The organism is Cupriavidus sp. UME77, from assembly GCF_014170355.1.
Classification (GTDB): Bacteria; Pseudomonadota; Gammaproteobacteria; order Burkholderiales; family Burkholderiaceae; genus Cupriavidus; species Cupriavidus basilensis.
The window spans coordinates 115,343-173,013 of sequence record NZ_LZZU01000006.1; the positions used below are offsets into that span (position 1 = coordinate 115,343).

Here is a 57,671-nt window from a genome sequence, read left to right on the forward strand (position 1 = left end):
CGCACCGTCGGAGATCACGTTGACGCCAAGCTGCACATCGCAACTGGCAGCAAACGCATCCAGCTCGCGGCCGTTGGCAACCGTCTCGGTCATGTCGGGCAGTTCGGCCGAGGCGTCGAGCGCTTCGGCCAGTGCTTCCACCGCATTGACGAACTCCGAAAACTCGAGCGCATTGAGCGCGCCGCCGCGGTTGGCAAGCTGCACCGCTACCTGCAGGTCTTCGTACTGATGGCCGGCGGTGACCGGCTCCCAGGCATTGGCTTCGGCGCGCAGGCCTTCGATGTGCACCTGCTTGGTTCCCGCACGGCGCAGGCGGCCGGTGAGCGGCAGGATGCGATCGCCCGAGCTTTTGCGCTCCAGGTGCAGCGGCACGATGCAGTCGATCAGCGGATCGATGACGGCCGGCGCGGGCTGGCCATCGAGTGCGACGGGCTCTGGCTGCGCTGCCTGGGCAGGCGCGGCATCCTGCTTGGGCTTTATCGGTTCGGTGCGTTCCGCGTGTTCTGCATGTTCCGCATGTTCTGCGTGTTCTCCATGGTCCGCAGCATCATGCGATTCGGCAGATGCCTGCTCGGCATGCACGGGCTTGCCGGCAGCCGCATGGGCCGAGGACGGCGCCGCGGCGATGGCAACTTCATCGGCCAGGGCTTCGTCGGCATCGGCCGAGCTTGCGGCCATGCCAGCCGCCACGGCGGCGGCGTCCAGCGGCGAAGCCGACAACGTGGGCTCGCGCCGCTCGACCTGATGCTCGGGCAATGGCTCATGCAGCCTGGCGCTGATTTCCGGCTTGACCACCGGGCTTACCACCGGCTCGCGCATCGGCGGCAGGTCGTCTTCGGGCTGTAGCGCGCGCGGGCGGCGCGCCTTGCGGATCTGCCACTGGTTATAGGCGACTACCAGCAGCAGCAGGACAATGCCTGCAACGATCAGGGCGGTCTGGAGCGTCATGCTGCCTCCGCCATCGAGAGCGCTGCGTCCATATCCACGGCGACGATGCGCGATACACCTTGCTCTTGCATCGTCACGCCAATCAACTGGTGTGCCATTTCCATTGCGATTTTATTGTGGGAAATGAAGACGAACTGGGTCTTGTCCGACATGCGCGCCACCATATTGGCGTAGCGCTCCGTATTGGCATCGTCCAGCGGCGCGTCCACCTCGTCGAGCAAGCAGAACGGCGCCGGGTTGAGCTGGAACATGGCGAACACCAGCGCGATGGCCGTCAGGGCCTTCTCACCGCCCGACAGCAGGTGGATGGTGGAGTTCTTCTTGCCCGGCGGCTGCGCCATCACCTGCACGCCGGCGTCGAGGATTTCGTCGCCGGTCATGATCAGCTTGGCTTGCCCGCCACCGAACAGCGACGGGAACAGCTCGCCGAAGTGATGGTTGACCTGGTCGAAGGTCCCTTGCAGCATCGCGCGGGTTTCCTGGTCGATCTTGTGGATCGCGTCTTCCAGCGTGGTGATGGCGTCGATCAGGTCGGCCGACTGCGCATCGAGGAAGGTCTTGCGCTCGCGCGCCGCCGCCAGTTCGTCCAGCGCGGCCATGTTCACCGGCCCGAGCGCGTTGATGGCGTTGTTCAGCCGGGTGACCTCGCCCTGCAGGTAGGAGGGCTTGAGATCGGGCGTGAGCTTCTCGGCCAGCGCGGCCTCGTCCACCTCGGCGGTCGTCAGTTGCTCGCTGAACTGCTCCTGGTTCAGCCGCGCGGCCTGTTCCTTCAACTGGTACTCGGTGATGCGGTCGCGCAGTGGCTGCAGGCTGCGCTCGGCGGCCAGGCGCTGGTCGTCGTACTGGCGCAACTGCGCCGACAGCGCGTCCAGCTCGGTGCGGGCGAGCTGGAGTTTTTCTTCCTTCTCGGCACGGCGCTCCAGCGCATCCTGCAGGCCGGTGTGGGCGGTCTGCTCATTGATGGTTTCCAGCTCGACGCGGGCATCTTCCAGCGACTGGGCAAGACGCTCGGACTGGTCGCCCGCGGTCTGGATATTGCGGCGCAGCTCGTCGATGCGGTTAGCCAGGTTGCGCTCGGCGAACAGCGCTTCCTGCGCCGCGCGCTCGAAGTCGCGCAGCTGGTGCCGCGCCGACGACAGCTTGCTGTCCAGCGCCTCGAAGGCCATCTGGTGGTCTTCGTGCGTGGACTGCATCTCGGCCAGCGCGGCGTCGTGCTGCTCGAAGCTGGCTTCGGACTCCGCGCGGATGGCGCGCTGCTCTTCGATCTGCGCGGCGATTTCGGCCAGTTCCTCACGGATCTGGCCACTGCGCGCGGCGTAGCGCTCCATGGCCTGCGACAGCTTGAGCACATCCATCTGCAGCGCGTGCACGCGGCGCGTGGCCTGCTCGCTGCGTCCGCGGGCCTCGGTGAGCGCGGCGCTGGCCTGGGTGTAGGCTGCTTCGGCGCGGACCGCCTGGCTCTTGGCTTCGTCGGACAGCAGCAACTGGGCGCGCGCCTGCTTCTGCAGGTTTTCGATTTCCTGCTCGCGGGCCAGCATGCCGGCCTGCTCGGAATCGGCTGCATAGAGGTGGACCGAGCTACGGCCCACCAGGTGGCCCTCGGCCACGACGAACGACGCGCCTTCCGGCAGCATCGCGCGCTGGCCCAGCGCCGACGCCATGTCGGTTGCGGTGTAGATATCGGCCAGCCAGTCCTGCATCACGGCCCGGATGCCGGGCTCGGTGATCTGCACCAGCGCCATCAGCGGACGCATGCCGGCGGGGGTTTCCTGCGGGCGCGCGGCCGGCGGCGGCGAGTAGAAGGCCAGCTTGGCGGGCGGCGCGTCGGACAGGAAGGACTTGATCCAGTCCAGGTTGGAGACTTCGAGCGCGCCGAGCTTTTCGCGCAGCACGGATTCCAGCGCGCTTTCCCAGCCCGGCTCGATATGGAGCTTCTTCCACAGGCGCGGCAGCTCGGCCAGGCCGTGCTTGGCCAGCCAGGGCTGCACCTTGCCTTCGGTCTGCACGTTTTCCTGCAACTGCTTTAGCGCGGCCAGGCGCGCTTCCAGCGATCCGATCGCGGCGGCCTCGCGCTGCACGCGCTCCTGCGCGCTGCGGCGCTCGCCGTCCAGGCGCGGCACGCTGTCGGCGGAGTCAGCCAGGATGGCCTGCGCCTCTTCCAGCACGGCTTCCTGCTCGGCCAGCTCGGCGCGCTGCTCTTCCAGGCGGGTTTCATCGGGGCGGTCCAGCCCCTTTTCTTCTCCGGACAAGCGCTCGCGGCGTTGCTCCAGCTGCTGCAGCATCTGGTCCGCGCTGCGCTGCTGCGCGGCCTCCAGCTTGAGCGCCTGCTCAGCCTGCATGATGCTGGCGCGCTGCTCGTTGGACAGCACCTGGGCATCGCGCCACTGGGCTTCCAGCGTGGGCAACTCATCGGTCTTGTGCGCCACGGCCTCCTGGGCTTCGATGGTGCGGCCTTCGGCCACCGCCAGTTCTTCCTCGGCCTGCGCCAGGGCATCGGTAGCCTGCTCGGCCTTGCCCTGCCACTGCTCGCGCTGCGCCGTCAGTGCGGCGATCTGCGCCTGCACGCGGTTGCGCGACTCCACCACATAGCGGATCTCGGCCTCGAGCTTGCTGACTTCCGCATTGGCCTCGTATAAGCCGCCCTGCGCGGTGTGCATATTGTCCGAGGCAGCGTAATGCGCGGCGCGCATGGTCTCGAGCTCGGCCTCGACGTGGCGCAGTTGCGCGGTTTGCGCTTCCAGGTCGATCTGTGCCTGCTCGATGGCCCGCGTGTGCCGCTCCTGCTCAGCCTGGGCCTCGCGCTTGCGCAGCAGCCACAGCAGGTGCTGCTTTTCCTCACCGTCGGACTGCAAGGTCTTGAAGCGCTGGGCCACTTCGGCCTGCCCCTCGAGCTTGTCCAGGTTGGTGCCGAGCTCGCGCAGGATGTCTTCCACCCGGGTCAGGTTCTCGCGCGTGTCGGACAGGCGGTTTTCGGTTTCGCGGCGGCGTTCCTTGTACTTGGACACCCCTGCGGCTTCTTCCAGGAAAATCCGCATGTCATCGGGCTTGGCCTCGATGATGCGCGAGATCATGCCCTGCCCGATGATGGCGTAGGCGCGCGGCCCAAGGCCGGTGCCCAGGAAGATGTCCTGGATATCGCGGCGGCGCACGGCCTGGTTGTTGATGTAGTAGGAGGACGTGCCGTCGCGGGTCAGCACCCGCTTGACGGCGATTTCGGCGTATTGGCTCCATTGCCCGCCGGCGCGCCCCTCAGGGTTGTCGAACACCAGTTCGACGCTGGCGCGGCCAGCTTGTTTGCGCGCGGTGGAGCCATTGAAGATCACATCCTGCATGGACTCGCCGCGCAGCTCGGAGGCGCGCGACTCGCCCAGCACCCAGCGCACCGCATCGATGATGTTCGATTTGCCGCAGCCGTTGGGACCGACGATGCCGACCAGTTGGCCGGGCACTTGAAAATTGGTGGGATCGACGAAGGACTTGAAGCCCGCCAGCTTGATCGAGGACAGTCGCACGGTTGGTCGTGGGGTATCTAGCGTAATGCAGCGTTCAGGAGAGCCGGGCCCCAACGAGAAGCGGGGCCGACGCGTGCCGGTTGCGCCCCATGCCTTCTCTCTTGTGCCCGATAGATGGCGCTAATCATACCATCGCGCCTTCGGCGTCCGGGCGCTTTCCGGGCTAAGCGCAAGCCATTTCCACAGGGGGTTTGAGCCGTTTCCGATACACCCCGTGCGGTTCACGCCCCACACTTGCAGCAATGCTGCCATGCGGCGAAAGACCACAACCCTGCGCTTGACGTCGTCGCCCTTCTTGGCGCCGGCCGGAAACTTCCAAGGGTTAGTGCTAGTCTCTTATTGTCAGCGTGATCCTTGAGGCCCATTGCACCTGCCGCCCCGTCACCGGCGCAATGGCTGCCACCGGCCAACGCGGAGCCCGGCTTCGCGACCCTTCTGGGAGTGTCCAGCATGACCGCCTTCTCACCGGCGATATCAGACAGCAGCTTGCCCGGCCAAGACGCCGCTAATGCGCCTAAAACGCAACAATGGTCGCTGGGCGACATCGATTTCCAGGCCATCGACACCACCCTTGTCCGGCCCGATCGGGAGTTGTTCTACCTGCTGGTGTCGGCGTCCTTTGTCGAGAGCGGCTCGGACACGTACGCCGGCAACCTGGCCAACTACTACGCCGCCAATCCCGAGGCTTCCGGCTGGCTGTCCGAACACTGGGAGGCGGAGGAACTGCAGCACGGCCTGGCCCTGCGGCACTACGTGGAACATGTCTGGCCCGAGTTCGACTGGGAGCGCGGCTATGCGCGCTTCTTCGAGGAATACCGCCATACCTGCTCGATCGACAAATTCGAGCCCACGAAGGCCCTTGAGATGGCCGCGCGCTGCGTGGTCGAGACTGGCACCGCGGCCCTTTACCGCTCCCTGGAGCAAGCCAGCGACGAGCCAGTGCTGCGCAACCTGACGCGGCGCATCGCCGATGACGAGGTGCGCCACTACAAGCACTTCTACCGCTACTTCAACACCTTCAACGGCGTGGAACGGCTCGGCCGCCTGCGTGTACTGGGCGCCTTGGTGCGCCGCTTGCTGGAAATCAAGAACGAAGACGCGGAGATCGCGCTGCGCAACGTGCTGCGCATCGAGCGCGGCACCGAGGATATCCCGCAACGGGACGTGCGCAAGCTCAACTCCCGGGTAAGCGCCGTGATCCGGCGCAACCTGCCGATCGAGATGACGGTCAAGATGCTGCTCCGCCCGCTGCACCTGCATGCCGGCGTGGAACGCGCCATCCGCAAGCCGCTGGTGGCCGTGGTGTCGCGGGCGATGCTCTATTGAGGCGCGGTGCCAGCTATTGCGGCTGCAGTGCCTGGTCCGCCGCACCGGCGGCAGTGCCGGCGCGACGCGCCTTGGTGCGGTGCACCAGCCCCGACAAGGCGCCAGCCGCGACGATGCACAGGCCGCCCGCGGCCTCCTTCCAGCTCAGCGTCTCGGTCGCCAGCCACCACGACGACACTGCCGCGATCACGATCTCGAACAGCATCAGCAGCGATACCCGGTTGGCCGGCAGGCGCTGCAGCCCGTACTGGACCACCGAATTGCTCAGCACCAGCGTGGCGGCAAGACCGAGCATCAGCGCCACGCCGCCCCAGCCAATCACCGGCGCCAGCGCCACGCCGCCCGGCTCCAGCAACAGCGCGCACGGCAGGCCGACCGCGGTGCAGCCCACGTAGACCATCACGGTGCGCAGGCGCGCATCCATCTCCGGGTAGAGTTGCCCGGCCCGGCGCGACAGCACATTGTTGACGGCAAACCCCATGCCGCCGATCAGTCCGGACCATTCCGCCGCGCGCGTGGGCAGCGGCAGGCCCACTTCCGGCGTCCACAGCATCAGCCCCGCGCCAAACAGCGCCAGCACCACCAGCAGCAAGCCGGATGCTGACAGTTTCTCGCCCAGGAAGACGCGGGCAAACAAGGCCGTCCATACCGGCGTCAGGTAGAACAGCAGCAACACCCGCATCACGTGGCCATTGACGCTGCCCCATACAAAGCCGGCGTTGGTCACGCCCGCCGCCAGCCCGATCGCCACGAACAGCCACGACCAGCGCAAGCCGCCCAGGTGGCGGGCGAAGGCCACCAGGGCGATCAGCGCGGCCATGGCGCTCACCAGCGCGGCTGCCGTCATGCCGCCCAGGCCCCAGCCGGCGAGCACCCGGTAGGGGAACCAGGCGATGCCCCAGACCGAGGCGCCCAGCAGGATGGACAAGGTGGATTTGAAGGCATGCGGGTCGGCCGGGGCCGAAGCGGTGGAAGTTGCGGGCAGATTGCTCATGGGAAAACGGTTAAGGCTGCCACTTGGGCAGCCAGTCAGCATTCGGTATCGGAAATCACCACGGGGCGAACGGGGCCGCTCGGGACAGCCGGGGATAGCCAGGGACAAGCCGGCGCCGCGCGCCGCCAGGGCCCGGCCGGCACGCGGGAATGCCCGGCAATCCTTTATAATGACCGGCTTTGAGCTTGGCCCTACCGGCCTGAACCTGATCGTGAATCCCCGCCTCGACCTGCTCCAGCCCTATCCGTTCGAGAAACTGCGCGCGCTGCTGGCTGACGTCAAACCAAACGGCGCGCTGCCCGCGATCAGCTTCGGCATTGGCGAACCCAAGCACCCCACGCCCGAATTCATCAAGACAGCGCTGTCGAACGCACTGCAAGGGCTGGCGAATTATCCCACAACGGCCGGATCGGATGCACTACGACAGTGCATGGCCGCATGGATCCAGCGCCGCTACAACCTGCCGGCGGTCAATGCCGCCACCCAGGTGCTGCCGGTCACCGGCTCGCGCGAGGCCTTGTTCGCCTTCGCCCAGACCGTGGTCGACGCCAGCCAGCCCGGCGCGCTGGTGCTGTGCCCCAACCCGTTCTATCAGATCTATGAAGGCGCGGCGCTGCTGGCCGGCGCCACGCCGGTGTTCGCCAACAGCGATCCGGCGCGCAACTTCGCGCCCGCTTTCGACCGCATCAGCGCCGAGACCTGGGCCAAGGTGCAACTGGTCTTTGTGTGCTCCCCGGGCAACCCGACCGGCGCCGTGCTGTCGCTGGAAGACTGGCGCGAGCTGTTCGCGTTGTCCGACCGCCATGGTTTCGTGATCGCCTCGGACGAGTGCTACTCCGAGATCTATTTCAAGGAAGGCGAGCCGCCGCTGGGCGCGCTGGAAGCCGCGCACAAGCTGGGCCGCGCCGAAGGCGCACATCCCTTCGAGCGCCTGGTGATGTTCTCCAGCCTGTCCAAGCGCTCCAACGTGCCGGGCCTGCGCTCGGGCTTCGTGGCCGGCGATGCCGCCCTGCTGAAGAAATTCCTGCTATACCGTACCTATCACGGCGGCGCCATGAACCCGGCGGTGCAGACCGCCAGCGTGGCGGCCTGGAACGACGAGGCCCATGTGCGCGACAATCGCGCCGCCTACGTGCGCAAGTTTGCCGAGGTCACGCCGATGCTGGCCGAGGTGCTGGACGTGGCCTTGCCCGATGCCGGCTTCTACCTGTGGGCGGATGTCTCGCGCACCGGCCTGTCCGACACCGAGTTTGCCGCGCGGCTGCTGGCCGAGCAGAACGTCACCGTGCTGCCGGGCAGCTACCTGGCGCGCGAGGCCGACGGCATCAACCCGGGCGCAAACCGCGTGCGCATGGCACTGGTGGCCACGCCCGAGGAGTGCCTGGAAGGCGCGCGCCGCATCGTCGCCTTCTGCAAGTCGCTGGGCTGAAACCCGCGGACGCGGTCAAAGTGCACCGAAACGCACACACTGTATTTTGTTGTAGACAACGATCAACCACTGAAAACACGCATATGACGCAAGCACTGCAAGCCCTGATCGACCAGGCATGGGAAGACCGCGCAAGCCTCTCGCCCAAGTCCGCCCCCAACGACATCCGCGAAGCCGTGGCCAATGTGATCGGCCAACTCGACACCGGCGCCCTGCGCGTGGCCGAGAAGCAAGGCAAGGAATGGATCGTCAACCAGTGGATCAAGAAGGCCGTGCTGCTGTCGTTCCGCCTGGAAGACAACGCGCCGATGTCCGCGGGCGGCTTCGCCCAGTTCTACGACAAGGTGCCGACCAAGTTCGCCAACTGGACCGCTGACGACTTCGCCAAGGGCGGCTTCCGCGTGGTGCCCCCGGCGGTCGCCCGCCGTGGCTCGTTCATCGCCAAGAACGCCGTGCTGATGCCTTCGTACGTCAACATCGGCGCCTACGTCGATGAAGGCACCATGGTCGACACCTGGGCCACCGTCGGCTCGTGCGCCCAGATCGGCAAGAACGTACACCTGTCCGGCGGCGTCGGCATCGGCGGCGTGCTCGAGCCGCTGCAGGCCAACCCGGTCATCATCGAAGACAACTGCTTCATCGGCGCGCGCTCGGAAGTGGTCGAAGGCGTGATCGTGGAAGAAAACTCGGTGATCTCGATGGGCGTGTACCTCGGCCAGTCGACCAAGATCTATGATCGCGAAACCGGCGAGATCCACTACGGCCGCGTGCCGGCTGGCTCGGTGGTGGTGGCGGGCAACCTGCCCTCCAAGGACGGCAAGTACAGCCTGTACTGCGCCGTGATCGTCAAGAAGGTGGACGCGCAAACCCGCGCCAAGACCAGCCTGAACGACCTGCTGCGCGGCGACTGATCTCGCCCGCTGCATCGAGGGGAGCACCCCTGGCCCGCAAGCGTGCACGTGCACGGCCGGTCTGAACCGGAATGCCGGATCGGAACGCTAACGCTCCCCTCGCCCCTTTGCCCGCTCTCCAACGGTTCCCGCTCAATGGATACCGCCGCCGGCCGCCGCTGGCCCGCCCTTCACAAGCGACTCATGGCCCTGGACCCGACCACTGTCACCACCGTTCTCTCGCTGCTGCCCACGATCCTCGAACAGGCCAACAAGACCATCGAGAAGATCAAGAAGGGCAAGCGCCGCGATGGCAGCGCCGACATGCCTGGCCCGGACACGCGCGACCCTGCCGCGCGCATTGCGGACCTGGAAAACGCCGCCATGCAGCAGGCCGAGGCCGTCAAGCTGCTGGCCGAGCAACACGCCATCACCATCGAGGCCCTGCGCCGCGAAGCCGCACGGCTGGATCGCCGCCTGCGCCTGATGACCGGCGTGGCCATGGCCGGCTTTGCGCTCGGGCTTGCCGGCCTGGTGGTCGCCCTCAACCTTTTGCTGCGCTAGCCAGACCGGCCGGCCCCGCGTTTCTCCGCTCATCGCCTCAGCTCATCGCCATGACTGTCCTGCTCTACGGCATTCCCAACTGCGATACCGTCAAGAAAGCCCGCACCTGGCTGGAATCCAACGGTGTGGATTACACCTTCCACGACTTCAAGAAGCAAGGCGTGGACGAAGCCATGCTGCGCGGCTGGCTCGCGCATGTGCCGCTCGCCACCCTGCTCAACCGCAAAGGCACAACCTGGCGCGCGCTGTCCGATGCGGACAAGGCGCTTGCAGAACAGGAAGCCGGCGCGATTGCGCTGATGCAGCAAAGCCCGTCGCTGATCAAGCGGCCGGTGCTGGCCCACAAGGGCAGCGTCAGCGTTGGGTTTTCGCCGGATAATTACGCCAGCCTCTTTTAAGCCCGATGGCAGCGCCAGGACATGTGCGCTGCCAGGATGCAAGACTCGAACCATGCACCCCGCCGGACTCCGGCGCCACGTGCCTCCTCGCTGCCACCATGAACCCCACCCTCGCCCTCACCGAAGACCTGATCCGCCGCCGCTCCGTCACGCCCGCCGATGAAGGCTGCCAGGCCGTGCTGGAGACCCGCCTGAAAGCGCTGGGCTTCGCCTGCGAAGCCATCGTCAGCGGCCCGGACGACTTCCGCGTGACCAATCTGTGGGCCGTCAAGCGCGGCACGCGCGGCCGGGACGGCAAGCTGCTGGCCTTTGCCGGCCATACCGACGTGGTGCCCACCGGCCCGCTGGAGCAATGGGGCTCCGACCCCTTCCTGCCCAGCCACCGCGACGGCAAGCTGTACGGCCGCGGCGCCGCCGACATGAAGACCTCCATCGCGGGCTTCGTGGTAGCGGTTGAAGAATTCGTGCAGGCCCACCCGGACCACGCCGGCTCGATCGCCTTCCTGATCACCAGCGACGAGGAAGGCCCCGCGCACGACGGCACCGTCAAGGTGGTCGAAGCGCTGAAGGCGCGCGGCGAGCGGCTCGATTACTGCGTGATCGGCGAGCCTACCTCCGTCGACACGCTCGGCGACATGGTCAAGAACGGCCGGCGCGGCTCGCTCTCGGGCAAGCTCACCGTCAAGGGTGTGCAAGGCCATATCGCCTACCCGCATCTGGCCAGGAACCCCATCCACCTCGCCGTGCCCGCATTGACCGATCTGGTGAACGAGCGCTGGGACGAAGGCAACGAGTACTTCCCCGCCACCAGCTGGCAGATGTCGAATATCCACGGCGGCACCGGCGCCACCAACGTGATCCCCGGCCAGGTCACCGTCGATTTCAATTTCCGCTTCTCCACCGCCAGCACGCCCGACGGCCTGAAGGCGCGCGTGCATGCCATCCTGGACCGCCACCAGCTAGACTACGACCTGGACTGGACCCTGGGCGGCGAGCCCTTCCTGACCGCGCGCGGCGATCTCTCCGACGCGCTGGCTGGCGCCATCGCGGCGGAAACGGGCGTCAAGACCGAGCTGTCCACCACCGGCGGCACCTCGGATGGCCGCTTTATCGCCAAGATCTGCCCGCAGGTGATCGAATTCGGGCCGCCCAATGCAAGCATCCACAAGATCGACGAGCACGTGGAAGTGCGATTTATCGAACCCCTCAAGAACATTTACCGTGGCGTGCTGGAACGCCTGATCGCCTGATCGCCGCGGACCAGAAAAAGACCTTATGGCAACCTCCTCCCCCCTGCTCACCGTGCGCGACCTGCTGCGCTTCGCGGTATCGCGCTTCACCCAGGCCAAGCTGTCCTTTGGCCACGGCAGCGCCAATGCCTACGACGAAGCCGCGTACCTGACGCTGCATACGCTGCACCTGCCGCTGGACACGCTTGACCCGTTCCTCGACGCGCGCCTGCTGCCCGAAGAAGTCGACGCCGTGCTGCAGGTCATCGAGCGCCGCGTGACCGAGCGCGTGCCCGCGGCCTATATCACCAACGAGGCCTTCATGCACGGCCTGCGCTTCTACGTGGACTCGCGCGTGATCGTGCCGCGCAGCTTCGTTGGCGAACTGCTGCATGAAGGGCTGGAACCGTGGGTAGGCGACAGCGCCGAAATCGGCCCCGTGCTGGAGCTGTGCACCGGCTCCGGCTGCCTGCCCATCATCGCCGCGCATGTCTGGCCGAAGGCCCGCATCGATGCGGTCGACATCTCGCCGGATGCGCTGGCCGTAGCCCGCCGCAATGTGGCGGACTACAAGATGGAAGACCGCATCAGCCTGTACGAGGGCGACCTGTACGCGCCGCTGCCCGCGGGCGCCAAATATGATGTGATCCTCACCAACCCGCCCTACGTCAACGAAACCTCCATGCAAGCGCTGCCCGCCGAATACCAGGCCGAGCCGCGCATCGCACTGGCTGGCGGCGACGACGGCATGGACGTGGTACGGCGCATCATCGCCGGCGCCAAAGCGCACCTGAACCCGGGCGGCGCGCTGGTGGTGGAGATTGGCAACGAGCACGCCAATGTGGAGGCCGCGTTCCCCGGACTGGAGATCGTCTGGCTGCCGGTCAGCGCTGGCGAGGAACAGGTGTTCCTGCTGACTTACGAAGCGCTGCCAGGTTGACGGCTTGCTCAAGACACGGCCGCAGATTCCTGCGGCCGTCTTTCTTCGCAATGGATACCAGCCGCGACGCCCGGATAGTCCGCTCAGTCCCTCACCATCCCGCCAGACCCTTCACCACCGCCTCCCTGACCTGCTCCACCACGCTCGCCCGCCAGTCGTCCGCATCCCCATAAAAGGCATGCCACATCGCCTGCCGAATCAAATTCCGCTGGCCTTCATCCGCCTCCGGGTGCAGGTGTAGCCAATGATCGCCACGTAGTGCCTCCAGCACCTCGGTGACAGGCAAGGTGCCAAACTCCAGCGCGATGCCGCTATACGCCAGCGTCGGCAAAGTCTGCGGCGCGGCGACCCAGGCCATGCCGTTGAGATTGGCCGATGCCGACGAGCCATCGTAGATCGAGGTGACATTGCTGCCCCAGATGGCACGCACCTTGCCGATCTGTTCCGCATTGTCCGGCCCCATGTAAATCGGCTCGCCATAGCCCCACGGGCCCAGGCCGGTGTGCACGTCGATCCAGCGCAGGGCCTCGCGCCCGGCACCAAAGCGCGCCAGGATGCGGCGCAGCGTGTAATTGCTCCACGTCGCCTTGTTGCCGCCGAAGAACAGCCCTTCGGGCGCCTGATACTGGCCGGCGCTCACCGCCGCCTGGTACCAGGGCAGGCCTTTCTCGGCCACCGCCTTCATCAGCGCGGTCTGGTCGGCCTCGGAGGGCGGCCAGTGCTCGGGCAGCAGCATCGGCGCCACCTCGGCGTACGGCGCGTTGTCGGGCAGCGGCTGGGTGAAATCCATGAAATTGCGGTTGAGATCAACGTTGTCTTCGTTGACCCGGCGCATATGCGAGAAGCCGTAGGGATTGACCGCGTGCACCAGCAGCAGCGCCACGCCCGCGCCGGCGCACGCCTGCAGCAGATCCGCGTCGCCCAGCATGGCGACCTGCGCCCCGGAGCCGCAGAAGCCTTCCACCCCGTGCATGCCTGAAGTCACCATGAGCACGCGCCTGGCCTCGGCGCCGCCCACCCAGGCGACATCCATGGCGAGTTCCTCGTCGGCGCAGCCGCGCTTGGTGGGATGGGGAAAATCGGTCAGGGTGCCGCCGGCAGCCTGGGCCGCGTCACGGAATTTCTGCCGGGCTTCGGCATAACTGCGGGAAAAGCTGGTGTGCAAGGACATGACAGCAGATTTCGCGCTTGGCGAGGAGTGGGGGTGCCGCTATTAAACGCCAACTTGGCCGGCATTGCCATCCGAAGCCGCCCGAAGCCGGGCAGCTAGCCTTTGCCGCCCTTGGCACCCTTCTCGCCTTTGGCACCCATATCGCCCTTGCCGCCCTTCTCGCCCTTGGCGGCATCCGCCGGCACGGCGTCGCGCAGCAACAGGGAGCGGAACGCATGCGGATGCATCTGGATGCCTGCCGCGGCGATCTGGGCGGCGGACAGCACCAGGTGGCGCGCCAGCCAGTCATGGATGCTGCGCAGGAACCGGCGCTGCTCGACGCGGTTGGATTCCTGGATCACGCGCTCCAGCTTGACGTGCGCGGTGTAGACATCGAGCAGGTTGATGGTCTTGAGCTTGGGCGGCGTGGTTGCGCTGCGCTCGATGGCGAGAATGCGCTTGACCTGGGCATCCGGCAGCTCGCCGGTTTCAAGGTAGGACTGATACACCGCTTCGAGCGCAGGAAAACGCACGGTGGGTTGCACGCGCGGCACGCCGGCCACCTTCTCCATGCGCAGCACGAGGTAACGAATGGCGGCCGTACGCCGCAGCGCGGCGTCGCTAGCCTTGCCTTGACGGCCGCCGCGCGCCGCGCCGCGGGCACGCGGGGCAGCCGGGCCAGTGGCCTCGAACTCCTCGTTGTCCGGCGCGCTCGCTTCGGGCACGGGCTGGCCGGCGTCCCGCTCGGTATAGTCTGGCACCAGGTACAACAGGTCCGGCTCAGCGAGCACGGCCCGCGCGCAGGCCTCGCCAAAGGGGTACTCGTGGCCTTGCCCGTCGCGCAGGATAAAGGCCTGGCCGTTGCCAAAGCCGTGGTGCCGCCCACGGCCGACCTGCTGCCGGCAGCGCGTGCCGGGCTCGACAAAATCCTTGCGTACGGGAGTCCAGCTTCCGTCGTTGACTGCGATCATGAATCTGCTTGTACCTGCCGTGATGAGTGCTGCGAAGTGGCCTGTTGCCTGCGGGGCGCCACCGGCGCCCGCCACCCGCCATTGTCCACCATGCGGCCAGCAGCGGCACTAGCGGGCACTAGCGGGCACAACAGCTCAATCGCCTCAGCAGGCCACGCCGCGCCCTACTTCAGCATGAACGACATCGCCGACAGGCAGTTAAGCATGCGCACGGCTGCCTGCACCGAAGCGGCATCGAATACCAGCGTCACGCCGTCCACGCGCTCCAGCGCGGGCCACTGGCAGAACAGGTCGGCAAAGGCCGGGCCTTGGGTTTGCAAGCGGCAACGGATCGGGCCGCTGATCTTCAGGGGCTGGCCGGCCTGCTCGCGTACGGCTTGCTCGGCTTGCGCCGCAATGGCGTCGCGCGATGCGGCAAGCGACAGCGTGGTGCCGCTGCCTTGCCCGCCGGCTTGCTTGGTCTGCACATAGCGCACCCAGGGCATCAGCGGCCGGGTCTCGTCCACGAAGACATCGTCGCCGCTGGCCATCAGCACCGGCACGCCGAATTCGCCCGCCAGGGCGCCGTAGATCCCGGCCTCGCCCAGCTCCTGGCCGTTGAGCCAGATACGGGCGAACGCGCTGCTGTTGATGGTGTGGGCGAGGATCCCGCGGCTTTGCGCGCGGCCGTGGTAGCCGATCATGAAGACACCGTCGCAGCCGTGCACCCCGGCCATCATGCCAAGGTAGCGCGGCTTGCCCAGCACCAGGCGCGCGCGCGGGTCGAGCTGATCCGGCAGCAGGTTGCGAAAGCCGCCGTGGGAGTCGTTGACCAGCACTTCGGCCGCGCCGCCCGCGAAGGCGCCCTGCACGGCGGCATTGGCTTCGGCCGTCATCCAGGCTCGGGCGCGTTCGTACTCGCCGTTGCCGGCGCGGGTCTGCTCGGGATGGAATACCCCGGCTACGCCTTCGATGTCGGTGGAAATCAGGATCTTCATGGCTTGTGGAGATTCAGTTCGTCGGTGCCGCGCGCAGCAGCCATTGCGGCAGCTCGGGCATCAGTTCGCGCAGCGCGACACGCTGGTGCCCGTCGCGGCCACGTACGGTTTCGGCCTGCCACAGCGCATGCAGGATGGCCTGCTCAACGCTGTCGGCGGCGGCATGGAACAGCGCATCGAGCCGGGTTTCATGCAGCATGGCCAGCGCCGGCATGGGCGCGCCGGCTTGCTGCGGCACGGTGTAGGCGGTGGAAAAAGCGAGCGCGATGTCGCCCGAGCCGTGCCCGAATACCGAGCCGGTACGCGCCAGGCCCGCCCCCGCGCGTAGCGACAGGCGGCGCAGCTGGCGGGCGTCGAGCGGCGCGTCGGTGGCCAGGATCATGATGATCGAGCCCTTCTCCGGCCCTGACTCCGCCGGCGCTTGCGTATGCGCCTGAAGCCGTTCGGCCAGCACGCCGCCAAGGCGCGCGCCGGCCACGGTAAAGCTGGGCAAGGTGCCGAAGTTCGCCTGCACCAGCACGCCCACATGGTATTCGCCCACCTGGCGGGAGGCAGAGCCGATGCCGCCTTTCAGCCCGAACGACGACATGCCGCGCCCTGCGCCGACAGCGCCCTGCGCGAAATCCACGCTGGCCGAGGCGCAGGCTTGCGCATAGTGCGCTTCCTGCACGGCCATCGCTTGTATGTCGTTCAGGTAGCCATCGTTGCACTCGAACACCAGCGGGTTGACCGTGGGCCAGGCGCGGCCGATCTCCGGGTTGGCCGCGATGGCCTGCCGGATCTGCGCCTGCGACAGCGCGCCCACGGCAAAGGTGTTGCTCAGCGCGATGGGCGTCTCCAGCACGCCGAGCTCTTCCACCTGCACCAGGCCCACGCTCTTGCCAAAGCCATTGAGCACGGTCGCGGCGGCCGGCACCTTGTCGGTGAACAGGTTGCCGCCGTGCGGCAGCACCACCGTCACGCCGGTCTGGCAAGCGCCGTCGGCCAGCGTGCATTGGCCAACCGCCACGCCCGGCACGTCGGTGATGCTGTTGCGCGTGCCGGCTGTCAACGCGCCGATATGCGGCATGGATCCGGACATCCGCGTGCGCTCCTTAGCGCCGGTCGATCTTCGGATCCAGCGCGTCGCGCAGGCCGTCGCCCAGCAGGTTGAACGCCAGCACGGTCAGGAAGATGGCCAGGCTGGGGAAAATCGCCACGTGCGGCGCGGTCACCATGTCGGCGCGGGCTTCGTTGAGCATCGCGCCCCACTCCGGCGTGGGCGGCTGCGCGCCCAGGCCCAGGAAGGACAGGCTGGCGGCGGTGATGATCGAGGTGCCGATGCGCATCGAGAAATACACCACGATGGACGAGATGGTGCCCGGCAGGATGTGGCGCATCAGGATGGTGAAGTCGGACGCGCCAATGCTGCGCGCGGCTTCCACATACGTCAGGCGCTTGAGCATCAGTGTATTGCCGCGCACCAGGCGGGCGAACGCCGGGATGCTGAACACCGCCACCGCGAAGATCACGTTGGTCATGCCGTTGCCAAGGATGGCCACGATGCCGATCGCCAGCAGGATGCCGGGGAAGGCGAACAGCACGTCGGAGATGCGCATCACGATGCGGTCCCACCAGCCTTCGTAATAGCCGGCCAGCAGGCCGAGCACGGTGCCCACGATGGCGCCGATGATCACCGAGAAAAAACCCGCCGCCAGCGAGATGCGGGCGCCGGCCAGAATGCGGCTGAAGATGTCGCGCCCGAGCGAATCGACGCCGAACCAGTGCGCGGCGGAGGGGCCGGCATTGAGCGCGTCATAGTCGAAGAAATTCTCCGGATCGTAAGGCACCAGGTGCGGGGCGAGGACCGCCACCGCCACCAGCAGCAGCACGAACACGCCGGCGCCGAGCGCCAGGTGCTGCTTGCGGAATTTGCGCCAGAACTCGGTCCAGGGCGTGCGCACGGCTTCTTGCGTGGCGGCTGCGGCCGGGACGGCGGGCTCGCCGTTGGCGGGCGTGGATAGCTGGGTCATGCCGGCCTCACTTACTTGTAACGAATGGCGGGGTTGATGACGGTGTACAGCACGTCGACCACCAGGTTGATCAGGATGAACTCGAGCGAGAACAGCAGCACTTCGGCCTGGATGACCGGGTAGTCGCGCATCTCGACCGCGTCCACCAGCAGGCGTCCGAGGCCAGGCCAGTTGAACACCTTTTCCACCACGATCGAGCCGCCCAGCAGGAAGCCGAACTGCAGGCCCATCATGGTCACCACGGGAATCATGGCGTTGCGCAGGCAGTGCTTGGCCACCACCAGGAACTCGCCCACGCCCTTGGCGCGCGCGGTCCGCACGAAATCTTCATTCAGCACCTCGACAAAGGAGGCGCGGGTAAAACGCGCCATCACGGCGGCCACCGCGGCGCCCAGCGTGATCGACGGCAGGATGTAGTGCTTCCAGGTGTCGGCGCCGATCGACGGCAGCCAGCCCAGCTGCACCGAGAACACCTCCATCAGCAGCATGCCCAGCGCGAAGGCGGGAAACGAAATGCCGGACACGGCGAGCGTCATGCCTAAGCGGTCGGGCCAGCGGTTGCGCCAGACGGCCGAGCTGATCCCGATCACCATGCCGAAGATCACCGCCCACACCATCGAGGCCAGCGTCAGGTACAGGGTCGGCATGAAGCGGTCGCCGATTTCCTCGCTGACCGGACGCTTGGTGCGCAGCGAATTGCCAAACTCCCAGCGCACGGCGTTCGAGAAAAATTGCACGAACTGCTCGGGCAGCGGCTTGTCCAGGCCGAGATCGCGGCGCACCAGTTCCACCGTGGCCTGGTCGGCCTCGGGGCCGGCCGCGAGCCGGGCGGGATCGCCGGGCAACAGGTGGACGAACAGGAACACCAGCACTGCCACGATCAGCAATGTGGGGATCACGCCCAGGAATCGTTTGAGAAAGTAATTCAGCATGATGCACCGGATGATTAAAGACCGCGGGCCGCCCGCCCTGCCCCCGCGACTGTGGGCAGGCGGCCGTGCACGGCTTACTGCGCTGTACCGCTAAGCGATGACTGAGCGCGTGGCACTGCGCTGATGGGACGCGCCACGCGTCAAGCCAATGCGCTTACTGCTTGATGTCGATCTCGTCGAAGCTGAACGAGCCGTCCGGCGTCACGTAGGCGCCCGTCAGGCGCTTGCTGCGCGCATACAGCACCTTTTCGGTCACCAGGAACGCCCAGGGCGCATCCTTCCAGATGTGTTCCTGCGCGTCCTTGTACAGACGGGCCTTCTCGCCACGGTCGGTGGTACGCAGGGCGCCGGCGATGTCGGCGTCGACCTGGTCGTTCTTGTAGTACGCGGTGTTCAGCAGCTTGGGCGGCATCGATTCGGAGGCCAGCAGCGGACGCAGCGCCCAGTCGGACTCGCCGGTCGACGACGACCAGCCCACGTAGTACATGCGCACGCCGGCGTCTTCCGGCTTCTGCACGCTCTCCACCTTCTCGACGCGCTGGCCGGCTTCGAGCGCCTGCACGGTCGCCTTGATGCCGACTTGCTGCAACTGCTGCTGCACGAACTGGATCACCTTCTGCGCGGTGGTGTGGTTGTACGCGGACCACAGCGTGGTCTCGAAGCCATTCGGGTAGCCGGCTTCCTTGAGCAGCGCGCGTGCCTTGGCCGGGTCATACGGCCACGGGCCCAGCTTCTCGGCGTAGTCCACGCCCGCGGGCACCACGCCGTCCATCGGCGTGGCGTAGCCGGCGAAGGCTACCTTGGCCAGCGCGTCCTTGTTGATGGCGTAGTTGATGGCCTGGCGCACCTTGGGGTCGTTGAACGGCTTGACCATGGTGTTCATGCTCAGATAGCGCTGGATGATCGAGGGCGAGGCGATCAGGTCCACCTTGGCACTGCCCTTGAGCACCGCTGCCTGCTCGAACGGAATGCTGAAGGCAAAGTCCGCTTCGCCGGTCTGCATGATGGCGGCACGCGTGTTGTTGTCCACCACCGGCTTCCAGGTGATGGTGTCGATCTTGGGATAGCCGGTCTTCCAGAAGCCGGCGAATTTCTTGCCCTTCAGGTGATCGGGCTGCTTCCACTCGACGAACTCGAACGGGCCGGTGCCGACCGGATGGAAGGCGATGTCCTTGCCGTACTTCTGCAGCGCGGCGGGCGAGATCATCACGGCGGACGGGTGGGCCAGCACGTTGATGAACGGCGAGAACGGCTCCTTGAGCGTGACCTTGACGGTGTTGGCGTCGATCACTTCGGTCTTGGCCACGCGGTTGAACAGCGTGTAGCGCTTGAGCTTGTTGGCCGGGTTGGTGACGCGGTCGAAGTTGGCCTTGACGGCGGCGGCATCGAAGGCGGTGCCGTCGTGGAACTTCACGTTCTTCTTCAGCTTGATGGTGTACGTCAGGCCATCCTTGCTGGCTTCATAGCTCTCGGCCAGCACATTGATCAGCTTCATGTCCTTGTCAAAGCCGAACAGGCCCTGGTAGAAGGACTTGGCGGCGGCTTGCGACAGCGTGTCGTTGGCGTCGTACGGGTCGAGCGTGGTGAAGGTGGAGTACACCGCCATCACGGCATCCTTGGCGGCAAAGGCGGGACCTGCGCCGAAGGCGGCCAGGGCCAGGCCACCGGCGATCAACTTGGAAGGGGCCAAACGGGTCATCATCGATTCTCCTTGGTTTCGTCAGTTCAGTAGGCGCCGCCGATGGCGTGCCGGGCTACAAAATGATGGGATGCGGCGTTGCCGCCGACTGCTACGAGCGGCTGCACCACCGGCTCGTCGCCGAGCGCGCGGATCGGGCTGGGCATTTCGTCCGAGAGCGGCTCGCGCTTGAGGTGACGGCGCGCCGGATCGGCGATCGGCACCGCCGACATCAGCTTCCTGGTGTACGGGTGCTGCGGGTTTTCAAAGATGGCGCGGCGCGGGCCGATCTCGACGATCTGGCCCAGGTACATCACCGCCACGCGGTGGCTCACGCGCTCCACCACGGCCATGTCGTGCGAAATGAAGAGGAACGCAATGCCCATCTCGCGCTGCAGGTCCAGCATCAGGTTGACGATCTGCGCCTGGATGGAAACGTCGAGCGCGGAGACCGATTCGTCAGCGACCACCACTTTCGGGTTCAAGGCGAGCGCACGCGCAATGCAGATGCGCTGGCGCTGGCCGCCCGAGAACTCGTGCGGGTAGCGCGAGGCGTGCGCGGCCGACAGGCCCACCTTTTCCAGCAGCCAGGCCACGCGCTGCTCGGCCTCCTTGCCGCTGGCCACCTTGTGCACCAGCAGCGGCTCCATGATGGAGTAGCCCACCGGCACGCGCGGGTCGAGCGAGGCGAACGGGTCCTGGAAGATGAACTGGATATTGCGGCGCAGGGTCTGCAAGGCGCCGCCGCGCATCTGGCTGATGTCCTGCCCGTTGAACTCGATGGTGCCGCTCTGGCTGTCGACCAGGCGCAGCAGCGAGCGGCCGGTGGTGGACTTGCCGCAGCCGGACTCGCCCACCAGCGCCAGGGTCTCGCCAGGGTAGAGGTCAAAGCTCACGCGCTCCACCGCGTGCACGCGGCGCGCCACGCGGCCCAGCAGGCCGCCCGGCACGTCGAATCGGGTCACCAGGTCGCGCACGCGCAGGATCGGCGAGGCGTCCACCGCCACCGTATCCTGCGGCACCGGCGCCACCGGCTCGCCCTGGTCCAGCTGCACCAGCGGGAACTTGGCCGGCCAGTCGGTGCCGCGCATGGCGCCCAGCTTGGGCACCGCGGACAGCAGCGCACGGGTGTAGGGATGCGCGGGCTTGCCGAAGACTTGCTCGGAGGTGCCCTCCTCCACCTTCTCGCCGCGGTACATCACCAGCACGCGGTCGGCCACCTCGGCCACCACGCCCATGTCGTGGGTGATGAAGACCACGGCCATGTCCATCTCGGACTGCAGGTTGCGGATCAGTTGCAGGATCTCGGCCTGGATGGTGACGTCGAGCGCCGTGGTGGGCTCGTCGGCGATCAGCAGCGCCGGCTTGCACGACAGCGCCATGGCGATCATCACGCGCTGGCGCATGCCGCCGGAAAGCTGGTGCGGGAAGCGGTCCAGCACGCGGCGCGCCTCGGGAATGCGCACGATCTCCAGCATGCGCAGGGCTTCGGCGCGCGCCTCGGCGCGGCTCTTGCCCTGGTGCAGGCGGATCGATTCGGCAATCTGCTCGCCCACCGGAAATACCGGGTTGAGCGAGGTCATCGGCTCCTGGAAAATCATCGCCACGTCGCTGCCGCGCACGCGGCGCATGGCGGCGCCATCGGCGGTGGCGAGATCGAGCACCTGGCCATTGCGCCGTCGCAGCGCCATGCTGCCGGTGGCGATCTTGCCGCCGCCGTGTTCCACCAGGCGCATCAGCGCGAGCGAGGTCACCGACTTGCCCGAGCCTGATTCGCCCACCACGGCCAGCGTCTCGCCACGATCGACGTGGAAAGACAGGTTGCGCACGGCTTCCACCGTGCGCTCCGAGGTGGAGAAACGCACGGTGAGATCGTTGACGGCTACCACGCGTTGCGCTGGCAGGACGATGGTCGACTGGGAAGAGGATGCAGCCACTGGGCCCCCTTTAGTGCCTAGGTTGATGCTTTGTTGGTGCTTTGCTTGATGCTTTGTTGGTGCTTTGCTTGATGCTTTGCGTGGTGCTTTGCGTGGTGCTTTGCGTGGTGCTTTGCGTGGTGCTTTGCGTGGTGCTCTGCTTGCCGCGCGCATGCCGCTGCCGTGCTCGCGCACGCTCAGCCGTAGATCCACACATTGACCGGCTCGCCCACCCGGGCGAAGCCGCGGTACATGCCTTCGGTATTGAACGGCAGCGTGACGTTGCCTTCGCGGTCCACGGCGATGAGGCCGCCACGCCCTTCGATGGCAGGCAGCTTTTCCATCACCACGCGGCGTGCGGCTTCTTGCAGCGGCACGCCTGCGTAGCGCATCTGCGCCGCCACGTCGTATGCGGCCACGGTGCGGATGAACATCTCGCCTGTGCCGGTGGCGGACACCGCCGCCACATCGTCGGCAAAGCAGCCGGCGCCAACGATGGGCGTATCGCCCACCCGGCCTACCTGCTTGTTGGTCACGCCGCCGGTGGAAGTCGCGGCGGCCAGGCGCCCCTGCGCATCGAACGCCACCGCGCCAACCGTGCCGAACTTGGTGTCCGGGTCAATGGGTTCCGCGGCCAGCGTGGCGGCGTCGTGGTCCAGCAGGGTCGTGCCGCTGGCGGCGCGGGCGCGCGCCCACTGATCGGTGCGCGCCTGCGTGAAGTAGTAGTCCGGTGTCACCAGTTCCAGGCCCTGCGCTTGCGCGAAGGCCTCGGCGCCCTCACCGGCGAACAGCACGTGCTGGCTCTTCTCCATCACCGCGCGCGCGGCCAGCACCGGGTTGCGCAGGTGCTTGACGCAGGCCACCGCGCCGGCGCCCAGCGTGGCGCCGTCCATGATCGCGGCGTCCAGCTCATAGGTGCCGGCGTGGGTCAGCACCGAGCCGCGCCCGGCATTGAACAACGGGCAATCCTCCAGCAGGCGCACGGCCTCGGTGACAGCGTCGAGCGCGCTGCCGCCATCGGCCAGCACGCGCTGGCCGGCTTCAAGCACGGCGCTCAGCGCGGCGGTGTATTCGGCTTCCTTGGCAGGACTCATGGCGGCACGGGTGATGGTGCCGGCGCCGCCGTGGATAGCAATGACTGGGGTGTTCATGAGGTTCACGATGCGTTCGGGGAAGTTTTCTTGCGGCGTGCCGTGGCTGCCTTGGCGCGGCCTTCGGCCGCTTCGTCGTGGCGCTGTTCGCGTTGGTCACGTTGGTCACGTTGGTCACGTTGGTCGCGCCCATCCCGCCCTTGCCCGGGGGGCGCACCGTGCAGCCACGGCAGCAGAAAGTCGGTCATCTCGGCGGCGGCCTTGACCGCATGCGCGGCACGATACGCCACCGCGCCGCACAGCGCCTCGATAAAGGCCAGCACGGCCGCATCCGAATTGGCGGAAAGCTGGCGCCCTGTCTGTGCGTACAGCGCGATATCGGCCAGCGGCGCCAGCGGCGAAGTGGGCCCGTCGGTCAGCGCCAGGATGTGCGCGCCATGCGAGCGTGCACGCTTGGCGATGGCCACGGTGTCATACACATAGCGCGGGAAGCCGATCACGATCAGCAGGTCGCGCGGCTGCAGCTTGAACAACTGGCGCGCCGCGGTGGACGCACCGCCCGCGCCCGAGACCGAGATCACGGTGCGGCAGGACATATCCAGCCCATGCTGCAGCAGCCCAGCCAGGAAACCGCTGGCGCCGAAGCCCACCACGAAGATGCGCTCCGCCGCCAGGATGGCCTCCACCGCGCGCTCGCAGGTCTCGGCATCGAGCGCGCGCCGCGAGGCTTCGAGGTTGCGCACATCCTCCTCCAGCGACGCAGCAAACACTTCGGCCACCGTGGCGGGACGCGCCAATTCGGTGCGCAATTTCTCAACTGGTGCAAGCGTTGCCTCGAAACCGCGCACCAGTTCGGCGCGGAACTGCGGGAAGCCTTCGAAGCCCAGCGCATGCGCGAAGCGGTTCGCGGTGGCCACCGACACCGCCACGGCATCGGCGAATTCGTCGATGCGCATGGTGGCGGCGCGAAACGGGTTGCCCAGCACGTACTCCGCCATGCGCTGGTGCGCTGGCGTGAGCGTGGGCAAGGCGCGGGCGATGCGCTCCGCGATCGAAGCGCTGCCGCTACTGCCGCTACTGCCGTTTTTTCCGGCAGAGCCGTGGGAACCGTTACCGTTGGTCATGGCGCGTGCATTGGGTTGGTCGGAGATGCGCGCGGCGGGAAACAGCGTTTTCGTCCGGCGCGGATCTATGTAAATAAATTTACACGCAAACCCCATGCCATGAAAATAGAGTTTTACCAGCCCAAGGGTTTTCACCTAGGAACATCGAGAACGAAACCGGCACATACGCCATGCGCCGGGCGTTCCGGGGGCGCCGCCATACGAAGCGGCTACAATGGCGGGTTGCCCCGTGCCATGCCGGGGCAGGTTAGATTTCGAGCTACAAGGGCAACCGCCCCAGACCCGCAGCCTTCTTCAGCCTTTCCCCTCCCGTGATCCGAATCGACCAGCTAGTCCTCCAGCGCGGCACCAAGGTGCTGTTCGACCACACCAGCGTGACGCTGAACCCCGGCGAGCGCGTCGGCCTTGTCGGTGCGAATGGCAGCGGCAAGTCGACCCTGTTCGCCATGCTGCGCGGCGAATTGCAGGCGGACGGCGGCGACGTGGCCATCCCGCCGCAGTGGCGTACGGCCCACGTGGCGCAGGAAACCCCCGCGGTAATGCGCAGTGCGGTGGAATACACGATCGACGGCGATACCCGGCTGCGCGACATCGAAGCGCGCATCGCCGCGGCCCAGGCCAGCGGCGATGGCAGCGCCGAAGGCGAAGCCCACGGCGCCTTTGCCGATGCCGACGGCTACACCGCGCCGGCACGCGCGGAGGCACTGCTGCTGGGGCTGGGCTTTACGCTGGCGCAGGTGTCGCAGCCGGTGGCCTCGTTCTCCGGCGGCTGGCGCATGCGGCTGAACCTGGCGCAGGCGCTGATGTGCCCGTCCGACCTGCTGCTGCTCGATGAGCCCACCAATCACCTGGACCTGGACGCCATCGTCTGGCTGGAAGACTGGCTGGCGCGCTATCCGGGCACCCTGGTGATGATTTCCCACGATCGCGAATTCCTCGATGCGATCTGCAATGTCACCGTGCACATCGAGAACCAGCAGTTGCGCCGCTACGGCGGCAACTACAGCCAGTTCGAGACGCTGCGCCTGCAGCAGATGGCCTTGCAGCAGTCCGCCTACTCGCGCCAGCAGAAGGAAATCGCTCACCTCGAATCCTTCATCACCCGCTTCAAGGCCAAGGCCACCAAGGCACGCCAGGCGCAGAGCCGGGTCAAGGCACTGGAGAAGATGGAACGGCTGGCGCCGGTGCATATCGCCGCGGGCTTTGCGTTCGAGTTCCGCGAGCCGGATTCGGCGCCCAACCCGATGATGGTGCTCGAAGGCGTGGACTGCGGCTATCCCGCTCCCACCCCGGACGCGCCGCCCGTGACCATCCTGCACAATCTCACTCTGTCGATCCAGACCGGCCAGCGCATCGGCCTGCTGGGCGCCAACGGCCAGGGCAAGTCAACCCTGGTCAAGACACTGGCCGCCTCGCAGCAAGCGCTGGCCGGCACGCTGCGCCAGGGCAAGGGCCTGCAGATCGGCTACTTTGCCCAGCACCAGCTGGAAACGCTGCGCGATCACGAGTCGCCGCTGCAGCACTTGGCCCGGCTCGCGCCGGACACCCGCGAGCAGGAACTGCGCGACTTTCTCGGCAGCTTCAACTTCCGCGGCGAAATGGCCACGGCGTCGATCGAGCCGTTCTCCGGCGGCGAGAAGGCACGCCTGGCGCTGTCGCTGATCGTCTGGCAAAAGCCCAACCTGTTGCTGCTGGATGAGCCGACCAACCACCTGGACCTCGACACCCGCGAGGCCCTCACCATGGCGCTGGCGCAGTTCGAAGGCACGCTGATCGTGGTCTCCCACGACCGGCACCTGCTGCGCGCCACCACCGATCAGTTCCTGCTGGTGGCCGACGGCACCATCCAGCCCTTCGACGGCGACCTGGACGACTACCGCGACTGGCTGCTCAAGCAAGCCGCGGCCAAGCGCAACGCGGCCACCGCAGCGCACGCACAGGAAGACGGCGAAGCGCCAGCCGCCTCCACCGCCAACCGCCGCGACCAGCGCCGCGCCGAGGCCGATGAGCGCCAGCGCCTGACGCAATTGCGCAAGCCGCTGGCCAAGGAGCTCGAAAAGGTGGAAAAGCGCATGGCCGTGTTGCAGCAGGCCAAGAGCGAGATCGACACGTTCATGGCCGACGAAGCCAGCTATGCGGAGGCCAACAAGGCAAAGCTGCTGGAGATGCTCAAGCGCCAGGGCGAGGTCGGCGGCGAGCTGGACACGCTGGAAGAGCGCTGGCTGGAGCTGCAGGAGCAGATCGAGCTGATCGTTTGATCGTTTGATCGTTTGATCGTTTGATCGTTTGATCGTTTGATCGTTTGATCGTTTGATCGTTTGATCGTTTGATCGTTTGATCGTTTGATCGTTTGATTGTGCGAGGGGTGCCGGGGGCGCCAGCCCCCGGGATGCGCGCGCTGGCAGCCGCCGCTGCGCGCCAGGCAGATCAGCGGTAGTTCTTCTCGCGCCGGATCATGCCGACCGCCAGCGTGGCGGTCAGGATGAACAGCCAGATCAGCGACCACGCCGGGATCGACAGGCCGAAGATCGGGGGCAGCGGCGTGGTGCACATGCCATCCGAGTAGAACACCTGCGGCAGGATCTTGGCCGTGGGCAGCTGGTTGACCCAGTTCTCCAGCGGATCGATGCCGCAGCTGGCCTTGGGGTTGAGCAGCAGCGACACGTGATAGCCCGCCACCGCGATGCCGGCCACGCCGGACAACATGCCCAGGCCCTGCCACAGGCTGCGCGTGTTCTGCGCAATGGCGGCCAGCAGCGAGAACAGGCCGATGCCGACGAAGGCAAAGCGCTGCATCACGCAAAGCGGGCAAGGCTGGTAGCCCTCCACATGCTGCAGGTAGAGGGCATAGCCGACCAGGCCGAACGAAATCGCGGCGATCAGCAAAAAGAAACTACGGGAATTGGCTTGCATGGCTCACTAGCAGAAAAGGGCCGGGCGACATGCGCCGGCGCGCAATACGAGGCACATTATTACCGATTTTGCGGACCGTGCCCGCCCAATCCGTTGCGATGGGCAAGGCGCTGCTTGCGGCGGATTGACGCATGCCAGCGCGCCAACGGCAAGCGGTAGAGCCAATGCTTGCGCAACGGGCTGTCCGGCGCGACCGCCGGGTGCTCGAAGGCGCCATCCGCCACCATGCCCAGCCGCTCCATCACGGCCCGTGAACGGACGTTGGGCAGCGCGGTGAACGAGACGATTTCCGCCAGCGCCAGTTGCTCGAAGCCAAAGCGCAGCGCGGCCTGCGCCGCCTCCGAGGCATAGCCCTGCCCCCAGTACGCTTGCGCCAGGCGCCAGCCGATTTCCACACAGGGCGAAAACGGCAATGCAGCGGCAGGCTCGTGCAGGCCGACAAAGCCGATGAACGCGCCATCGGCCTTGCGCTCGACCGCCCAAAAGCCCCAGCCCCGCTGCGCGATCAGCGCCTGGCAGCGCAGCGCCAGGGTGTCGCTGGCCGCGCGCTCCAGCGGCGCAGGGAAACACGCCATCACCACAGGATCGGCATTGAGCGCGGCAAAGGGTGCGAAATCCGCCTCGCGCCACTGGCGCAGGCGCAGCCGCGCGGTATCCAGCACAACCGGCTCATGGCCAGCCGCGCCTGGCGGCGAAGGGCGTTGATCGGGCATGGTGTCAGCTTCTCCTGGGCCAGTGTCAGCGCGCAGCGGCGCCCTGCTCCGCCCGGCTGCGCTCGTAGGCTTTGAGCGCCCGCGCATCCGCGTGGCTGACAAGCTCGCAGATCAGCAGCGTCTTGCCAGGCAGTGCGGCGCTTTCGCGCGCCACGACGGAAACGGTGCCGAGATCGGGCAGGGGCTGCTGAGCGGCCGGCAGAGCGCGGGCAAACCCCTTGGTGGCGGTGCCCAGCAACGTCGATGGCTCCTGCTTGAGCTGGTAGCGCGCGGCCAGCGCTTCGGCCTGCAGGCCTTGCACCAGCACACCCGCCGACGTACCGGCAAATACCACTTCATCACTTTGGAAACCGTCCCGCCCGATGGGCTGCGGCAGCTTGTAGATGGCCGCGCCCAGCCTGGAGAGATCCGGCTTGGCAAGCTTCTCGGCAGCCTCGTAAAGCGCGGTGGCGGATTTCGTAGTGTAGGGCGGCTTGCACAGCGCTGCGTCAAAGAACGCCTTGCTGGCATCGGCCGCGGCGGCGGACACCGAGAGCAGCGTGGCGCCGCAGCCGATCGCGGCTAGCAGGCCGGCGTGGCGGTGGACGTTGAAAGTGCGCATGGATGGACTCCGATTAAAAAGTGCTCCGGAATATACCCAAGGTTGCAGGAAAAAGGGGCAGGAATGGGCAGGAATGGGCCGAAAGCCTCACTCCATATGCCGAACCCGGTCGATCGCCTGCTCCAGCCGCTCCACCGCGATCACTTCCAGGCCCTCGATCTTCTGCTTGGGCGCATTGGCCTTGGGGATCACCGCGATCGAGAAGCCCAGCTTGGCCGCCTCGCGCAAGCGGTCCTGCCCACGCGGGCTGGGCCGGATCTCACCGGCCAGGCCGATTTCTCCAAACACCACCAGGCCACGCGGCAGCGGCTTGTTGCGCATGGACGAGTGAATGGCCAGCAGCACCGCCAGGTCGGCCGCCGGCTCGGTGATCTTGACCCCGCCCACGGCGTTGAGGAAGACGTCCTGGTCAAAGCAGGCAATGCCGGCATGGCGGTGCAGCACCGCCAGCAGCATGGCCAGCCGGTTCTGCTCCAGACCCACCGCCAGGCGCCGCGGGTTCGGCACGTTAGCCGTGTCGACCAGCGCCTGCACCTCCACCAGCAGCGGCCGCGTGCCCTCCTGCGTCACCAGCACGCAGGAGCCGGGCACCACCTGCTCATGCTGCGACAGGAACAGCGCGGACGGGTTGCTGACCCCACGCAGGCCGCGCTCGGTCATGGCGAACACGCCGAGCTCGTTGACCGCGCCAAAACGGTTCTTGAAAGCACGGATCAGGCGGTGCGAGGAATGCGTATCGCCCTCGAAATACAGCACGGTATCGACGATGTGCTCCAGCACGCGCGGGCCCGCCAGGCTGCCGTCCTTGGTCACGTGGCCGACCAGGATGATGGTGGTGCCGGTGCTCTTGGCAATCCGGGTCAGCTGGGCCGCGCACTCGCGCACCTGGGCGACCGAACCTGGCGCCGAGGTCAGCGCATCCGAGAACAAGGTCTGGATCGAATCGATCACCGCGACCTCGGGCTTTTCCACCTCCAGCGTGGCCTGGATCTTCTCGAGCTGGATCTCGGCCAGCAGCGCCAGGTGCGGGCTGTCCACGCCCAGGCGCTGCGCCCGCAGTGCGATCTGCGCGCCGGACTCCTCGCCACTGACGTACAGCACGCGGCGCTGCGCGGACAGGTTGGCCAGGGCTTGCAGCAGCAAGGTGGACTTGCCGATGCCGGGATCGCCGCCGATCAGCACCACCCCGCCCGACACCAGGCCACCGCCGAGCACGCGGTCGAACTCCTCGATGCCGCTGGAAAAGCGCGGCACGTCGGCGGCGTCGATCTCGGACAGGCGCTGCACCATGGCCGAGGCCGCCAGCGGCTGGAAGCGCTTGGTCGAAGGGGTTTCCGCCACGCTCTCCACCAGCGTGTTCCATTGCTGGCACTGCGGGCACTGGCCTTGCCAGCGCGGCGAGGTGCCGCCGCACTCGGTGCAGGTATAGACGTTCTTGGGCTTGGCCAACTGAGGTCCTAGGGGATGCTGAAGGGGATGCTGAAAAGGAAGCGCAAGGCAATGGCGGGGCTCGGGATCGGTCGCCCGGGCCGGGACGAACGCCCCGGCCCCCTGCCCTGGATGGCCGCTCAGGCCGGCGCAGGCTGCTCCGGCGCGGTCAGGGTCGCCACGGTGACGGGCACCCGGGGCGCCAGCGCGCACATCAGTTCGTAGCCCACGGTGCCGCTGGCCACGGCGACGTCGTCGATCGGCAAGCCCTGGCCCCACAGGGTCACGGCGCTGCCCACCTTGGCCCTCGGGCAAGGCGTCAGGTCGACGCAGATCATGTCCATGGAGACCCGGCCCACCAGATGGGTGCGCACGCCATCGACCAGCACCGGCGCCGGCTTGTCGCCCCAGCCTGCCGCGTGGCGCGGATAGCCGTCGGCATAGCCGCAGGCCACCACGCCGATGCGCATCGGCCGCTCGGCCGTGAACAGCGAGCCATAGCCGACGGTATCGCCCGGCTGCAGGTCCTGCACCGAAATCAGTTCGCTATGCAGCGACATGGCCGGCTGCAGCCCGAAGCTGGCTACATCGGCCGCGACGCCCGTGGGCGAGGCACCGTACAGCACCACGCCGGGACGGACCCAGGCGCGATGGGCCTGGGGATGCCACAGCGTGGCAGCCGAGTTGGACAAGCTAGCCTCGCCCGGCAGGTTGGCGGTGGTGGCGTCGAAGACTTCCAGCTGGTGCGCGACGCCGCGCGCGCTGTCGGCGTCCGAGAAATGGGTCATGTGCACAATGCTGCCTACGCATGACAGGGTCCGTGCACGCTCCCAGGCTGTGCGGTACTGATCCGGGCGGAAGCCCAGCCGGTTCATGCCGGTGTTGAGCTTGAGCTGGATGCCAAGCGGTCCCTTGGGACGCGCTACTTCCAGCATGCGCAGTTGCTCTTCGCAATGCACCGCGGTGGTGAGACGGTACTGCTCCAGCAAGGGCACGTCCTGCGGCTGGAAGAAACCCTCTAGCAGCAGGATCGGGCCTTGCCAGCCCAGCTCGCGCAGCAGCACGGCTTCGTTCAGGTCGAGCAGGCCGAAGCCATCGGCGGCGCGCAGGCCGGCGAATGCCCGGCGGATGCCGTGGCCATAGGCGTTGGCCTTGATCACGGCCCAGACGCGCGACTGGGGTGCGCAACGGCGCACTACGTCCAGGTTGTTGGCCAGGGCCGGTTGGTGAATGACGGCGTGAATGGGTCTTGGCATGAGATCGCTTCTAGTGCTATTTACTGCCTTCCAGTGGCTTGCGGCGCGGCGGATTGGCGGGGATCCTGGCTGTCGGCTGGATCACTTCCGCCGCGCGGATGCACCATATCAGGGAAGACCCGGTACGCGCAGCGCGTCGCACGGACGTTATTTGAACACATTAGGGCAAACATTTAGGGAATCGCTGCGCGCTTGCGCTGTCCAACCGGCGGCCCGTGGAAGCTCGGAATCGCCTTATTTTCGTGTTATAAAGCCGGACGTTCCGGCCATGTTTTAAAAGTGATGCAATATGTCGAACACGGTCAGGCAAGCTGCGCAGCGATCCCACGGCTGGCCCGGGCATCACTTTGACAACGACACGGGCCCAGGTTCCCTACAGGCAACAACAGCACCCAGCGGCGTGCTGCTGCCTGACATGTACGGTGATAGCGATGGAGATAGAGTCCAAAGTATGAAGAAGGGTTTTTATACCATCATGGCCGCGCAGTTCTTCTCCTCGCTGGCCGACAATGCGCTCCTCATCGCCGCTATCGCCCTTCTGACCGAGCTGCACTCCCCGCAGTGGATGACACCGCTGCTCAAGTTGTTCTTCGTGCTGTCCTACGTCGTGCTGGCTGCCTTCGTGGGCGCCTTCGCCGACTCGATGCCCAAGGGCAAGGTGATGTTCATCACCAACACCATCAAGATAGCGGGGTGCGCCATCATGATGTTCGGGTTGCACCCGCTGCTGGCCTACGGCATCGTCGGGTTCGGCGCGGCGGCGTACTCGCCCGCCAAGTACGGCATCCTTACCGAGCTGCTGCCGCCCGAGAGACTGGTCGCCGCCAATGGCTGGATCGAAGGCCTGACGGTGTGCTCGATCATCCTGGGCACCGTGGTCGGCGGGGCACTGATCTCGGTGCACATCTCGCAACTTCTGCTCGGCATCGACGTTCCCTACGTCAACACGGGCATCAACACCCCGGCCGAGGCGGCCATGGTGGTGATCATGCTGTTCTATGTGATCGCAGCCGTATTCAACCTGTTCATCCCCGAGACGGGCGCCCGCTACCCACAGCAGGAAAAGAACCCGATCAAGCTGATCGCCGAGTTCGCTGATTGCTTTACCGCCCTGTGGCGCGACAAGCTCGGCCAGATCTCGCTGGCCGTGACCACGCTGTTCTGGGGAGCCGGCGCCACCCTGCAGTTCATCGTGCTGAAATGGGCGGAAAAATCGCTCGGACTGAACCTGTCGCAAGGCGCCCTGCTGCAAGCGGTGGTGGCGGTGGGCGTGGCGGTGGGCGCGATCATGGCGGCCATGCGCATCCCCTTGCGCAAGTCGCTGTCGGTGCTGCCGTTTGGCGTGGCGATGGGCGTGGTGGTGATGCTGATGGCCTTCTACACCAAGAACAGCCTGCCGGAGATTTCGCTGGACGTGCTCGGCATGCACATGCCGCTGTACATGGCGATCGCCTACGTCTTCCTGATGCTGGTGGGTGGCATGTCAGGGTACTTCGTGGTGCCGATGAACGCGCTGCTGCAACACCGCGGGCACGTCCTGCTGTCGGCCGGCCATTCGATCGCCGTGCAGAACTTCAACGAGAACGTCTCGGTGCTGCTGATGCTGTGCCTGTACGCGCTGCTGATCAAGCTCAATGTGCCGATCGGCATTGTCATCGTGGCCTTCGGCATCTTCGTGTGCGCCACCATGCTGCTGGTGATGCGCCAGCACCGCTACAACGTGCGCAACTTCAATTCGCTCGCCATGATCGGCGAGGACAAGCACCACTAAGAAGCTGTTTCAAAATGAAGCGAAGCGGTTCTGGCTAGGCGCGCGGCCGCAGACAGTACAAGTGGATCGGCCAAGGTCGCGCAACGACGCCAGAATCTTTTTGAAACGGCCTCTAAGCGTCGCTTGCGCCGCGGGCCGGTTCAGCCCACCGGCCTGGCGATGCGCTCGCGCGCCCGCTCCTCCCATCCCGGCGGCACCACAAAGCCGCGGGTACGCTCGCGCCACACGCCGGGCTGCCCTGCCGGCTCTACCTCGCACAGCATCACCGGCGCTTCCCGGCGCCAGTTCTTCTCGTGATGCGTCTCCGCAAAACGCAGCGCCAGTGCCTCATGAATCGCCTCGGCGGTTTCCGTGTGCGCTTGCGGCACCCTGGCCGGCGCCATCCAAGCCGAGCGCGGCAGCCGGTACCAGCGCGAGCCTTCGCGCTTGACAGCCCAGGCCAGCCAGTCCGGCAAGGTGGACCACCATCCATGCAGGTGATCCGGCGCTATGCCCAGGCTGTCGATGGACTGTGGCACCACGCCGTCCCGGTAGAACAGCCAGCCGAGCAGGTAGACCTCGCTGCGGTCGACAGGGCGGCCCAGCAGCGCGAGGGCCTCGGGGGTGCGTGACAGCGGCAGTTGCCTGCGCACAATATGATCCAGCTTGTCGCCCAGGCGGTCCACCAGGTTGGGGCCGACGAAGCAATGGCGGTCCAGCATGGCAGCGCCGGGCCCGCCGCCGCGCGGCGCGCCGTGCGTCGCAGGCTCGACCAGCAGGTAGAACTTGGCCGCCATCTCCCAGTGCACGATGGCGCCGCTGGCCACGTCGCGCCAGACAAAATCGAGCTCGCCCAGCGTTTGCACGCCATGTGCGCCGGCACGGCGCACCGGCAGGTTCGCCGCCAGCAGCTCCAGCCCCTCGGCGTGTTCCAGCGTGAATTGCAGCAGGCGCTCCGCATGCCGGCCCAGCCGCAGGCTGGGCGCGGGCGACGGGCCGCGCACGCGTTGCTGCTCCAGGCCCGCGGCAAGTTCGGCAATGGTGGGGGGCAGCGCGGCGGGGTCGGCAGCGAGCAGCCAACGCTGCCAGGCGGCCAGCGCCCCTTCCGGCCAGCGCGCGAGCGCCGCAGGCAAATGCCCGGGGGCGTTGCCATTGATGGTGGCGTTGCCTGCATCGTCTGTCGGCAGGAATGCCAGCAGCGGAGGCGACAGCGAACACCAGGCGAGCTCGCGCAGGCGCTGCGAGACGGCATGGCGCCAGAGCGGCGCCATCTCGATGGCGCCGCCGGGGCTTAGCACGAACTCAGGCCTTGGCTCCCGCACGGGCATGTACCTCGCGGGCCAGGCACAGGTCCTCCCAGGCACGCGCCTTGTCAGACAAGGTGCGCAACAGGTAGGCCGGGTGGTAGGTCACCACCACCGGAATGCCTTCGTAGCTATGGACGGTGCCACGCAGCTTGCCGATCGGCGTGGTGGTGCGCAGCAGGGACTGGGCGGCAAAGCGCCCCAGCACCACGATCAGCTTGGGCTGGATCAGCGCGATCTGCCGGCGCAGGTAAGGCTCGCACTGGGCGACCTCCCCCGGCTCGGGATTGCGGTTGCCGGGCGGGCGGCACTTCAGCACGTTGGCGATAAACACGTTGCGCCCGCGCGCCAGGCCGACTGCCGCCAGCATATTGTCCAGCAGCTTGCCCGCCTGGCCCACGAAGGGCTCGCCTTGCAGGTCCTCGTTTTCGCCAGGGGCTTCGCCGACCAGCATCCATTCGGCCTGGCGGTCGCCCACGCCGAACACGGTCTGGGTGCGGCCATTGCACAGCTGGCAATCGGTGCAGCCGGAGACCCGCTGCTCAAGCGCGGCCCAGTCCAGGCGCGCAATCACGGCTTCGCGCGTGCCGGTATCTGCCAGCGCCACCGCAGGCTCTGGCGGCATGCGCGCGACGGCGGCTTCGGCCGTGGCCGGCACTCCCGCTTCCATATCGGATTGTGCCGACCATGCGGAAGGCGCTGCTTCGGTCTGCGCTTCGGGCTGGGCTTCGTCCACGCCAGCGTCGGCAACGGCGGCGAGCGTCACTGCGGCCTGGGCCGCTTCGCGCAAGGCCGCGCCGTCGTTGACGACGGGATCTTCGGCGCTTGGGCCGGCGAGCCCAGCCATGGCCGATGGCTCGACCGCCTCCGGCAGGGCTGGCGCGCGGCGCAGCACCCATTCATCGGCAATGCCGAGCACTTCGAGGAACCTGGCGCGGCGGCTCATGGCATGGCCTCCGTGGGTGCCCATGCGCGGCGCAGCACTAGCGCATCCTCGCGCGTCTGGCCGGCTGCGGGGTAATAGCCCTTGCGCCGGCCGATCTCGGCAAAGCCCGCCTGACGGTACAGCTCGATGGCGCCCACATTGGAGGGACGCACTTCGAGCAGCATGGTGTGCAGATGATGCGCGTGCGAGGTAGCCATGGCAGCGGCCAGCAGCAGCCGGCCAAGGCCGCCGCGCTGACGCGCCGGGTCCACGGTGATATTGAGCAGGTGCATCTCGTCGACAACCGGCATCAGCACCGTATAGGCGACCAGCACGCCCCCGTTATCCCGCAAGGTCAGGCCGATGTGCCCGGCCTTGACGGAATTCTCGAAATTGGCACGGGTCCATGGGTGGGTGTAGGCCCGGGCTTCGATCTGCGCCACGGCTTCCACATCCAGCGCCGTCATGCGGCCAATGCTCCAGCCCGCCGGCGCGCTTGGCATCACCGGCACCTCGGGCCATGCATCGCCAGTGCCGCACGCTGCATGCGCGCCCTGGCCGGGATTGGCCGAGCCGGTTTCCGGTGGCGGGTTGCGCTCCACGCTCACGGCTGGTCTCCCGCCGCCAGCGCCGGGCGCTGCGCCGCCACGGCCTGGCGCTCGGCGATGGTCTGGGCCACCTTGTCGCGCAGATAGATCGGCATGGCATCGGACGGCGCAACGGTTTCATTGCGGGCCAGCGCGCGCAAGGCAATCGAAACCAGGGCCGGCGCGGCGGGCAAGGCCTCGGGCACGCTGTGCAGCGCCAGCGCCGTGGCCTTGAGCCGCTCGCCAAACACGGCAGCGGCACTGCCCGCGAGCCAGAACGACCCGGCGGGCAGGCTGACGGCCTCCGGCGCGCACACCTGCATGTCGGTCGCCGCCTGCCACGCCTGCGCGGCGCCGTCCCAGCGGAACGCGCCTGCGTAGGCTTCGTCCATGCGGGCGTCCAGCGCTACCAGCACGGATACGTCGGGCGGCAGCGCCGGCATCCCTTCCCCGCCCAGGCGCACGCGTTCGGCGCAAACCATCAGCGAATTGACGGGAATCACAGGCAAATCGGCGCCAAAGGCCAGGCCCTGGGCCACGCCGCAGGCGGTGCGCAGGCCCGTGAAGGAGCCCGGCCCGGCGCCGAAGGCGATGGCGGCACAGTCCGACAGGGCAATACCGGCTTCGGCCAGCAACTCGCCAGCGGCCGGCAGCACGCGCGAAGACGAGCGCGGGCCGGTGTGTTCATGACGAACCAGGCACTCCAGGGCGCCGCCATCGGCAATGCGCCCGAGCGCGACGGAACACCACTCGGTGGAGGTTTCAACTGCAAGAATCCAGGACATGGCGAGATTGTATCCGCAGCAGGCTCGAAAGCTGAACTAGCGTGCGGTGCGCACGCCGCGCCCGGGGCGTGCAGGACTGAAGCGTTCTTCGGTTTCTTTCGGCTCAAACGCGCGGTGGCGGGCGCTATCATCGCGGCTACCGGGTTTTTCCCGAACACCGAACCCAGAACACATCCCCCTATCCAGCCAGGAGAACCCCATGAGCGACCTGCAGGCACGTTTTGCCCAAGCCCAGATCGACGTCAAGCAACTGACCGAGCGCCCCAGCAACATGACCCTGCTGCGTCTCTACGCGCTGTTCAAGCAAGGCAGCGAGGGCGACGCCCATGGCGACAAGCCGGGCATGACCGATTTCGTCGGCCGCTACAAATTCGAAGCCTGGGAAACGCTCAAGGGCACCGCCCAGGAAGACGCGCAGGAAAAGTACATCGCGCTGGTGGAAGAGCTGCGCAGCGGCGCCACCGCCTGAAGCCATAGGGGTTAGCCGGCTATCAGCCGGCTAACCCTTTCAGGCTTCGGCCTCGGCCAGCGGCCTTGGCCGTATCCGCCAGGCTGCCAGGATGGCGGTGGCGATGACGAGGCCAACCGCCAGGAAGGTCTCGTCGAAGGCGCGAATGCGCGCGGCCGGGTCGCCGTCGGTACCGAGCACCGCACCTTGGGCCGCCAGCCGCCATTGCAGGCCGACGCCGGCCAGGCTTACCCCGATCGCACCGCCCAGTTGCCGGATGAAGTTGATGCAGCTGGAACCCTGCGCGATCAGCGAATAATCCACGCCCCGCATCGAGCCCAGCGTCAGCGACGGCAGGATGCAGCCAAGCCCGATCCGCCCCAGCACCGCAAACCCCACCAGCAGCAGGTAAGGCGTGGCCTGGGACCCCATCGCCATCAGCAGGAACGAAGCCGACAGCAGCGCGAGCCCGAACGACACCTGCACGTGCGGCGAGATGCGATGGGTCAGCCGCCCCGCCGCGGCAATGGTCAGGGCCAGCGCGATGCCGGCCGGCAGCAGCACCAGCCCGGCGCGCGACGGCGTATAGGCCAGCGCCATCTGCATGTAGACGGGCAGCAGGTAGGTCGATCCGAACAGCCCCGCGCCGTAGATGAAGGCCACCACCGCCCCGGCCGAAAACTGCCGGTAGCTGTACAGGCGCATGTTCATCAGCGGGTTCTCCGCGCGCAACTGCCACAGCACGAACACCACCAGCATCAGCACGCCAAAGCCCGCCAGCGCCATGCCGGCGGGCACGCTCTCGCGCATCTGCACCAGCCCGTTGAGCAGGCTCACGGTGGCAATGCCGGCCAGGCCCAGGCCCTGCCAGTCGAGCGGCTTGCGCTCGCCCATCAAGGCCGAGTCCACCGCCATGAAGCGGCGCGCCATCCACAGCCCGATCAGCGTCAGCGGCACCACCACGAAGAAGATCGAGCGCCAGCCAAAGGCCTCCACCAGGAAGCCGCCCACGCTGGGGCCGAGCGCCGGCGCCAGCACCACCCCAAAGCCGAACATGCTGATCGCCTTGCCCTGCTCACGCTCCTCGAACACCCGCAGGATCAGGATGTTGGGCAGCGGTTGCAGTATCCCCGCCGCAATGCCCTCGGCCACCCGCATGGCGATCATCACGCCATAGGTGGGCGAGAATCCGCCGACCAGCCCGCCCATGCCCAGCAGCAGCAAACTGCCAATGAACGTGCGGCGCAAGCCGTAGCGGTTAAGCAGCCACGGCGTGAGCAGCATCGACAGCGTCATGGCAATCATGAAGCTGGCCGCCACCCATTGCGCGCTGTCCTGCCCCAGCACGAAATGCCGGCTCAGGTCGGGAATGGCTACGTTGACGATGGTCGACGACACGATCGAGGAGACCGTGCCCAGCATCAGCGTCAGCAGCACCAGCCAGCGCAGCTGGCTGCCATAGCGTGCCCGCAGCGATTCCCGGGTCGGACCGCCCGGCTGCCTGCCGGCGGCAGGCGACGAGGGCAGCTCGCTCACCCCAGCCGTCCGAGGGCGGCCAGTTCGCGGATCTTGCGCACGGTGTCGAGGTCGGCCTCGTGATAGGCCGACTTGACGATTTCGGCGAAACGATCGTCGCCGCTGTCGTCCACCGCAGGCATGGTGGTTTCGTAGACAAAGCGCAGCAGCAAGGCGCCCGGGCCCGGCGTCTCGATCGCCATGGTCAGGGTGCCGCCGGCGTGCTCGTCGGTGGGGGCGGTTTCATAGCGCACGACGCGGCGCGGCTCGAAGACGACGCGGTCGCGAATCGTGGCCTTGCCGAAATGCAGCTTGCGCTCGACCCAGTTGTCGCCGCGCTCCACGATCTCCGCGCGGTCCAGCCCCATGACAAACAGCTCGGGCTCGGCACTGCGCAGCACCAGCCCTTGCCAGAGCTGCTCCGGCGTGAGCGTGTCCAACTGGATATTTTGTGGATCGTTGATCTCCACCAGGTGCTCGAAACGCAACTTAACTCTCCCGATCTATAGTTAGCCGATATTATGAAGGTCTGTGCCAAGGTCCGCAGCAAAACTTCCCGGAGCCCACCCATGAGCGCCCTACCGTCTCCCGACACACGAACCGTTGACCTTGGCCCCATCGATCCGCTGCAGGTACTGGTCTACGCCGACTCGCTATCGTGGGGCATCGTGCCGGGCACGCGGCGGCGCCTGCCCTGGCCGGTGCGCTGGCCCGGCCGGCTGGAGCTTGCCCTGAACGGTGCCAAGGCCGGCGGGCCGCGCCCCGTGCGGATACTGGAAGACTGCCTCAACGGCCGCCGCACGGTCTGGGACGATCCCTTCAAGGCTGGCCGCAACGGCATCCAGGGCCTGGCGCAGCGCATGGAGATGCACGCCCCACTGGCGCTGGTGATCCTGATGCTCGGCAGCAACGATTTCCAGTCCATGCACCCGCATAACGCCTGGCACGCCGCGCAAGGCATCGGCGCCCTGCTCGACACCATCCGCGGCGCACCCATCGAGCCCGGCATGCCCGTGCCGCCGGTGCTGGTGCTGGTGCCCCCGCCCATCACCACGCCGCGCGGGCCGCTGGCGCCGAAGTTTGCCGGCGGCGAGCACAAATGCGTGGGGCTGGCGCAAGCCTTCCAGGAGGTCTGCGGCGCGCGCGGCTGCGACTGGTTCGACACCGGCACGGTCATCCATAGCAGCGAAGTCGACGGCGTACACCTGGACGCCGCCGACCATATCGCGCTGGGCGATGCGCTGGCACCCGTGGTCGATGCCCTGCTGGCGCCAATGCGCGCCTGAGGCTCACCGGGGGGCCCTCCCGCGGCCGCTATCAGCCTTGCGCGTCACAGGCGCCGAGTAGAACACTCCTGACAGTACGTGTCAGGAGTGCCGGCGCACAATCCTGATCTTCGGGCGACGTGCTTCCACGCAGGCCGCGCCCCCATTCCAAGCAGGAGACCGCGATGCAATTGCTGATCAATATCGACGTCGACGACCTCGCGCACGGCATCGGCTTCTACCAGCAAGGCCTTGGCCTGCGCCTGGCGCGCAAGCTGTTCGACGGCTCCGTGGCAGAAATGCTGGGCGACGGCGCGCCGATCTACCTGCTGGCCAAGGCGCCGGGCACCAGGCCCAGCACGCGCGCCGACGGCCGGCGCGACGATCGCCGGCATTGGACGCCGGCGCATCTCGATTTCGTGGTGGCGGACCTGGAAAGCGCGGTGGAGCGTGCGCTGGAAGCCGGCGCCGAGCTGGAGGACTGGCCGCAGGATTTCGCCTGCGGGCGGCAGGCGATGCTGTCCGACCCTTTTGGCCATAGGCTCTGCTTTATCGAGTGGAAGGGTAGCGCTTATAGCGCCACCGAAACGGGAAAGGAAACCAGGGAGCCGGCGTTGCAGGATTCATAGCGCCATAGCATCCACAAAAGTGGATATGCAAGCGCGGTTTGCTTCGTTGGTGGCGCGCAAACCTTGCTCTATCGTGTCTCGGGTGCAACTTCGAGAAGACAACGCGGCATGTCCAACTTTGGCCCCGATCTGAACGATCCCTTCGTCGCCCGCGCGGTGGTGCTGCGCGAGACCTTCCATACCGATGCCGTCGCCCGCGACAAGGCTGGCGGCCGGCCTACCGAACAAATCCGCCTGCTCAAGGAAAGCGGCCTGCTTTGCGCGGGCATTCCCACGGCCTACGGCGGGGGCGGTGCTTCGTGGCTTTCACTGCTGCGCGTGGTGCGGGAATTCGCACGTACCGATGGCTCGCTGGCCCACCTCTTCGGCTACCACCATCTGCCCGTGCACGCCGTGCAGGCGCGCGGCACGCCGGCACAGCAAGAGCGCTGGCTGCGCGCCGCCGCCAAGGCGCAATGGCTGTGGAGCAACTCGGGCAATGCGCTGTCGAAGACGTCCAGTGCGCAGCGCGCCCCCGCCAACGATGGCTGGGTGGTCACCGGATTCCGGCCCTTCTCCAGCGGCAGCCATGTGGCGGACGTGATCCAGCTGGCATGGGAGAACGCGCTGGGCCAACGCCTGATGGGCGTGGTGCCCGCCGATCGCGCGGGCATCGTGATCGAGGATGACTGGGATGGCATCGGCCAGCGCCAGACCGGCAGCGGCACCGTGACGTTCAACGGCGTGCTGGTGCGCGACGATGAACTGCTCGGCAAGCCCGACGATCCGCTCACCCCTTTCGCATCGCTGACCACGCTGCTGCAGCAAAGCGTGCTGCTCAACGTGTTTGTCGGCACGGCACAGGGCGCGCTCGACGAAGGCCGCGCCTATACCGCCACGCAATCGCGCCCATGGATCCACTCGGGCGTGGAGCGCCATGTCGATGATCCGTGGGTCCAGCGCAAATACGGCGAGCTCGCCATCCGCACCTTGGCGGCAACCGAGCTGGCCGACCAGGCGGCGCGCAGCCTGGATGCCATTTATGGCTACGGACAGGCGCTGACGCTGGAGCAGCGCGGGCCGGTAGCCGTCGCGCTGGCTACCGCCAACCTGTACGCCGGGGAAACCGGCCTGGCCGTATCGAACGAGATCTTCGAGGTGATGGGTGCGCGCTCGGCCACCAACGCCAATGGCTTCGACCGTTTCTGGCGCAACGTGCGCACCCACACGCTGCACAACCCGGCCGAGTACAAGAAGCGCACGGTGGGCACGTGGTTGCTCACGGGCGAGTTCCCCTCGCCTGCCATCTATCGCTGACCCCGCCGAACCTGCCGACCCCACCAAACATCATGAGCCGCGGCCGACCGTCCACGGCTTTGCCAAGGTGCATTGAGCCTTCGATAACGGCTACCGACCGAGACCCCATCATGACCGCCAACGTCGCCTATCTCCATGCGCAGGCCGAACCGGCACCCGCGCTGTTCGAGCCGGACACCAGCAACCCCTTCATCGCCCGCGCCGTGTCGCTGCGCGAGCGCTTCGCCGAAGACGCCATCGCCCGCGACCAGGCCGGCGGGAAACCCGCGGCGCAGATCCGCTTGCTCAAGGAGCACGGCCTGCTTACGCTGCTGCTGCCGCGCGAAGTCGGCGGCCAGGGCGAAACCTGGTCGACCGTGCTGCGCATCACGCGCCTGTTCGCGCAGGTGGACGGCTCGCTCGGCCATCTGTTCGGCTATCACTACAGCAGCCTGCTGAGCCCGCGCTTGCGCAACGCACCGGAGAAGGCCGCCAGCCTGTGGCGCCGCTCGGCCGAGGGCAACTGGTTCTGGGGCAACACGTCGAACAGCTTTTCCAGGAGCCTGTTCGGGAGGCGCGATAGCGAGTGGTTCGTGCTGGACGGCTATCGCCCCTTCACCTCCGGCTCGCACGTGGCCGACTTCCTGGCGATTGCCTGGGAAGACGCCGACAGCGGCGAACGCCGCTTTGCCGCGATTCCCGCGGACCGCGCAGGCATCGTGATCGAGGACGACTGGGACGGCATCGGCCAGCGCCAGACCGGCAGCGGCCGCGTCACCTACCAGGGCGTGCGCGTGCACGAGAGCGAAGTGCTCGGGCAGCCGGTGCCCTTGAATCCCACCGGCGCGCCGGCCGAGCCCTACCGCACGGTCACGCCGCTGCAGCAGCAAAGCGTGCTGCTCAATGTGTTCATCGGCACGGCGCAAGGCGCGCTGCGCGCCGGGCGTGAATACACGGTGCATCAGTCACGCCCGTGGATTCACTCAGGCGTGGAGCGCCATGTGGACGACCCGTGGGTGCGCCGGCAATACGGCGAGCTCTGGGTCAAGACCCAGGCCGCCACCGCGCTGGCCGACCGCGCGCTGCTTGCGCTTGACAGCGTGATCGCACGGGGCGAAGCGCTCAGCGCCGAGGAGCGCGGTGAAGCAGCCGTGGCCATTGCGGCGGCCAACGTGCTGGCCGGCGAGGTCGCGCTGCAGGTCTCCAGCGAGATCTTCGAGGTCACGGGCGCGCGCTCGGCGGTGCGCAAGACCGGCCTGGACCGCTTCTGGCGCAACGTGCGCATCCATACCCTGCACAACCCGTCCGAGTACAAGACCCGCAATGTCGGCCGCTGGGTGCTGGGCGAAGGCCATCCGGAACCGGGGACCTACCAATGAGTGCATCGAACGGGGCGCGCCAGCGCCAGCTCCACCTCAACATCAACATACTTCACTCGGGCTTCGTGCCCTCGGCCTGGCGGCTGCCCGACAGCGATCCCGCCGCCTTTACCGACGTGCGGCACTACATCCGCGTGGCGCAGATCGCCGAAGCCGGCAAGCTCGACGCGGTGTTCCTGGCGGACAACGCCGCTATCGTCGACCAGATTCATTTCCGCCCGATCCCGGCGCTGGAACCCACGGTGCTGCTGGCCAGCATCGCGGCGGCGACCACGCATATCGGCCTGATCGGTACGGCGTCCACCAGCTACAACGAGCCCTACAACATCGCGCGGCGCTTCGCCACGCTAGACCATGTGAGCGCGGGGCGAGCCGGCTGGAACGTGGTCACCACGGCCGATGTGCCGTCGGCGCGCAATTTCGGGCGCGATGCGGCGCCGGACCACGCGCAGCGCTATGCGCGGGCGGCCGAATTCACGTCCGTGGTCAAGGCCCTATGGGACAGCTGGGAGGACGACGCCTTTATCGGCGACAAGGCATCGGGCCGCTTCGTCGACACCGACAAGGTGCGGCCGATTGCGCACCATGGCGAACATTTCAGCGTGCAGGGGCCGCTTAACCTGCCGCGCTCGCCGCAAGGCCATCCGGTGGTCGTGCAGGCCGGCGGCTCCGCCGACGGGCGCGAGCTGGCCGCACGCCATGCCGAGGCCGTGTTCTCGGCATCGCAATCGTTCGAGGAATCACTGGCCTACGGGCGCGAGCTCAAAGCGCGCGCGCAGGCGCTCGGGCGCGGGCCCGATGCCGTGCAAGTGCTGGCCGGCCTGACCACCATCATCGGCGCCACCGAAGCCCAGGCCCGCCAGCGGCGCGACGAGCTGATCGACCTGATCCCCTGGGACTACAGCCTGGCGCGGCTGGCCGGCACGCTCGGCATCACGCCGGACCGCCTGAAGCTGGACGAGCGGCTGCCGGACAACCTCGCGTTGCCCGCCAACGGCAATGGCAACCACACCTTCTTCAACGCCACGCTGGCGCTGGCGCGGCGCCGTGGCTACACCGTGCGCGAACTGATCCGCGAGCTGGCAGGCGGCGGCGGCCATCGCGTGATCGTGGGCACGCCCGAGCAGATTGCCGACGACATCGAGCACTGGTTCCGCCACGGCGCGGCCGATGGCTTCAACCTGATGCCCGATGCGCTGCCCGATGGGCTGCAGGACTTTGTCGACGGCGTGGTGCCGATCCTGCAGCGGCGCGGCATGTTCCGCACGCAGTACGAAGGCAGCACGCTGCGCGAGCACCTGGGGCTGGCACGGCCGCAAGGCCGGCAAAGCACGCGCATAGCCGCCTGATATCCCTCAACAACCGATAAGCAATCATGGCTCAACGTAGCGGTTTCCTCAGCCTGGGCGCCTTCCTTTACCCCAGCGGCCACCATATCGCCGCCTGGCGCCATCCCGATGCCAAGGCCGACGCGGGCATCGACTTCAAGCACTACATCGCGCTGGCCCAGGCCGCCGAGGCGGCGAAGTTCGACCTGGTCTTCCTGGCCGACGGCGTAGGCACGCGCGGCGACGATGTCGAGTTCCTCAGCCGTACCGCGCACAGCTACCAGGCGCAGTTTGAGCCCATCACGCTGCTGTCCGCGCTGGCCGCGGTGACGCAGCGCATCGGCCTGGTCGGCACCGCCTCGACGAGCTTCAACGAGCCGTATCACGTGGCGCGCAAGTTCGCCTCGCTGGACCATATCTCGGGCGGGCGCGCCGGCTGGAACCTGGTCACCTCATCCAACGAGCACGAAGCGCGCAACTTCAACCGCGACCACCATTTCGCCCACGCCGAGCGCTACGAGCGCGCGGCGGAATTCGCCGATGTGGTCACCGGGCTGTGGAACAGCTGGGAGGACGATGCCTTCCTGCGCGACAAGACCAGCGGCCGCTACTACGAGCCCGCCAGGCGCCATGTACTGGGCCATAAGGGGAAGCACTTCTCCGTGCAGGGGCCGCTCAACGTGTCGCGCACGCCGCAGGGCCATCCGGTCGTGGTGCAGGCCGGCTCCTCCGAAGCCGGCAAGGAACTGGCCGCGCGCACGGGCGAAGCCGTGTTCACGGCGCAGCAGACGGTGGAGGATGCCGTGGCGTTCTACGCCGACGTCAAAGGCCGACTCGCCCGCTACGGGCGCGAGCCGGATGACCTGAAGATCCTGCCCGGCGTATTCCCGGTGGTGGGCCAGAGTGAAAGCGAAGCCAAAGAGAAATTCGAGCAACTGCAAGCGCTGATCGACCCGGTGGTCGGCCTGGCGCTGGTGTCTGGCCTGACGGGCGGCTTCGACCTGTCAGGCTATCCGCTCGACGGCCCGATTCCCGAGTTGCCCGAGACCAATGCCAGCAAGAGCCGGCAGCGCCTGGTGATCGACCTTGCGCGGCGCGAGAACCTGACCATCCGCCAGCTTTACCAGCGCGTTGCGGGTGCGCGCGGCCACTGGCAGGTGATCGGCACGCCCGGGCAGATCGTCGACCAGCTCGAAGAGCGCTTCCGCAAATACGGCGCCGACGGCTACAACATCATGTCACCGGTGCTGCCGGGCGGCCTCACCGATTTTATCGCGCTGGTGCTGCCCGAACTGGGCCGCCGCGGCCTGTTCCGCGCGGAGTACGACGGCAGCACGCTGCGCGAGCACCTTGGGCTCAAGCGGCCCGCGCATCCAGCCGCTTCCTCCAGGCCCGCCGCCTCAACCCTTGCCGCAGCAGCATGACGGCAACCTCTTCCCTCCCCGGCTCCGATCCCGATTTCCTCGCGCGCGAAACGCTGCGCCTGCTCGGCCCCGCGCCCGACAACTGGGTGCCGGACCACGCCGGCATCGACCACAACGTGGCCATCGTCGGTGGCGGCCAGAGCGGCAGCGCCTATGCCTTCGCGCTACGCCGCGCGGGCATCGGCCGCGTGACGGTGCTCGACGCCGCGCCAGATGGTGCGCTGGCCGGCGTCTGGCGCACGCGCGCCCGCATGCAGAAGCTGCGCACGCCCAAGAACCTGGTCGGGCCGGAACTCGGCCTGCCGACGCTGAGCTTCCAGGCCTGGTATGAAGCACGGCACGGCGCCGAGGCTTATGCCGCGATCGACCGCATTGCGCGGCTGGACTGGGCTGACTACCTGGACTGGTACCGCAACTTCCTCGGCGTGCCGGTGCGCTACGCCACGCGCGTGGTGCGCATCGAACCCGTCGCCGGCGCCGCGCTGCAGCACTTCCGGCTGCATCTTGACGTGAATGGGCAGCCGCGCATCGAGACCGCGCGCAAGGTCATCCTGGCCAATGGCGTGGCCGGCAATGGCGCGCCGTTCGTGCCCGCTGTGTTGGCGCAGGCGGTGGCCGCCGGTCTGGCCGCGCATACGGCCGATGCCATCGACTTCGGCGCGCTGCGCGGCAAGACGGTAGCCGTGCTGGGCGCGGCGGCCTCCGCCTTCGACGCCGCCGCCGTGGCGCTGGAATCCGGCGCGGCCGCCGTGCACCTGTTCGCGCGCCGCGACCATATCGCCGCCACGCCGGTATCGCGCGTGCGCGCCTACCCCGGCCTTTACGACAATTACCACGCCCTGCCCGATGCCACGCGCTGGGAGCAAGCCATCCGCTATCGGCGCGCCGGATCCACGCCACCGGCCGACTCGGTAGAGCGGGTGCTCAAATTCCCGCAGTTCCATCTGCACCTGAGCACCTCGCTGTCCGCCGCCGAGGTGGAGTCCGGCCGCATTGTCACAGAAGTGCAAGGGCAGACCCTGCGTTTCGACTTCGCGATTGCCGGCACGGGCTACCTGGTGGATCCGTCGGCGCGAGCGGAACTGGCCGACATTGCGCCGCATATCCTGCGCTGGCGCGACCGCTACCAGCCCCCGGCCGATGCGCGCGACGACGAACTCGCCGCGTCGCCCTACCTGGGCAGCGGCCTTGAGTACCTTGAGAAAACACCGGGTGCCGCGCCTTGGCTGCGCGATCTCCACGTGCATAACCCGGCAGGCTTTGCCAGCGTCGGCGTGCCGCTGGGCGATGTGCCCAGCATGCGGCGCGATATCCCGGGCTCCGTCGCCCGCATCAGCCGGGATCTGCTGCTGGCCGACCTGGCGCTGCATGAGCAGCGGATTCGTGGGGACGTGCCGGCGGATTTTGGGGCGGAGTTCTATGCTGGCGCGGTCTGGAAGCCCACGGGCGCTGCGCTCGCGGCGGCTTGAGGTGACTTGAGGCAACTTGAGGCGGCCGGATCCTTGACCCGCCGGGAACAGATCCGGGTACCGCCGCCAGCGGCAAGGCCTTTTAACTTGAAGAAATCAAGCCAGAAATCTCATCAAGATCCAATGTACTTGTAGTACAGATCCAGTTTCTCGTTGTTTTCCGAAACTTCAATATGCAGAATGGCCTCACCGGGCCTGCCATTTTCAGAGAGCACACACTCCATTCCTAGTGCCTTTCCGTTGGTTTCATAGACATCAATCCATGGCCTTTTCTGCGTGCGCGAATCAAAGGCCGCCTCCAGTGGCGCAATGGACAGGATTGCCCCCTCATCGAAGTATTCATCAATGCACTCGAATATCTCGTCGGCCACTGCGCTGGAAATGCCGAACTTGTGCTGTAGCGCCTGTGCATCCCGCAGGCCAATGGTCTCGATAAATCGCTTCGCCTCGTCATAGGCTTGCTGCCTTGTTGGCGTTCGCATGGGTCGGCTCCGTGATGGCAAGATATCGAGGCGCCAATCTAGCACGACAAGGGCTCAGCGTGAATGCTGCAGGGAGTCCCGTGGATAGGTAGTCCATCCGGGATAAGCAGCGAACAAATGCTGCAGCCACAAGCGCCTTGCCGATCCGCCACGCAAATCAGCCGGGGGGGGGGGGGCGGCAATGTTGCCGCTTGCGCGGCAAGCTGAACGCCGGGATATGCTCCGGGGCTATTGAGCAATTGCCGGATCTGGTGTACACATCGAGTTTCCCCACTTTCAGTGACACGTCCAGTGACACTTATGTATTGCTCGGGGCAGAGCAGGCCATTCTCCGTCCTTTGGTGCGCGCGCGATGCCGGCCACACCGGGCTGTAGCGTGGCATCGCCGTAGAGGTTTCCAATTTCCCCCGGGGCTCCATCGTAGACACGATGCCTCTCACTACCTGCCGCACCAATGCAAAGCAGTCCGATCCGCCGCCTTGCCCGCACGCAGAGGCAACTGAGTCTCGTGCTGTTCGCCGTCTTTCCGCTGGCGCTGATGTTGGCCGGCACGCTTGGCTGGGGCATGTTGCGCGTTGTGGAGGATCAGAAAGAACGGATCGCCATCCATTTTTCCAAACTCACTGGTTATATCCGGGAGCAGGAGGCCTTCCTGATACGCCTGCGCACGCGAGTCCAGAGCCTGCATCCCGATGATTACACGGGCGATCTCAAGCTGCGGCGCATCGATTCGAGCGTCCATGGCGGCGTGATGCTGTTCGAGGCGCGGATTCCGCGCACGTCGGTCATGTTCAGCATTGCCTGCAGGGGCACGGCGGACTGTCCTCCGCAAGACAGATCCGTGCTCCGGTTCGGCACATTTTTTTTCAATTACTACAGCACGTACTGGGCAGCATCCCAACATCCGCCGGCAGATGTCTTCCTGGTCGCGGCGCACGCCGATACCAGTGTCGGCATGCAGGCGTTCCGCTCCAATTCGGACAACAGGTCCGAGGAGTACGGCATGGTGTTCTCGATGGCCTCGCAGCCTGCCGGCACGCACGTAGGCAGGCGCGACGCTGCATCGGAGGCTGTCAGCTGGCTCCGTGCAGATCCGGCGGCCGGGGGGGGAGGCAAAATGCTCGCGGTCCTGCCTCTCGATGCCGCGGTGGCCATACCGCGAGAGACGCAATCCGGGAACGATACGCTCTACGCTGCCGCACTGCTAAGCCTGGATAGCATTGGCAGTGTTCGGGGTTTCCTGGAAACACCCGGCTACGACGATTTCTGGCTGGAAGACAAGGCCCGCACCACCTTTGCCGGCAAGACGCCGATGCCCGCATTGAAGGCGGATGGCGTCACCTATGCCGCCGACGGACTGTACTTTCGGCTAACGGACCCGAGCGGGTCGTGGCACGCGCTATACCGCATCAGTTATCCGACCCTCTTGCGCCATAACAAGGGCCTGCCAGTCATGCTCGCGCTGCTGATGCTATTCGGGCTGGGCGGTGGCTTGTCCTTTGTCCGCCGGTACCACCAGCGCGTGGTAGTGCCGGCGCGCGGGACACACGAACGGCTGGCGGAAGCCAACGCATTCTGCCGCGCGCTGATCGAGACCGCGCCTGTGGCGCTGTGCATTTACAGCCGGGCGGACGGAACGGCGTTGTTCGGCAACCATCTGGCAAAGCAATGGCTGAACCTGGACCCGGGCCTGGATGCGCACCAGGACCTGCAGTTCGTTCTCGACAACGCCTCTCAGGCCACGCAAGTGCTTACCGCTACCCTGCCTGGTGCAATCGAGGAAATCCGGGGCGATGGCAGCAGGCCGCTCTCCCTGGCTTTCGCGCCGACCCACTACTGTGGTCAAGCCGTGCTGCTGTGCGCGTTTGCCGATATCAGTGCACGCAAGGAAATCGAGCGCGCCCTGGCCAAGGGAAAGCAGGACGCTGACAACGCGAGCGAGGCCAAGACCACCTTCCTGGCCTCGATGAGCCACGAAATCCGGACGCCGCTGTATGGCGTCATGGGCGCGCTGGAACTCCTGGATCTCACCGGCCTCGGCAACGCGCAGAGGCAATATATCCAGACTATCCGTAACTCGTCCGAAATACTGATGCAAATCATCAGCGACGTCCTGGATATCGCCAAGATCGAAGCGCGGCAGCTGGCAGTAGAGGCGGACGATTTCTGCCTGCTATCGCTGGTGGAGGCTACCGTCAGCCGCTTTGCCGCCGGCGCCGGGCAAAAGGGCCTGCTCCTGTACGCCTGCGTTGCGCCCGATCTGCCCGAGCACCTGCATGGCGACACCATGCGGATTCAGCAAATACTCAACCATCTCCTGAGCAACGCCATCAAATTTACCGAATCCGGTCACGTGATTCTCCGCGTCCGACAAGTTTCGACAGATCGCGCTGGCGTGATGCTGCAGTTCCAGGTGGTGGACACAGGCGTCGGGATACCGCGGGAACGTCAAGCAGAACTCTTCACCCCGTTCCACCGGATCGACAGCAATATGCATACGGTCAGCGGCGCCGGACTGGGCTTGTCCATTTCCATGCGCCTGGCAAGGCTGATGCATGGGGACATCCGGGTGGTCAGCGATCCAGGCCTGGGAAGCAGCTTTTCGCTGATGCTCCCCCTGTCGCATGCTGCGGTGCAGGTACCGTCGCAAGCGCCGGTGCTGAGAGGGGAATCCGTCTACGTGCGCTCCCCGAGCAAGGAGTTGACCGACAATGTGTGCGCATGGCTCAAGCGCTGGGGGGCCACCACCCACACGGCAGACGACATGCCTGTCGATGCCGCGCCGCACGCGCGCCTGCTGGACCTTCTCGTCTCCTGCCCTGTTCCGGAGGGCTGGACCGGGAAATATCTGTTTGCCGGCAACCAGCCGGATGCTGCAAACGCGGCTTTGTCAGCGGGGCTTGGCTACCTGAGTGCGCACAGCGTGCAAGCGCTCGGCAACGCCATCGCCCTGGCGGGGCCGGGTATATCCGAGTCAGTTGACAGGCAGGCGGAACCGCTCGCTGCCGTCGCACAGCTTCGGGTCCTCGTGGCCGAGGATAACGCGATCAATGGCATGATCCTGAAGGAGCAACTCGAACAGATCGGCTGCCTGGTTGCCCTGGTCTGCGATGGCGTGGATGCGCTGGCCAGATGGCACCCCGGTCTGTTCGATGTCGTGATCACGGACATCAACATGCCAAGGGCAAATGGCTACGAGTTGGCCGAGGCGTTGAGGCAACAAGGCTACGAGGGCCCTATTATCGGGATCACCGCCAATGCGATGCGCGAAGAGGAGCAGCGTTGCATTGACGCGGGCATGACGTCCTGGCTGGTCAAGCCATTTGACCTGGGGGCGCTACGGTCCCATCTCCAGTCCATTCGCTCGCCTGCGGTCATACGGCACGTGGCGCAAGCTGTCCCGGAGTCCCCGGCCAGCCATGATGAAGCCGGGTTCGTGCCGCTCAGGTTCCGCAACGTATTCTCCGAGACCATGCGAAGCGATATCGCGGTGCTCAATCTAGCCATGGCGAATTCGTCCGCCGACAGCGCCCTGGATACGTTGCATCGTATCCGCGGAGCGCTGGCTACCGTAAAATTGTTCAGACTCGTGGAATACTGTGAAGCCCTGGAGGAAGAGATTCGCAGCGAAGGCCTTCAGCAAAAGCAGAAGGCAGGCATAGCGCTGGTTGCCTCGCAGATCGAGGCCATTCTTGCTGAGTTTTGACAACCAACCAGGCGACGGCTTCCCTTTATCCGATTTTTGAACTCCATGAAAAAGACCAAAATCATCTTGGCGGACGATCATCCCCTGGTACTCATGGGAGTACGCGAGGTCATCGAACAGGACCTGCGTTTCGTGGTGGTGGATTCCGCCTCGGGCCCCTCGGACCTGATCGCCAAGATTCCCGTTGCCCGTCCGGATATTATTGTCACGGACTTTGCCATGCCCGGTGATTCGGTCTTCGGGGATGGCCTGAAGCTCATCGCCTACCTGACCAGGACGTTTCCCGGCGTCAAGCTGCTGGTGCTGACAATGCTCACCAACCCAGTCATCGTATCGGCCCTGTACGATGCCGGCGTGCATGGGGTGGTATTCAAGGGCGACTCTCTCAACGACATCCTCGCCGCCCTGTTCGCGATCCGGAGTGGCCGCAGATACATTCCAGCCTCCCTCCAGGCGTCTCTTCGCGCGAGTCCGGGGGCACAGTCCATTGGCGAGCGAATCAAGACGCTGTCGCCGCGGGAGTATGAAGTGCTTCGCCATTTCGTTGGCGGGGAGTCGGTTCAGGATATCGCCAGGCACTTCAACCGCAGCATCAAGACCGTAAGTGGCCACAAGGTGGCAGCAATGCAGAAGCTCGGCATAACAACCGACCAGCAGCTCATTACCTTCTGCATTGCTACCGAGCTTTTTCAGTAGCAGGACGCCATGGACGCGCCCTGCCGGGCGCAAAAAAAACCCAAGCTGCCCGCGAGGGTCGCTTGGGTGGGTAGAAGTCCGGGCAGAGGGAGGGAATCCTCGCCGGAATCGGGATTCGGCATCACCAGGGAAGGTTGATGCCGACGACTCAAGAATACTGAAGTCATCACCCCTCTTCTACCAGACTAATCTGGTTCTGCAGCAACGTGTCTGCACACGGCCAGTTCGACATTGACAGCCGCTGGGCGGCTGGCTAGCGGGGATGGCTGATCATCATCGACTGGAACGACGCAGGAATCCCCACCACCTGGCAGGTGCGCGCCGGATAACTGCCCCGGCTTCATCCGCACCGTAGAATCCTATTTCCTTTAGTCGCCCGGCCGGCAATATAGAACTTCCCAATTAATTGTAATTTCAGTATTTTGTATACTTTATTGCAATTTTATTGGCGACAACGAATTGTCATTCCACAATAGAAGAAACATCGATATCTGGCTCGCGCAAAGAACGGCGAACGTTCCACATGAGGCTATGGTTTTTGTGCGTGCCAGAGGCCAAACTCGGTAGGGATTTGGCGAATTGGTCCACGCCTGACCGTGTTGATAGGCTGACTTGCACCGCCGGGCACCTTGAGCACGCACGCGTTGTTAAGTGTGGCGATAATCTCAATTCATTTATTTTTACCGAAAACAAGAACTATCCTGTGTCGCTACCGGGGAATTCTGGCGAATATCTGCGGATACCCGCGATCCTTACTTGGGCTTTGGCGGCCAATATGACTTTCATGGAACCAAGCCATCGGAAGGTCTTGCCCGCCCCCCCCAATTGATCTGGGTCATTCTTTGCCGCTACCCGCAGGAGGACCGGCTTGCTGCCAGGCCCTGTCGCCTTGAAGCAGGGGCGAGCTATTGCTGCGCCGTTCCGGTCGTCGCTATTTGCCGTGCCGCCATTGCGCGGCTGGAGATTGACAACCCCTTGCCATACCGAGCATCCGAAATAATCGAAGCGGCCCGCCAGGCCGCCCGCACCAGCTTGTGTGTGCCGCTGCCAGCCGGCGGCTACGCGGCCGCCGCCACGCCGGAGATTTCCGGGACCAAATATCCGGGAGCCGTTCATCCGAGCGCGGGCCAATGTGTAGTGGATGGCCGCGGCATCCCGGATGCGCCGGCTCTACGGAGTGGGGTGCGCCGCACCGGGCACGGTCCGCCGGGCGCAGGATCGCCTTTACACAGATTCATTGATCGGAGGGCTTAGTTGTGGCAATCAGAGTGCTTCTTGCGGATGACCATTCCACGTCGCAGAAAAAGATGCGCCAGGTGTTAGCGCTGATGGATGAAGTCGAGATCGTTGGAGAACCCGTGGATTCCGCCGAACTGATGCAGTGGCTGGGCAGTGCCAGGGCCGATGTCCTGCTCTGCGCCTTTCATCGTCCGGGCCGGCGACATGACGACAATATCGCATTGCTGGATCTTCTGCATGGCACCTGTCCTCGCTTGAAGGTCGTGATCATCACGAAGGTCTCCAGCCCACTGGTCCTGCGGGCCATGATCGTCTCGGGTGCCCATGGTCTGCTGCTGAGGAGCGACCCGGCCAGGGAGATCGCGGGTGCCATCCGGGCCGTCGCGCGAGGGCGAATGTACATCGCGCAATCGGTGCGCAGGCTGATGGCTCATTCGTGGATGGCGGAGGAGCCGATCGACGTCTTTGCCAACGACTGCATTTCGGCACGGGAGACCGAGGTGCTGCGCCGCTATACGCGAGGCATGACCGTCGGTGAGATCGCCGCGGCGCTGGGTCGCAGCGTCAAGACCGTGAGCACGCAGCGTATTACGGGCATGAAAAAGCTGGGACTTGCAAACGACCGCGAGCTGTATGAGTACGCATTCGCATTTCGGTTTGCCCCTGCCAACGAGGAGACGACTGCATCGGAGACGGTCAACTCCCTGCGCGGATAGCGACACCTCGGGGGCTTGCCCGCGGAATGGCGCGGGGTCTATGGAAAATCACAGCGGAAATCGAAAATTGAGAATTGTCCGATAGGAAAGCATTCCGATCGGCGGCACTATTCGATCATGCATTTCCATCGACTTCGTGCTGGGCGCCGTCGCGTCAAGATATCGCCACCGCGCGTAGCCGTTGTGATGCTATATCTTCTCGCCGCGGCGTTGCTGCTGTGCGCGGGCATGGCCGCGGTGTTGTACCTGGAGTCCCAATTCGAGAAGAGTATTTCCGCCTATCGGCGCCAGATGAATGCCGCGGCGTATAACGCGCAGGTGTTCCTGGGGCGACGTAGTTCACTGCTGAGATCCCTGATCGACTCCATCTCCGAAGGCAGCGGCGAGCCTGTCCGGTTGCCCACAAGCGCGGCCCATCACATCGAAGGGATTTCGCTCGCCATCGATCGGCAGCTTGGGAAGAGCTGGACCTTGTATGTGACTGAACGGGACAGGCATGCCATCGCGCGTTCAGGCGCCCATCTGGTCTACTGGAGCGCGTCCCGGAGCACTCAGGCAGGACTGGAGAGCGATCGCCGTGGCATCCGGGAGGCTCTCTCGCCCGAGGTGACGAACATGCTGGTTGCGCGGCATGCGCAATCGGATGACACCGGGTCGATTATCTGGGCCAGTGATCGTATCCATCACCGTCTTTATATGTTTGGCCGGGTCGATCCTGGCGAGAAGACAGCCGGCTGGCTTGGACTGGCGTTGGACAATGTCGAGCCGGGTCTCATGCTGTCCAAGCCTGGCCTGAGCTATATGCTGCTGGACCGTCACGATAACGTTGTTCTCGAAAGCACGGGAGATGTCGAATTCAGACGTGATCTGGCAAGAATGACGCGCGAGGATGCATTTATTCGATACGGAATAGGCCCAATACCCAAGTACCTCACGCTCAGCAAGGCGGTGGGCGACGACGGCTGGCGTGTGGTTTATTTCATTCGTGCGAGCGCGCTGCTGAAGGCGTGCATGCCCGCTATCCGGCTGGCGCTGGGGGGCTTCCTTCTGCTGATCATCGGCATGGGCATCGGCATCGTGTATATCCATCGGAATCAGATGCTGCCGGCGCGGCGGCAATTCGACAGCCTGATTGAAAGCGAAGCGTTCAGCCGATCCATTATCGAGGCGGCACCGGTGGCATTGTGTGTGCTTCGCCGCCGCGATGGCAACGTGCCACTTGCCAACGGATTGGCGCGAAGCTGGTTTGATCCCGATGCCTCGTGGCGCGAAGCCGCGCTTTCCAAGGACCGCCAGCCAGGCACCGGCCGCGAACTGGTGCTGCATGACGGCCGCAGCGTCTATGTGTCATTCGCGTCAGCGCGCTACCAAGGCGAAGACGTGGTGATCTGCGCGTTCAGCGACATCACGGCCCGCAAGGAAATGGAAGCAGCAACGCAGCTAGCCATGCAACGGGCGGAAGCCGCCAATGAGGCCAAGACCGTCTTCCTGACAACCATGAGCCATGAGATTCGCACGCCGCTTTTTGGCATTCTGGGAACACTTGAGCTCCTGGCCTTGAGCGGCACGTCAGGGCAGCAGCGAGAGTACATCAAGGCCATCGAGAGGTCCTCGGATTCGCTATTGCAGGTGGTGGATAACACGCTGGACATCTCGAGGATCGAAGCCGGGAGCCTGATGCTCGAACCGGTGGCCTTCTCGCCGCTCGACCTCACGGAAGACGCGCTTTGCTCGTACGCTGCACGCGCCGAGCGCAAGGGCTTGCTCATCTACGCCTGTATCGATGCGGACATTCCCGGGAGCGTACTTGGCGATGCCGTTCGCGTGCGCCAGATCCTGAACAACCTTTTGAGCAACGCCATCAAGTTCACACAGATGGGCCGGGTGGTGCTGCGCGCGCGGATGGTGGCAACCCGGCCGGAAGGCGTCGAACTGATGTGGCAGGTGGCGGACACCGGCATCGGCATCGCCGCGGAAAGCCAGGAGCACATCTTCGAATCGTATTATCAGGCAAGCGGTAGCCGGCAGGCGACAGCCAGTTCGGGACTCGGACTTTCGATCTGCCATCGGCTTGCCCAGTTGATGGGCGGCGCTATCCAGGTGGTAAGCGAGCCTGGGCTTGGAAGCCTCTTCTCGGCTACGCTGCCCTTCTCGTTGTCCATCGATGCGCCGGATATCGTGACGCCTCAACTACGGCCTGGCGTGGTGTACGTGCGCGCGGACGTGAGGGAGGTCGCCACGCATCTGTGTGCCTGGCTACACCATTGGGGTGCCGTCGCACAGCCTTACTCCGAAACGCAGGGTGGCTTGCATCGGGACGACATATTGATCGACGTGCTGCCATCGGCGCGCAGTGAGATCCCCTGGGCGGGGCTCAGGATCCTGGCGATACCGTTTGGACCCGACCATCCGCAGAAGACCGGGAGCGGCTGGCGGGTGAACGGATATAGAGTACGAGCGATCGGCCTTGCAGTCCAGTTTGCGCAGAACGATGTGGGCGAAAGCCGCTGATCACACCCAGGCACCCATGGCTCGCATGGATCGCATTGAGCTCGTGAGGTTGACAACGGATTGTTATCCAATTCACGCCAGACAGGCAGCTAAGGAAAGCTGTAATGGATCCACGCGAGACCTTGGCACACGACGAGATTTGAGCGCCCCGATCGGCTCCGGGCTCCGGACTTCACCTACTTCCGCGCTTGGCGGTCTACCCATTATCCATCGCCCCCCCTCCCCCTCATCATCCTGCGCGGCCAACTCGCTCAACACCAGCGTTTCATGTGCGAGCACGGCCGCCAGCGAAAGCAGATGGCTCTGCGCCTCTTCGGTGATGTTGCACAAGGAGCCGCCGGCAGCGTTCTCGACAGCCACCGAAAGCAGCGCGTTGAGTTGCGCGGTCTTTTCCGCGGCGAGGCTTAGCGGGCTTTCGGAAGGCGCGTGGGCCGTGAGAAAGGTGTCGCGCCCGGCGCGCTGGGCGGTGATGTTGTAGTGCGGATACCTATGCATCGGGCGCCCTCCGTTGGGAGGCGCGCAGGCGCTGGCAGAGGATGGCGTGCTTGGGAGGTGAGATCTGCCCGGGATGGGCGAGCGAAGACTGGGGCATGGGTGTGCCTCCTACTTAAGCGATTTCAACCCGCTCCCCGCTGTCAAATGGGGTTGACAGCCGGAAAGAAGGAACCGGTGAGCTCGAAAGCTCCCCCGCCCAGGCCCGCCCGAAGGGGCGCGCGAAGGCAAGACGAACAAAAGCCATATAGAGGCACATGTCCGCGTTCTTAGCAGGCTGTCAAACCCGGTCGCCGTGTTTGCAACGACCTGCGCAGTATAGAGGCACAAAGTACGCTCCAAACCATCCGCTACAAAAAGTCACAGTGCTACGCCATCGGTGGGAAGAAAACACCGAATCAACGCTTTCCAAGCGACAGATCAGTTTTACGGAAGCGGAAAGCCACGGCAAGAAACGGGGGATGCGACGCCAGCGCTTCCTGACGGAGATGGAAAGCGTGGTGCCGTGGTCGCGCCAGATTGCGGCTGTCGAGTCGTACTCGTACTACCCCAAGGGCAAACGTGGACGGCCGCCGATCGGACTGGAGCGAATGCTGCGAATTTACTTCGTTCAGCAGTGGTACGGGCTGTCGGACGAGGCGCTGTACAACAGCATGGGGATGCGGGCGATCGCCGGGATCGACCTGGCAGTCGAAGCGGTGCCGGACGCGACCACACTGCTGAAGTTTCGCCGCCTGCTCGTCGCAGCATGAAC

Annotated in this window: 47 protein-coding genes and 1 pseudogene (2 of these 48 running past the window's edge); 22 read left to right on the forward strand and 26 right to left on the reverse strand. The window is 66.0% G+C overall.

The genetic code is table 11. The features are described from left to right. On the reverse strand, positions 1–948 hold the 5' portion of the coding sequence (locus A9975_RS02320) for a cell division protein ZipA C-terminal FtsZ-binding domain-containing protein (RefSeq protein WP_183031217.1). It extends 426 nt beyond the left edge of the window; the window shows 948 of its 1,374 coding nt (coding positions 1–948); the start codon lies at positions 946–948; its stop codon lies off the left edge, out of view. Then, positions 945–4,460, reverse strand: a complete 3,516-nt coding sequence (smc, locus tag A9975_RS02325) for a chromosome segregation protein SMC (protein WP_183031218.1) — start codon at positions 4,458–4,460, stop codon at positions 945–947. The genes A9975_RS02320 and smc overlap by 4 nt, the downstream gene beginning before the upstream one ends. A gap of 450 nt (positions 4,461–4,910) precedes the next feature. On the opposite strand from smc, the gene A9975_RS02330 reads away from it, so the two are divergent. After that, entirely contained in the window at positions 4,911–5,786 is an 876-nt protein-coding gene (locus A9975_RS02330) for a ferritin-like domain-containing protein (protein WP_370563714.1), read from the forward strand. Between the two features lie 13 nt (positions 5,787–5,799). Here A9975_RS02330 and A9975_RS02335 read toward each other — a convergent pair whose 3' ends face one another. Then, on the reverse strand, positions 5,800–6,780 hold the full coding sequence (locus A9975_RS02335) for a DMT family transporter (RefSeq protein WP_183031219.1): 981 nt from the start codon (positions 6,778–6,780) through the stop codon (positions 5,800–5,802). A gap of 211 nt (positions 6,781–6,991) precedes the next feature. On the opposite strand from A9975_RS02335, the gene dapC reads away from it, so the two are divergent. The 6 genes from dapC (at position 6,992) to prmB (ending at position 12,230) form a co-directional block, all read left to right on the forward strand. Beyond that, complete coding sequence (gene dapC / locus A9975_RS02340) at positions 6,992–8,209, forward strand: succinyldiaminopimelate transaminase (protein WP_183031345.1); 1,218 nt, start codon at positions 6,992–6,994, stop codon at positions 8,207–8,209. A gap of 83 nt (positions 8,210–8,292) precedes the next feature. Next, a complete protein-coding gene (dapD, locus tag A9975_RS02345; protein WP_043346976.1) occupies positions 8,293–9,120 on the forward strand; it encodes a 2,3,4,5-tetrahydropyridine-2,6-dicarboxylate N-succinyltransferase in 828 nt (275 codons plus the stop codon). A gap of 183 nt (positions 9,121–9,303) precedes the next feature. Next, positions 9,304–9,663 (forward strand): hypothetical protein, encoded by a 360-nt coding sequence (locus A9975_RS02350; protein WP_174425200.1) that lies wholly within the window; start codon positions 9,304–9,306, stop codon positions 9,661–9,663. A gap of 50 nt (positions 9,664–9,713) precedes the next feature. Then, positions 9,714–10,061, forward strand: coding sequence for an ArsC family reductase (locus A9975_RS02355; RefSeq protein ID WP_150983508.1), 348 nt, complete (start codon positions 9,714–9,716; stop codon positions 10,059–10,061). Positions 10,062–10,159: 98 nt separating this feature from the next. Beyond that, positions 10,160–11,311 (forward strand): succinyl-diaminopimelate desuccinylase, encoded by a 1,152-nt coding sequence (dapE, locus tag A9975_RS02360; RefSeq protein ID WP_183031220.1) that lies wholly within the window; start codon positions 10,160–10,162, stop codon positions 11,309–11,311. Between the two features lie 25 nt (positions 11,312–11,336). Next, entirely contained in the window at positions 11,337–12,230 is an 894-nt protein-coding gene (gene prmB, locus A9975_RS02365) for a 50S ribosomal protein L3 N(5)-glutamine methyltransferase (protein WP_183031221.1), read from the forward strand. A gap of 91 nt (positions 12,231–12,321) precedes the next feature. On the opposite strand, the gene A9975_RS02370 is transcribed toward prmB, so the two are convergent. The 10 genes from A9975_RS02370 to A9975_RS02415 all read right to left on the reverse strand — a co-directional run bounded on the left by A9975_RS02370 (position 12,322) and on the right by A9975_RS02415 (position 24,081). Continuing rightward, positions 12,322–13,401: a M14 family metallopeptidase gene (locus A9975_RS02370; protein WP_183031222.1), complete on the reverse strand. Its 1,080-nt coding sequence runs from the start codon at positions 13,399–13,401 to the stop codon at positions 12,322–12,324. Positions 13,402–13,496: 95 nt separating this feature from the next. Beyond that, positions 13,497–14,351 carry a hypothetical protein gene (locus tag A9975_RS02375; RefSeq protein ID WP_183031223.1) on the reverse strand — a complete coding sequence of 285 codons (855 nt, stop codon included), beginning with the start codon at positions 14,349–14,351 and terminating at the stop codon, positions 13,497–13,499. A gap of 164 nt (positions 14,352–14,515) precedes the next feature. Continuing rightward, a complete protein-coding gene (locus A9975_RS02380; RefSeq protein ID WP_150983517.1) occupies positions 14,516–15,328 on the reverse strand; it encodes a M55 family metallopeptidase in 813 nt (270 codons plus the stop codon). A gap of 13 nt (positions 15,329–15,341) precedes the next feature. Beyond that, positions 15,342–16,409 (reverse strand): P1 family peptidase, encoded by a 1,068-nt coding sequence (locus A9975_RS02385; RefSeq protein ID WP_183031224.1) that lies wholly within the window; start codon positions 16,407–16,409, stop codon positions 15,342–15,344. Between the two features lie 13 nt (positions 16,410–16,422). Then, positions 16,423–17,340 (reverse strand): glutathione ABC transporter permease GsiD, encoded by a 918-nt coding sequence (gsiD, locus tag A9975_RS02390; protein ID WP_183031225.1) that lies wholly within the window; start codon positions 17,338–17,340, stop codon positions 16,423–16,425. Positions 17,341–17,351: 11 nt separating this feature from the next. Then, positions 17,352–18,272 (reverse strand): glutathione ABC transporter permease GsiC, encoded by a 921-nt coding sequence (gene gsiC, locus A9975_RS02395; RefSeq protein ID WP_150983520.1) that lies wholly within the window; start codon positions 18,270–18,272, stop codon positions 17,352–17,354. Positions 18,273–18,426: 154 nt separating this feature from the next. Then, a complete protein-coding gene (gene gsiB, locus A9975_RS02400) occupies positions 18,427–19,974 on the reverse strand; it encodes a glutathione ABC transporter substrate-binding protein GsiB (protein ID WP_183031226.1) in 1,548 nt (515 codons plus the stop codon). Between the two features lie 23 nt (positions 19,975–19,997). Continuing rightward, positions 19,998–21,887, reverse strand: a complete 1,890-nt coding sequence (locus A9975_RS02405; RefSeq protein WP_183031227.1) for a dipeptide ABC transporter ATP-binding protein — start codon at positions 21,885–21,887, stop codon at positions 19,998–20,000. A gap of 176 nt (positions 21,888–22,063) precedes the next feature. Next, positions 22,064–23,017: an isoaspartyl peptidase/L-asparaginase family protein gene (locus tag A9975_RS02410; protein ID WP_183031228.1), complete on the reverse strand. Its 954-nt coding sequence runs from the start codon at positions 23,015–23,017 to the stop codon at positions 22,064–22,066. A 5-nt stretch (positions 23,018–23,022) separates the two neighbouring features. Continuing rightward, positions 23,023–24,081 carry a MurR/RpiR family transcriptional regulator gene (locus tag A9975_RS02415; protein WP_183031229.1) on the reverse strand — a complete coding sequence of 353 codons (1,059 nt, stop codon included), beginning with the start codon at positions 24,079–24,081 and terminating at the stop codon, positions 23,023–23,025. A gap of 311 nt (positions 24,082–24,392) precedes the next feature. Between A9975_RS02415 and A9975_RS02420 the strand changes: the two genes are divergently transcribed. Further along, a complete protein-coding gene (locus tag A9975_RS02420; RefSeq protein WP_183031230.1) occupies positions 24,393–26,339 on the forward strand; it encodes an ATP-binding cassette domain-containing protein in 1,947 nt (648 codons plus the stop codon). A gap of 169 nt (positions 26,340–26,508) precedes the next feature. Here A9975_RS02420 and A9975_RS02425 read toward each other — a convergent pair whose 3' ends face one another. The 5 genes from A9975_RS02425 to alr all read right to left on the reverse strand — a co-directional run bounded on the left by A9975_RS02425 (position 26,509) and on the right by alr (position 30,992). Beyond that, positions 26,509–26,994, reverse strand: coding sequence for a disulfide bond formation protein B (locus tag A9975_RS02425; protein WP_183031231.1), 486 nt, complete (start codon positions 26,992–26,994; stop codon positions 26,509–26,511). 59 nt (positions 26,995–27,053) lie between these two features. Then, entirely contained in the window at positions 27,054–27,707 is a 654-nt protein-coding gene (locus A9975_RS02430) for a GNAT family N-acetyltransferase (RefSeq protein WP_183031232.1), read from the reverse strand. Positions 27,708–27,732: 25 nt separating this feature from the next. Further along, positions 27,733–28,308 (reverse strand): hypothetical protein, encoded by a 576-nt coding sequence (locus A9975_RS02435; RefSeq protein ID WP_183031233.1) that lies wholly within the window; start codon positions 28,306–28,308, stop codon positions 27,733–27,735. A gap of 87 nt (positions 28,309–28,395) precedes the next feature. After that, the gene (gene radA / locus A9975_RS02440) at positions 28,396–29,757 is read right to left on the reverse strand and encodes a DNA repair protein RadA (protein ID WP_006161974.1); all 1,362 of its coding nucleotides are present in this window, start codon (positions 29,755–29,757) and stop codon (positions 28,396–28,398) included. 119 nt (positions 29,758–29,876) lie between these two features. Next, the gene (alr, locus tag A9975_RS02445; protein WP_183031234.1) at positions 29,877–30,992 is read right to left on the reverse strand and encodes an alanine racemase; all 1,116 of its coding nucleotides are present in this window, start codon (positions 30,990–30,992) and stop codon (positions 29,877–29,879) included. A 451-nt stretch (positions 30,993–31,443) separates the two neighbouring features. Between alr and lplT the strand changes: the two genes are divergently transcribed. After that, positions 31,444–32,763 carry a lysophospholipid transporter LplT gene (lplT, locus tag A9975_RS02450; RefSeq protein WP_183031235.1) on the forward strand — a complete coding sequence of 440 codons (1,320 nt, stop codon included), beginning with the start codon at positions 31,444–31,446 and terminating at the stop codon, positions 32,761–32,763. Between the two features lie 140 nt (positions 32,764–32,903). Here lplT and A9975_RS02455 read toward each other — a convergent pair whose 3' ends face one another. The 4 genes from A9975_RS02455 to tsaB all read right to left on the reverse strand — a co-directional run bounded on the left by A9975_RS02455 (position 32,904) and on the right by tsaB (position 36,343). After that, a complete protein-coding gene (locus A9975_RS02455; protein ID WP_183031236.1) occupies positions 32,904–34,070 on the reverse strand; it encodes a DUF1853 family protein in 1,167 nt (388 codons plus the stop codon). Then, complete coding sequence (locus tag A9975_RS02460) at positions 34,045–34,992, reverse strand: uracil-DNA glycosylase family protein (RefSeq protein WP_183031237.1); 948 nt, start codon at positions 34,990–34,992, stop codon at positions 34,045–34,047. The genes A9975_RS02455 and A9975_RS02460 overlap by 26 nt, the downstream gene beginning before the upstream one ends. Then, complete coding sequence (gene rimI, locus A9975_RS02465) at positions 34,989–35,474, reverse strand: ribosomal protein S18-alanine N-acetyltransferase (protein ID WP_183031346.1); 486 nt, start codon at positions 35,472–35,474, stop codon at positions 34,989–34,991. The genes A9975_RS02460 and rimI overlap by 4 nt, the downstream gene beginning before the upstream one ends. Positions 35,475–35,575: 101 nt before the next feature. Further along, on the reverse strand, positions 35,576–36,343 hold the full coding sequence (gene tsaB, locus A9975_RS02470) for a tRNA (adenosine(37)-N6)-threonylcarbamoyltransferase complex dimerization subunit type 1 TsaB (RefSeq protein ID WP_183031238.1): 768 nt from the start codon (positions 36,341–36,343) through the stop codon (positions 35,576–35,578). 199 nt (positions 36,344–36,542) lie between these two features. On the opposite strand from tsaB, the gene A9975_RS02475 reads away from it, so the two are divergent. Further along, entirely contained in the window at positions 36,543–36,812 is a 270-nt protein-coding gene (locus A9975_RS02475) for an acyl-CoA-binding protein (protein WP_150983548.1), read from the forward strand. Positions 36,813–36,851: 39 nt separating this feature from the next. Here A9975_RS02475 and A9975_RS02480 read toward each other — a convergent pair whose 3' ends face one another. Further along, the gene (locus tag A9975_RS02480) at positions 36,852–38,327 is read right to left on the reverse strand and encodes a DHA2 family efflux MFS transporter permease subunit (protein ID WP_183031239.1); all 1,476 of its coding nucleotides are present in this window, start codon (positions 38,325–38,327) and stop codon (positions 36,852–36,854) included. Then, positions 38,324–38,794, reverse strand: a complete 471-nt coding sequence (locus A9975_RS02485; protein WP_150983551.1) for an SRPBCC family protein — start codon at positions 38,792–38,794, stop codon at positions 38,324–38,326. The genes A9975_RS02480 and A9975_RS02485 overlap by 4 nt, the downstream gene beginning before the upstream one ends. A gap of 81 nt (positions 38,795–38,875) precedes the next feature. Here A9975_RS02485 and A9975_RS02490 point away from each other — a divergent pair, with 81 nt between their 5' ends. The 7 genes from A9975_RS02490 to A9975_RS02520 all read left to right on the forward strand — a co-directional run bounded on the left by A9975_RS02490 (position 38,876) and on the right by A9975_RS02520 (position 47,075). After that, positions 38,876–39,592 (forward strand): SGNH/GDSL hydrolase family protein, encoded by a 717-nt coding sequence (locus A9975_RS02490; protein WP_183031240.1) that lies wholly within the window; start codon positions 38,876–38,878, stop codon positions 39,590–39,592. A 164-nt stretch (positions 39,593–39,756) separates the two neighbouring features. Further along, entirely contained in the window at positions 39,757–40,200 is a 444-nt protein-coding gene (locus A9975_RS02495) for a VOC family protein (RefSeq protein ID WP_183031241.1), read from the forward strand. Between the two features lie 108 nt (positions 40,201–40,308). Then, entirely contained in the window at positions 40,309–41,496 is a 1,188-nt protein-coding gene (locus A9975_RS02500; RefSeq protein WP_183031242.1) for an acyl-CoA dehydrogenase family protein, read from the forward strand. Positions 41,497–41,606: 110 nt separating this feature from the next. Further along, positions 41,607–42,854: an acyl-CoA dehydrogenase family protein gene (locus A9975_RS02505; RefSeq protein ID WP_183031243.1), complete on the forward strand. Its 1,248-nt coding sequence runs from the start codon at positions 41,607–41,609 to the stop codon at positions 42,852–42,854. After that, on the forward strand, positions 42,851–44,203 hold the full coding sequence (locus A9975_RS02510) for an LLM class flavin-dependent oxidoreductase (RefSeq protein ID WP_183031244.1): 1,353 nt from the start codon (positions 42,851–42,853) through the stop codon (positions 44,201–44,203). Before A9975_RS02505 ends, A9975_RS02510 begins: the two co-directional genes overlap by 4 nt. A gap of 26 nt (positions 44,204–44,229) precedes the next feature. Next, a complete protein-coding gene (locus A9975_RS02515; RefSeq protein ID WP_183031245.1) occupies positions 44,230–45,606 on the forward strand; it encodes an LLM class flavin-dependent oxidoreductase in 1,377 nt (458 codons plus the stop codon). Continuing rightward, complete coding sequence (locus A9975_RS02520) at positions 45,603–47,075, forward strand: SidA/IucD/PvdA family monooxygenase (protein ID WP_183031246.1); 1,473 nt, start codon at positions 45,603–45,605, stop codon at positions 47,073–47,075. Before A9975_RS02515 ends, A9975_RS02520 begins: the two co-directional genes overlap by 4 nt. Before the next feature lie 113 nt (positions 47,076–47,188). On the opposite strand, the gene A9975_RS02525 is transcribed toward A9975_RS02520, so the two are convergent. Further along, a complete protein-coding gene (locus A9975_RS02525) occupies positions 47,189–47,557 on the reverse strand; it encodes a hypothetical protein (protein ID WP_183031247.1) in 369 nt (122 codons plus the stop codon). A gap of 508 nt (positions 47,558–48,065) precedes the next feature. Between A9975_RS02525 and A9975_RS02530 the strand changes: the two genes are divergently transcribed. The 4 genes from A9975_RS02530 (at position 48,066) to A9975_RS02545 (ending at position 56,425) form a co-directional block, all read left to right on the forward strand. Further along, on the forward strand, positions 48,066–51,263 hold the full coding sequence (locus A9975_RS02530) for an ATP-binding protein (RefSeq protein WP_183031248.1): 3,198 nt from the start codon (positions 48,066–48,068) through the stop codon (positions 51,261–51,263). Positions 51,264–51,308: 45 nt separating this feature from the next. Continuing rightward, positions 51,309–51,959: a response regulator gene (locus A9975_RS02535; RefSeq protein ID WP_183031250.1), complete on the forward strand. Its 651-nt coding sequence runs from the start codon at positions 51,309–51,311 to the stop codon at positions 51,957–51,959. A gap of 1,268 nt (positions 51,960–53,227) precedes the next feature. Then, the gene (locus A9975_RS38490; protein WP_370563778.1) at positions 53,228–53,914 is read left to right on the forward strand and encodes a LuxR C-terminal-related transcriptional regulator; all 687 of its coding nucleotides are present in this window, start codon (positions 53,228–53,230) and stop codon (positions 53,912–53,914) included. A 186-nt stretch (positions 53,915–54,100) separates the two neighbouring features. Further along, positions 54,101–56,425: an ATP-binding protein gene (locus A9975_RS02545; protein ID WP_183031252.1), complete on the forward strand. Its 2,325-nt coding sequence runs from the start codon at positions 54,101–54,103 to the stop codon at positions 56,423–56,425. Positions 56,426–56,497: 72 nt separating this feature from the next. Here A9975_RS02545 and A9975_RS02550 read toward each other — a convergent pair whose 3' ends face one another. Beyond that, positions 56,498–56,920 carry a hypothetical protein gene (locus A9975_RS02550; protein ID WP_370563732.1) on the reverse strand — a complete coding sequence of 141 codons (423 nt, stop codon included), beginning with the start codon at positions 56,918–56,920 and terminating at the stop codon, positions 56,498–56,500. 458 nt (positions 56,921–57,378) lie between these two features. On the opposite strand from A9975_RS02550, the pseudogene A9975_RS02555 reads away from it, so the two are divergent. Next, positions 57,379–57,671, forward strand: a pseudogene (locus A9975_RS02555) (transposase); its annotated part runs 38 nt beyond the window's last position; the annotation flags it as partial.

Excerpts from the sequence above, each read along its gene's own strand:
- A9975_RS02510 (WP_183031244.1), top strand. The coding sequence starts at position 42,851 with ATGAGTGCATCGAACGGGGCGCGCCAGCGCCAGCTCCACCTCAACATC.
- A9975_RS02370 (WP_183031222.1), bottom strand. The coding sequence starts at position 13,401 with ATGTCCTTGCACACCAGCTTTTCCCGCAGTTATGCCGAAGCCCGGCAG.
- A9975_RS02425 (WP_183031231.1), bottom strand. The coding sequence starts at position 26,994 with ATGCAAGCCAATTCCCGTAGTTTCTTTTTGCTGATCGCCGCGATTTCG.
- A9975_RS02550 (WP_370563732.1), bottom strand. The coding sequence starts at position 56,920 with ATGCATAGGTATCCGCACTACAACATCACCGCCCAGCGCGCCGGGCGC.
- A9975_RS02460 (WP_183031237.1), bottom strand. The coding sequence starts at position 34,992 with ATGAGCCGCCGCGCCAGGTTCCTCGAAGTGCTCGGCATTGCCGATGAA.
- A9975_RS02335 (WP_183031219.1), bottom strand. The coding sequence starts at position 6,780 with ATGAGCAATCTGCCCGCAACTTCCACCGCTTCGGCCCCGGCCGACCCG.
- A9975_RS02375 (WP_183031223.1), bottom strand. The coding sequence starts at position 14,351 with ATGATCGCAGTCAACGACGGAAGCTGGACTCCCGTACGCAAGGATTTT.
- A9975_RS02525 (WP_183031247.1), bottom strand. The coding sequence starts at position 47,557 with ATGCGAACGCCAACAAGGCAGCAAGCCTATGACGAGGCGAAGCGATTT.
- A9975_RS02385 (WP_183031224.1), bottom strand. The coding sequence starts at position 16,409 with ATGTCCGGATCCATGCCGCATATCGGCGCGTTGACAGCCGGCACGCGC.
- dapD (WP_043346976.1), top strand. The coding sequence starts at position 8,293 with ATGACGCAAGCACTGCAAGCCCTGATCGACCAGGCATGGGAAGACCGC.
- dapE (WP_183031220.1), top strand. The coding sequence starts at position 10,160 with ATGAACCCCACCCTCGCCCTCACCGAAGACCTGATCCGCCGCCGCTCC.
- A9975_RS02505 (WP_183031243.1), top strand. The coding sequence starts at position 41,607 with ATGACCGCCAACGTCGCCTATCTCCATGCGCAGGCCGAACCGGCACCC.
- A9975_RS02455 (WP_183031236.1), bottom strand. The coding sequence starts at position 34,070 with ATGCCCGTGCGGGAGCCAAGGCCTGAGTTCGTGCTAAGCCCCGGCGGC.
- A9975_RS02520 (WP_183031246.1), top strand. The coding sequence starts at position 45,603 with ATGACGGCAACCTCTTCCCTCCCCGGCTCCGATCCCGATTTCCTCGCG.
- rimI (WP_183031346.1), bottom strand. The coding sequence starts at position 35,474 with ATGCCAAGCGCGCCGGCGGGCTGGAGCATTGGCCGCATGACGGCGCTG.
- A9975_RS02545 (WP_183031252.1), top strand. The coding sequence starts at position 54,101 with ATGCTATATCTTCTCGCCGCGGCGTTGCTGCTGTGCGCGGGCATGGCC.
- A9975_RS02430 (WP_183031232.1), bottom strand. The coding sequence starts at position 27,707 with ATGCCCGATCAACGCCCTTCGCCGCCAGGCGCGGCTGGCCATGAGCCG.
- gsiB (WP_183031226.1), bottom strand. The coding sequence starts at position 19,974 with ATGATGACCCGTTTGGCCCCTTCCAAGTTGATCGCCGGTGGCCTGGCC.
- A9975_RS02515 (WP_183031245.1), top strand. The coding sequence starts at position 44,230 with ATGGCTCAACGTAGCGGTTTCCTCAGCCTGGGCGCCTTCCTTTACCCC.
- A9975_RS02350 (WP_174425200.1), top strand. The coding sequence starts at position 9,304 with ATGGCCCTGGACCCGACCACTGTCACCACCGTTCTCTCGCTGCTGCCC.
- A9975_RS02410 (WP_183031228.1), bottom strand. The coding sequence starts at position 23,017 with ATGAACACCCCAGTCATTGCTATCCACGGCGGCGCCGGCACCATCACC.
- A9975_RS02380 (WP_150983517.1), bottom strand. The coding sequence starts at position 15,328 with ATGAAGATCCTGATTTCCACCGACATCGAAGGCGTAGCCGGGGTATTC.
- alr (WP_183031234.1), bottom strand. The coding sequence starts at position 30,992 with ATGCCAAGACCCATTCACGCCGTCATTCACCAACCGGCCCTGGCCAAC.
- gsiD (WP_183031225.1), bottom strand. The coding sequence starts at position 17,340 with ATGACCCAGCTATCCACGCCCGCCAACGGCGAGCCCGCCGTCCCGGCC.
- gsiC (WP_150983520.1), bottom strand. The coding sequence starts at position 18,272 with ATGCTGAATTACTTTCTCAAACGATTCCTGGGCGTGATCCCCACATTG.
- A9975_RS02475 (WP_150983548.1), top strand. The coding sequence starts at position 36,543 with ATGAGCGACCTGCAGGCACGTTTTGCCCAAGCCCAGATCGACGTCAAG.
- A9975_RS02495 (WP_183031241.1), top strand. The coding sequence starts at position 39,757 with ATGCAATTGCTGATCAATATCGACGTCGACGACCTCGCGCACGGCATC.
- A9975_RS02490 (WP_183031240.1), top strand. The coding sequence starts at position 38,876 with ATGAGCGCCCTACCGTCTCCCGACACACGAACCGTTGACCTTGGCCCC.
- A9975_RS02415 (WP_183031229.1), bottom strand. The coding sequence starts at position 24,081 with ATGACCAACGGTAACGGTTCCCACGGCTCTGCCGGAAAAAACGGCAGT.
- tsaB (WP_183031238.1), bottom strand. The coding sequence starts at position 36,343 with ATGTCCTGGATTCTTGCAGTTGAAACCTCCACCGAGTGGTGTTCCGTC.
- prmB (WP_183031221.1), top strand. The coding sequence starts at position 11,337 with ATGGCAACCTCCTCCCCCCTGCTCACCGTGCGCGACCTGCTGCGCTTC.
- A9975_RS02355 (WP_150983508.1), top strand. The coding sequence starts at position 9,714 with ATGACTGTCCTGCTCTACGGCATTCCCAACTGCGATACCGTCAAGAAA.
- A9975_RS02330 (WP_370563714.1), top strand. The coding sequence starts at position 4,911 with ATGACCGCCTTCTCACCGGCGATATCAGACAGCAGCTTGCCCGGCCAA.
- lplT (WP_183031235.1), top strand. The coding sequence starts at position 31,444 with ATGAAGAAGGGTTTTTATACCATCATGGCCGCGCAGTTCTTCTCCTCG.
- A9975_RS02500 (WP_183031242.1), top strand. The coding sequence starts at position 40,309 with ATGTCCAACTTTGGCCCCGATCTGAACGATCCCTTCGTCGCCCGCGCG.
- A9975_RS02435 (WP_183031233.1), bottom strand. The coding sequence starts at position 28,308 with ATGCGCACTTTCAACGTCCACCGCCACGCCGGCCTGCTAGCCGCGATC.
- A9975_RS02535 (WP_183031250.1), top strand. The coding sequence starts at position 51,309 with ATGAAAAAGACCAAAATCATCTTGGCGGACGATCATCCCCTGGTACTC.